Genomic DNA, 55499 nt, shown 5'->3' on the forward strand with positions numbered 1-55499 from the left:
GCCAAGGGTGCCAACCCCTCACCCACGGTCAGGCGCCTTTATCCGGTACTCGATAACGTTTTGAGCAGCGCGTTCGACCTTGCGGCGCTCGATGGTGCCGTTACCGAGCAGCGCCAGCAGCGCGTCGGGGAGGTCACGGCGCATCTTCCCCGTTACCGAACGGGTCACCGCACCCTGCGAGACCCAAGTGGTTTGCTCGCCGAGGTATCGGGTGACGCGGTTCATCACGGTGTGCAGCGCGGCGGCGTGCCGGGCATCGTCGGCAGCGGCCAGCCGGTGCCCATCGATCTGTCCCCGTCGCACCGCGTCACGCTCAGCAGCCGAGCCGGACTCGGCGCCGACGACGCGGGCCACCGCCGACGAAACCTCGATCAGCCGTTCCGCCCGCTGCCAGTCCTCGGGACCGACGTAGGTCCGGTTGTGCAACACCGCAAGCGCGGCGGCGACCTTGAGCTGAGCGAGCAGGCGGTGACCGGCCAGCGGGTCGGCGCTGCGCCCGAACGGGTCGGCGTCCTTGGCCGCGTCGGCGTCGATGATCTGCTGAGCAATGGACGACGCGACCCCGATGGGCACCAGTGGCCGCGCAGCGGATTCGTAGACGTCGGCGTCGTCGTCGCCGACATCGAACGTCATCGGGTCGATGCCGAAGTCGGGCACCACCACGGTCAGCGGATCGACCGGCGTAGCGTCAGCGCGTCGTCGCGGTCGGGCGACACCGGGCCGGACGGGGGTCCAGATGAACCGCTGCGGCACCCCGTCACGCTGCGCCTGGTCGTTGAGCAGCACCATGCCGTTATCGGGCTGCACGCCCGCCGACAGACACAGCCGGTAGGTGTGCATCGGCAGGATGACACGCCGATCTTTCTCGGCGTTAGCGAAACCCAGCTCCTCACCCATGTACGCCTTGAGCAGCTCGGGGACCAACGTCGAGCCCTGGCGTGCCGTCAGAGCGTCGAACGTAGCGATGTCACGGCAGCCGAACAGGGCGCGGTCAGTGTGCCAGCGCAGCGCCACCTGACCGCTGCCGAGTTTGTCGCGCTCGGCGTGCGCGTAGGTCCGGTTGATTCCCTCACCTGTGCCGACCGGCAGCATGGGCAGCGACGGCACCGTGCGGTGACCGCCGACCGACAGGCGCACGGCTGCGGCGGCGGTCTTATCGGCGGTGCCCTTACCGGCACCGCTGCCGCCGACGACCGTGAGCAGCATGTTCAGCGATACCTCGCCGCCGATGATCGGCGGCAGGACCACCTGGGGCGGCACGGCCAGCACCGTGCGCATAAGCACCCCGAACGTGGTCGCGTACCGCTCAGCGCTGCGTGCGTCGGCGAACCGTGCGACGTGGCCCAGGACGCCGCTCGATGTCAGGGTGTCGGCGTTGTCGGCCATCACCCGGCGCAGGTCGGCCATCGCATCCGCTGCCGCTGTCGCGCAGTCCGAGGCGGTCGCCGCGTCACGCGCTCGATATTGGTCAGCGGCTCGCTGGTCGTGGTCGTCGCGAGCCTGATCGGCCCTCGCACGCTTGATTGCGGCTGGTTCCTTCGCAAAGGGACTGCTGTTAATCGCGGTAGTGTGAGCTTTGGCGGTCACTGGTCGGGCTGCCTCTCATCTCGGTAAGTCGCCCCGCTCGGACTGGTGAATCTGGCGGGGCGCACGCATGTTTCGGGTCGATCAGCCGGGCGGTGCGGTCGGTTCGGGCAAGGTCACCTCGCCGCCCCAATGGGTTTCGAGCCGCACGCGAACCTGGGTCAGGGCCGATATTGCGGCGTCGATCTGCGACCGGATCGCATCGGCGTCCTCGCCGAGGCTGGCGGGGTCGAACCTGTCCGACTCGGCGATCTTGCACAGCTTGATCACGGCCTCGCGGCTGGCGTTCAAGCGCCGCCGGAACGTCCCATTGAGCGGTTGCACGGCGTGCGCGGTCCTGCGCTTGGCGTACGTCTTGCCGTCAAGGCCGGTGACGGTCGCCGGGGGCGGCTCGGGCACGCCTTCGTCGGCGCCCGCGTCATCAGGTGATTCAGATGAATCACCTGAGAGATGGCGCGAGACGGTCGATTGCGACGCGCCGGTCACCGCCGCAATGGCCCGCTGCGACATGCCCTCACCTGCCATCAGCGCGACCACCTCGCGGCGGATATCGCCGGTCAGCGCAGCGGACAGGGGCGCAAGGCGGTCGGCCAAATAGGCGGGCCAGCTTGTGAAGCCGAGCGCCCGGTGCACCTGGCCGCGTTTGGCCTCGGCGACCAGATCGGCCAGCTTGGCGGCGTGTTCGCCTGTGGCCGTAGCCATCCGGCGAATACGGTCGTCCAGCCGTTTGGCGTCAGCCTCGGCCAGCGGCGCGGGTAGTACCTCGGCGTCGTGGTCCCCCACGAGGGTAAAGGGTGTCGCCATGTCAGGCGTCCTCGCCGCCGAGCATCTTGAGCAGCGCCAGCGCGGGCACCCGCACGCGGCGCTCGCCGAGCTTGATCGTCGGCAGGCGACCCTCGCGGGCCATCGCGTAGCCGTAGGCGCGGCTCACGCCGAGATACTGCGCGGCCTGCCCGATGCTGAGAGTCGGTGGGCCACTGCGCAATTCATCCAATGTGTGCAGGGCCGGGGCAGTTGTGGTTGACATGGTGTCTATTTTGCACCTTTGTCATGCTTCGTCTAGGGTTAGAAACTATGAGTGGGACCAAGCGGAATTACTCACCGCGCCGGGCAGGTGAGGTGGTCGGGGTCGAGGTGGATGCCCACGCCGAACGTCCGGTGACGATCACGTGCCACGATCACGTGCACACCTACGAGATTGCATGGCGCAACACCGCCGACGGGCCGGTCATCACCGACCTGCGGGTGACCTCGGTTGACGGCGTGCCGATCACGTCGGCCACACTGCGTCGAGTGAACACTGCCCGGCTGGCGCGCACGGCGGCGCTGCACGACACCGGCGAATCCGCCAACGCAGCTACGAAATTGCGACAGACACTCGACACGGCGACAGGCACAACCGAGGGTCACGATTGGATCGAGCGGTTTCGTTTCACCGACGGCGTTATCGATGCCATGGCAAAGCACGCGCCTCCGGGTGCCGCGCCGACCAGATCGAGCGCGAACCGCGTCGGTCGGCCCTCGCTGTCGCCCGAGTTCCTCGCGCAGGTGGCGGTGTGGGCACGCGAAGAAAGCGTGCTCGGGGGTGGTGTGTATCGCCGCGTCGCCGACCGCGCCGCTGACGCGCTCGGGCGTGATGTCTCCGACGACACGGTCAAGGGGTGGATCAAGCGGTGCAAGCACGCCGGTCTGCTCAAACCCGACGAACTTCGCCGCCAGCGTGAACCACTGGTTCCCACCACTACCGACCAGGAGACCGACCGATGAGCACCGATGACACTGAAGACCGGCAGCGCGGCGAGCGCACCGATAGCTCGATCAAGCGCCTACCCGGCGGCAAGGGGTGGCGCGCCCGGCCCACGTTGGGCACCGACCCCGTGACCGGCAAGCAGGTTCGGCCTACCAAGGTGTTTCGCACCAAGGGCGAGGCTCTACATTGGGTGACCGAGCAGCGCCAGCAGTGGAGCGCGGCGACGTGGGCACCCAAGTCGAGCCAGACGTTCGATGAGGTGGCCGAGCATTGGCTCAAGCTGCGCGCCGCTGACTCGTCTATCGGCCCGAACACCGTGCGCGCTGACCGCGAGTCGCTCGCCTACGCCCGCCGAGCTTTCGGCGCTGTGCCGGTCCAGAAGCTCACGCCCGCCGCGCTCGCCGACTGGTCGGCGTCGATGACCGGCAAGGGCGGCAAGGCATTGGCACCGGCCACCAAGCGCCGCGCGATTGTTCGACTCAAGTCGGTGATGGTGCACGCCAAGCGGATGCGCTGGCTGACCTATGACCCCTCGGCTGACCTTGAATCGCCCGAGCAGCGGGCCGTGACCGCCACTGCCGCCGAGGACATCTGGACGCCCGAGCAGATGGGCAAGTTCCTCGATCACGTTGCCGCGCAACGGCTCGCCGGGTGTTTCGCGCTCACGCTGCTCGGGCTCCGCCGCGAGGAGGTCGGCGGCCTGCGCTGGTCGGACCTCGACCTTGAGACCGGCACGCTGCGCATCCGACAGGCCCGCGTGGACGTCAACGGACGCGACATGATCGTGCCGACCAAAACCGACCGCAGCGCACGCGATCTGCCGGTGCCGCCGCGCGAGTTGGCGATGATCAAGGCCATGCGTTCGGTGCACCTGCGCGAACGCCTGGCCGTGGGCCGACCGCTGGCCGACGCCGATCTGTTGCTCTCGCGAGCCGATGGCACGCCGCTGCCGGTCCGCGACTACAGCCGCGAGTTCGCCGCGCAGTGCAAGGCGGCGGGCCTCAAGGCGATCACGCTCGGAAAGCTGCGGCACTCAAACATCTCTCGGATGCGCGCGGCGGGCATCGCCGCCGACGTGGTCGCCGCCTGGCACGGCCATACCGAGCGCATGACTCAGGCCGTCTACGGGCGCGTGACCGACGACCGGCTCACCGCCGCATCCGCGAGTTTTTCGGCGAACGCGTAGGTCCGAGTTCCAACAGCACCTTGTGCCGCGCGGCGACACACAGGGCAGGCGCTAGGCACACGCACCGGCTGAATTTGGTTTGCGGGCAGTTGGCGACCAGGAGGACCATGGCGGACGGTCGATTCGGGTCATTGATGTGAGAAAGAAGGTTGTTCAGCCATGGGCACGACGTACCAGATCCGCTCCGATATCCTCTGGCCCACTGATCTGCACGTACCGAGTAGACCACCCGCGATTGTCTACATGGACATGTTCGCCTACATCAACCTTTCCGACTGTGCAACGGGAAGGAACAACCCGACCGGCTATGACGTGCTGTTGCCGTCGGTGCGGCGAGCCCGCAACGACGGACGGGCAGTGTTCCCGCTGTCCACCAGCCACGTGATCGAGCTTTGCGACATCCGGCAGGCAAAGCTACGTCGTGAACGGGTCGCCATGATGGAGGAGCTGAGCGGGTTCACCTACTTGCTCGGACGCCCGTACATCCAGGAACTCGAGCTCGAGACCGCGCTGAACGACATCGCGGGGGTGAGCATTCAGCCGCACGGGCAGCCCATCCCACTCATTGGGGAAAGCGTGTTGTGGGGATTCGGCAAGCAGGGCGGCCTAGTCACCAACGCGCCGGATCCCGACGCGATGGCAAAGCACGCCTGCGAGCAGATGGGCATCGAGCCCGGCGCCGAGCCGATGGCGACCTTGAACCGGTGGGCGGAGCGCGAGTTGCTCGCCGGACCTGAAGACGAAGCTGACCCTGAGCTCCTCGCCGCTGGTTATAACCCCCGGGTGTGGCGCGACGTTCAGGAAAAGCGCGCCGAGCAGGAGCGCTACTTGGTCGGACAACTCGACATCGAGCCGAAGTACCGGCAGGGACGGCTGCGGGACGTTGTCAACGCCAGGGAGCTCGAGATCGAGCTAGGTGACAAGCTCAACCAGATGACCACGGCGATGAACACGTCCATCGGCAAGCTGCTGGCGTACGAGCGCACCAATCTTCGCGACTTCGCCGACCGCATGCCATCCACACGCGTGGCCGTGACGCTGAAGGCGGCCTACCACAAGAACAACAAGCACGACTGGACGACGAATGACATTCACGACATCGACGCGATGAGCATCGCGGTGCCCTACACAGACGCCGTGTTCGCCGATAAGGCTGCGCGGGACAAGCTGGCGGGTAGCCGGGAGTTGGCGGTGTTCGACACATTTCTGCCGCGCACTCCCCAAGAACTGGCCGGATGGCTCGACAACCTGCCCGCCACTGAATAGATCCGCGATCCACGGAGAAGAAACCATGCGTGTCTCGAGGTGGTGTTTCGGCGCGGTAGGACAGAGTTAGGACATTCGGGCCGCACCAGGCCCTCCCCCGCAAACGGCAAAAGCCGTTCTGGCAGAGGTCGGAACGGATTTCTGCTTGTGGAGCTAAGGGGACTCGAACCCCTGACCCCCACACTGCCAGTGTGGTGCGCTACCAGCTGCGCCATAGCCCCAAGATGTCGTGCCCATCGAAGCTACACCACTGCCAACATGGGTTCAAAGCCGGTGGTAGGAGGCTCGGCGAGAGCGCAATGATGTGACTTGACCAGCCGGCTACCCGATGACCGAATTGACCACTTCCCGCGCCGTTGTCTGCACCTCGGCCAGATGCTCGGACCCCAGGAACGACTCCGCGTAGATCTTGTAGACGTCCTCGGTACCCGAGGGCCGGGCCGCGAACCACGCGTTGGCTGTGGTCACCTTCAGTCCCCCCAGGGGCGCGCCATTGCCCGGCGCGGTAGTCAACTTCGCCACAATCGGCTCCCCCGCCAGCTCAACCGCGCTCACCTGCTCCGCAGATAGCCGTGACAGCCGCGCCTTTTGTTCCCGATCGGCCGGCGCATCCACCCGCGCGTACACCGGCGCACCATATTCCGATGCCAACTCCGAGTAGCGCTGCGAGGGCGTCCGGCCGGTCACTGCCAGAATCTCGGACGCCAGCAGAGCCAAGATGATGCCGTCCTTGTCGGTGGTCCACACCGAACCGTCCCGTCGCAGGAACGACGCCCCCGCCGACTCCTCACCACCGAAACCGATTGTCCCGCTCATTAATCCGTCAACGAACCACTTGAAGCCCACCGGCACCTCGACCAATGAGCGGCCAATCCCGCCTACCACCCGGTCGATGATCGAAGAACTCACGGCGGTCTTGCCGACTGCAATCCCCGCCGGCCACCCGGGACGGTGCGTATACAAGTAGTCGATCGCCACGGCCAGGTAGTGGTTCGGGTTCAGCAAGCCCTGATCGGGGGTGACGATGCCGTGCCGGTCGGAGTCGGCGTCGTTGCCGGTGGCGATCTGGTAGCGGTCGCGGTTGCCGATCAGTGACGCCATCGCATCCGGTGAGCTGCAGTCCATCCGGATCTTGCCGTCATGGTCCAGCGTCATGAATCGCCATGTTGCGTCGACCAACGGATTCACCACCGTCAGATCCAGGCGGTGCCGATCAGCGATAGCCGCCCAGTAGTCCACGCTGGCCCCACCCAGCGGGTCGGCGCCGATGCGGACCTCCCCCGATCGGATGGCCTCGATGTCCACCGCATTCGGCAGGTCGTCGACGTAGGCGCCCATATAGTCGTGCCGCTGCACCGAGGCCATCGCGCGCGCCCACGGCACCCGTCGAACCGCCGATAATCCGTCACGCAGAATCTCGTTGGCGCGGTTGGCGATTGCCCCAGTCGCATCGCTGTCCGCCGGACCGCCATGCGGCGGGTTGTATTTGAAACCACCATCGGGCGGCGGGTTGTGCGACGGTGTCACGACGATCCCGTCGGCCAGCCCGTCGGTGCGGCCGCGGTTGTAGGTCAGGATGGCGTGGCTGATCGCCGGTGTGGGCGTGTAGCGATCGCCGGCGTCGATCATGGCCACCACATCGTTTCCGGCCAGCACCTCCAACGCCGACACCCATGCCGGTTCCGAAAGCCCGTGTGTATCACGGCCGATGAACAACGGGCCGGTGGTGCCCTGTGCAGCGCGGTACTCGACGATGGCCTGTGTGATCGCCAAAATGTGGGGTTCGTTGAACGCGCCGTTCAAAGCCGAGCCGCGATGGCCCGAGGTGCCGAACACCACCTGCTGAGCCACGTCCTCGGGGTCGGGTTCGACGGTGTAGTACGCCGTCACCAGGTGCGACAGGTCGACAAGGTCTTCGGGCTGCGCCGGCTGACCGGCTCGCGGGTTGGCCATGGTTACCAATTCTGCCCACATCCCGCGACCCCGCCCTAGGCTGCTAGGCGCACGGTTCGCATACGGGAGGAAACACACCAGTGGCGCGCCCCGACTATCGAGAGTTAGCCGCGATTTTCGCCGGCGGCGCGCTGGGCTCCCTGGCTAGAGCCGGGCTGGCCACCCTCGCTGTTCCGGACCCAGCTCGGTGGCCGTGGCCGACGTTCATCGTCAACATCGTGGGCGCGTTCCTGGTCGGATACTTCACCACCCGCTTACTGGAGCGGTTGCCGCTCTCGAGTTATCGCCGCCCGCTGCTGGGCACCGGATTGTGCGGGGGCCTGACCACCTTTTCGACCATGCAGGTCGAGACGGTCAGAATGATCGAACACGGCCATTGGGTGCTGGCCATCAGCTACACGATCGTCAGCATCGCCCTCGGCCTGGTCGCCGCATACCTGGCCACGGCCCTGGTACGCCGAGTGCGCATCCGATGACAACGGTCCTGGTGTGGCTTGGCGTCATGGTCATCGGCGGCCTCGGATCGGTGGCCCGGTTCCTGGTGGACCGCTCCGTCGCCCGTCGGATCGCCCGCGGTTTCCCGTTCGGCACGCTCACGGTCAACATCACCGGTGCCGCGCTGCTGGGCTTCCTCAGCAGCCTGGCCCTGCCGAAGGACGTGTCCCTACTGGTCGGCACCGCGTTCGTCGGTGCCTACACCACCTTCTCCACCTGGATGCTGGAAACCCAGCGCCTCAGCGAAGAGCGGCAACTTCTCGCGGCGTTCGCCAACCTCGCGGTCAGCATCGGCCTCGGGTTGGCGGCCGTAGTGCTGGGTCAGCGGGTTGCGGGGTTGATATGAGCGAGCAGAGCCTGAAACTGACCGCGTACTTCGGTGAGCGGCAGCGCTGCGTCGGCGAACCTAGGCGGTTCTTGGCCGACGCGATGCTGGACTTGTTCGGTGCCCGCGGTGTGGCAACCAGCGTGATGATGCGCGGCATCGCCAGCTTCGGGCCCAAAGGCGATCTGCGCACCGACCGGTCGCTGAGCCTGTCCGAGGACCCGCCGGCGACCATTGCCGCCGTCGACGTCGAATCGAAGATCCGATCGCTGGTCGACGACGTCACCGCGATGACCGGCCGCGGCCTGGTGACGCTGGAGCGGGCCCGGCTGATCACTTCAGCCAGCGGCACCGACACCCTCAACGACATCGACAGCAGAACCGGAGACGCCGCCAAGCTGACCATCTACGTCGGCCGCCAGGTGCGCATCGCCGGTAGGCCGGCGCACGTCAGGATCTGCGACCTCCTGCATCGGCACCAATTCGCCGGCGCCACCGTGCTTCTCGGTGTTGACGGGACTGCATACGGGGAGCGCCGCCGGGCCCGCTTCTTCGGCCGCAATGTCGATGTTCCGCAGATGATCATCGCGATCGGGCTGCTTTCGCAGGTTTCGGCCGCGGCAATCGAACTTGCCGGATTGTTGCCGCGTCCGTTGCTGACCATCGAACGGGTGCGGCTGTGCAAGCGCGACGGCCAGCTGTTTGCCCGCCCCCAGGAACTACCTCCAACCGACAGCCAGGGCCGCACGCTGTGGCAGAAATTGATGGTGCACACCGGTAACGGCGGTCATGGTGAGTCGCAACCGATTCACCGTGCGGTCGTGCACCGGCTGATGCAATCCGAAACAGCTCGCGGCGCAACCGTACTGCGTGGCATCTGGGGCTTCCATGGTGACCATGAGCCGCACGGAGACAAGCTGTTTCAGCTGGCGCGCAGGGTCCCGCTGACCACGATCATCGTCGACACACCGGAAGCCATCGCCCGCAGCTTCGACATTGTCGACGAACTGACCTCACGACACGGACTCGTCACCAGCGAAATGGTTCCCGCCGCCATGTCGCTGGACGGATCGCAGCGCACTGTCGAGACACCTCTCGCGGAATACGATTACTGAACGGCGCATCCCGTCAGCAGCGCATCGAGTAATCCGTCGAATCCCGGCTGGCTGCCGTACGTCAACGCTCGCAGCAGTAGCGTGCCGATCACCGCGTCGGCGACGGCGTTCAGGTCGGCATCCGCGCGAATCTTACCCTCCTGCACGGCCTGACGAAGCCGGGCCAGAACACCGTCGTGTTGCGGTGCGCTCAACTGCTGATACAGCGCCACGCCATCGGCCGAATTCGCCGCCGCTGCCGCCACCAGCGCCCGAACCAGCGCAGCATTGGCTGGGTCAGCCAGGAAATCGGCGTGCTCCTCGAGCCAAGATCCCAGGTCCTTGCGAATATCCCCGGTCTCGGCGACCGGAAACGAACCCGCTCCCCCGTAAGCCGCCAAGACCGCGTCCGCGACCAGAGGGGCTTTGGATGGCCAGCGCCGATACAGCGTCTTCTTCCCCACTCGGGCATGTGCGGCAACACTTTCCATCGACAGCGCGGCATAACTGCCCGCCGCCAGCAGCTCTCGGGTGGTTGCCAGGATAGCGTCATCAAGCTGTCTATCGCGCGGGCGGCCAGGTTGAGCTACGGTCACATAGGAAACGATACGTGTCGTATCCCGCCAGTGACGAAAGGACCCGCGGTGACCGCTTCGTTGTCGGTACCTAAAACCTGGGATGACATCACCCCCGAGTGGATGACGTCGGCACTGGCCGCGCAACATCCGGGCTGCACGGTCGCGGCGGTCGCCGTGGCAGAGCGCGACGACGGCACCAACCGCCGGGCCCGGCTGAACCTCACCTATGCCGCCGGCGACGGGCCCGCGACGGTATTCGCCAAGGCCGCCGATCCGGCTCACAAAGAGATGATTCGCATGACCAGCGGCATGTTCCACGAACCGCGGCTGTTCACCTGCGGCGTCGAGTTACCGCTGGAGCATCCCCGCGTCTACACCGCTTTGATCGACGAGGACGAGTACGACTTCGTGCTGCTCATGGAGGATCTCACCGCACGCGGCGCCGACCCGCGTGACGCCACTCGGCCGCTGTCCGCCGAGCAGGTCGCCAACGGCGTGCAGGGGTTGGCCCGGATGCACGGAAAGTACTGGGGCGAGCGTGGGCTGCGTGAGCCCGCCCTGAATTGGCTGGAACCGTTCCTGCCATGGGACGGTATGCAATACGCCCCACTGCACCAAGCGCAGCAGAGTCTCGGGGACGATGCGCCCGCCGCGGTGCACGCCCTGACCATCGAAGAACTCATCGAATCAATTTGGAAGCCATACATCAGGACGCTGACCACCTCCCCGCAGACGCTGCTGCACGGCGACCCACACATCGGCAACACCTATTTGCTGCCCGGCGGTGAGGTCGGCTTTTTGGATTGGCAGGTCGCCCGCCGCGGCAACTGGTCGCTGGATCTTGGTTATTTTCTGCAGGGCGCAATGACCATCGAGGACCGTCGCAGCAGTGAACGCGGACTGCTCGAGTTATACCGTGCCGCACTGGGGCTGCCCGCTGACGAGCTGCCCAGAGCCGAGGAGATTTGGCTGCGATACCGGGCATCGGTCGCGCACGGCCTGGCGATCTGGTTATGTACCGCTAGTGCCGGCGAGCTCTGGCAACGCCCGGACATCGCTATTGCTCTGGCACAACGGTATTCGGCCGCCTACGCCGATCTTGACACTGCCGGGGCGCTCGCCGAGATCACCGGCTGACGTTCAGCGGTTCCGGAGTAGCTTCGCCAACACGGTCGCGTGGCTGATATCCACGTGACGACTCGCAGTGACCAGCGTGACAGCACCGTGCTTCGCCATGGCGCGCAACTCGTCCAGCGTCGGGCCACCGGCCAGTTCCGCCTCGTAGCGGGTCGCGAATTCGTCGAACAGATCGGGCTGGTGGTGGTACCACTCCCGCAATTCCTTCGACGGGGCGATGTCCTTGCGCCAAATACCCACCCGCGGATCATCTTTGCGAATGCCGCGGGGCCAGATGCGATCAACTAGCACCCGTTGGCCGTCGTCGGCATCAGGCTCGTCGTAAATCCGGGCCACCCGGACTGCACGCTTGGGACTCATGGCTACAGCCGAGGTTACGCCTGGTTGTTCAGTAGTGGCCTCATTGTTCAATAGTGGCCTCATTGTTCAATAGTGGCCTCATTGTTCAGTAGTGGCCATCATTGTTCAGTAGTGGTACGTGTCTGACGGGGCTGGCGAATGCACCTGCTCGTCTTCGAACACCGACGCCTCGATGCCGTACGAGCGGGCGAGGTCCAAGATCTTGGTGGCGCGCGCGATCCGCGGCAGGTCCGACCCATTACGGATCTCGCCGCCGTCGCGCTCGAACTCGGCGAAAAACTCTTTGGCCCAACCGATCTCGTCTTGCGATGGCGACAAACCCTCGTTCACCACGGCGCACTGGTCCGGCGACAGGCAGATCTTCCCCGTCATGCCGAACTCGACGGACACCGCCGTCGCCTCGATGAGCTTCAGCGGATTGGAACCAATGGTCGGCCCGTCGATCGCGCTGGCCAGACCGGCTGCCTTCGCCGCGATCGTGAAGCGGGACCGCGCGTAGGCCAGGGTGGTCGGGTCTTCACCGAAACCGGTGTCGCGGCGGAAGTCCCCGATGCCGAACGCGAGCCGGAAGGTGCCTTTCGCCGCGGCGATCTCGGTGATGCGTTCCAATCCGCGGGCAGTTTCCACGAGCGCGACTATCGGCACGTTGGGCAGCCGCTTGGCGGTCTCGGTGACGTGGTCCACCGATTCGACCATCGCCAGCATCACACCTCCGACCGGGGTGTCGGCCAGCTTCGCGAGGTCCTCGGCCCACCAGGGCGTGCCGAAGCCGTTGATCCGGACCCAGTCGTTGTTATCGGCGGACAACCAGTTCACCACGTTGTCGCGGGCGCTGACCTTGTCCTTGGGTGCCACCGCATCCTCGATGTCGAGGACGACGATGTCGGCGCGAGACCGCGTCGCGGCCTCGAACCGGTCGGGGTGAGTGCCGTTGACCAGTAGCCAACTGCGGGCCAGGACCGGATCGAGGCGTGAGCCGATGTCGGCAGGATCCGTCGGGTCGTAGTTGGCGTGGTCATACATTGCGTGGTCGGCCGCCTCTTCTTCATTCCGGTCTCCGCCCCAACGGCGAAGGTGCGCGGAATGCCACGCTATACGGCGTGTCGGCGTACCGACACGCACCCTCGGGCCGCTGCGTGGGCGGGCAGGGGCATTGCGCGACGAATAATCCGGCCCGAGACCGTCCGCATGGTGGTTGGATGGCGGGGTGGCAGACATCACCCGCACTCGTACGGTGACGGCCCCACAACACACGGTCTGGGACATTCTGGCCGACTTCGGAGCCCTGAGTTCCTGGATGGATAGCGTCGACCACTCCTGCGTGCTGCGAGTAGGCCCCGGCGGTCAGCCTCTGGGCACCGTCCGGCGGGTGCAGTTGGGCGCCAACGTGCTGGTGGAGCAGATAACCGAGTTCGACCCGCCCACCACGCTGGCCTACGACGCCGAAGGATTGCCGGCCCGACTCGGCAAACTCGCCAACCGCTGGACGCTACGGCCCGACGGCGAAAACACCCTGGTGACACTGACCAGCACCCTGAAGATCGGCAAGCGCCCGCCAGCCCGCCTGGCCGAACAAGTCTTGCTGCGTTTCATGGCCAGACAGTCAGAGGCGCTGCTGGCCGGCCTCGCTCATCGATTGGAGACCACGCATGTCTGAGCGGCCCGACATCGTCATTCTGATGACCGACGAGGAACGCGCGGTGCCTCCCTACGAATCGGCCGAAATACTCGCGTGGCGGCAGCGGACCCTCACCGGTCGTCGCTGGTTTGAGGACCACGGTGTTAACTTCACGCGGCACTACACCGGTTCGCTGGCCTGCGTGCCGAGCCGCCCCACCATTTTCACCGGGCACTATCCCGACCTGCACGGCGTCACCCAGACCGACGGCATCGGCAAACGCTATGACGATTCACGGCTGCGCTGGCTGCGTGCCGGCGAGGTACCGACCCTGGGCAACTGGTTCCGCGCGGCCGGGTACGACACCCATTACGACGGCAAGTGGCACATTTCGCACGCCGATCTCGAGGACCCCACGACCGGTGGTTCGCTGGCCACCAACGACGACGACGGCGTCATCGACCCTGCCGCGGTGCAGCGCTACCTCGACGCCGACCGACTCGCCCCCTACGGCTTCTCCGGCTGGGTCGGTCCCGAACCGCACGGGGCCGGCAATGCCAACAGCGGTTTCCGGCGCGACCCGCTGATCGCCGATCGAGTGGTGGCGTGGCTGGAGGACCGTTATGCGCGACGGCGTGCCGGTGACTCCGCTGCAATGCGCCCCTTCTTGCTGGTGGCCAGCTTCGTCAACCCGCACGACATCGTGTTGTTTCCGGCCTGGGCGCGGCGCAGTCCAGTCCAGCCCTCTCCGCTGGACCCGCCGCATGTGCCGCCGGCACCGACCGCCGATGAAGACCTGTCCACCAAGCCCGCCGCGCAAATCGCCTTCCGCGAGGCGTACTACTCCGGATACGGTCTGTCGCCCGCCGTCAGCCGCACCTACAAGCGCAACGCGCAGCGCTACCGCGACCTCTACTACCGACTGCACGCCGAGGTCGATGGACCGATCGACCGGGTCCGTCGGGCGGTCACCGAAGGAGGGTCGGACAACGCCGTGCTGGTGCGCACCTCCGACCACGGTGAGCTGCTGGGGGCGCACGGCGGACTGCACCAGAAATGGTTCAACATGTACGACGAGGCGACCCGGGTGCCGTTTGTCATCGCCCGCATCGGCCAGAACGCGACGCAAGCCCGCACGGTGTCCACACCGACCTCGCATGTGGACCTGGTGCCGACGCTGCTCGGTGCGGCCGGCATCGACGTGGAGGCCACTGCCACCGACCTTGCCGACTCGTTCTCCGAGGTGCACGCGCTGCCCGGACGTGACCTGATGCCCGTGGTGGATGGGGAGCCTGCCGACGAAACCCGCGCGGTTTATCTGATGACACGCGACAATGTGCTCGAAGGCGACACCGGCGCCTCGGCGTTGTCCCGCCAACTTGGGCGCGAGGCGAATCCCCCTGCACCCCTTCGTATTAAGCTGCCGGCACACGTGGCCGCGAACTTCGAGGGCTTGGTGGTGCGCGTCGACGAAACCGAAGGCGGCGCCGGGCATCTGTGGAAATTGGTTCGCACTTTCGACGACCCGGGTACCTGGACGGAACCCGGCGTGCGCCACCTGGCCGCGAACGGCATCGGCGGTGAGGCCTACCGAAGCGACCCGATCGACGACCAGTGGGAACTGTACGACCTCACTGCTGACCCCGTCGAGGCGGAAAATCGTTGGAATGACCCCGATTTGCATGGTCTGCGTCAACATCTGCGCATGCAGCTCAAGCAGGCGCGGGCGTCCTCGGTGCCGGAACGGAATCGGCCGTGGCCCTACGCCACCCGGCAGCCGCCGGAAAACGATTCACATGGGGTGCTACGTCGGGTGTTCGGTCGGCTCAAGTAGTCCCGGTTTCTCCGGTCGACATCAATATTCTTCTCGCGCTGCGTTATCCGTCGGGGCTAACCGCGTGCACTGCGCCGAAGGCCAGGACTGCAATCCTGAATCGCGCCAGTCGACCGCTGATCACCGACCAATGGCGTTGGCGCCCTACAGCAATGCTGTCTTACTGGTTTGCCGCAGGAACCGCGTCACGTCGGAACAGTCGGGCACCGGAAAACGCTTCTGGGATAACAGTCCTAGTTGACTGAATACTCCAGCCTGGTCCCAATACAGCCGTTCGCTTTGCATCAGACCGTCGCGGAATCTCACAATCACAACGAACGGGACTTCTATCTCCCGGCCGGTCGGTTCCAGCCGTGGCAGCAGGAAGGGGATCTGTCGGTCATGACGGAGGTACATGATCGACTCGTCTATCAGGAAATCCTCCCCGACCAACCGTTCGACGAGCTCGGTGCTGGTTCCCTCGGGAATACCTGGGATGAAAACGTCTGCGTAATAACGGCGTATCTGCTCGCGCCCGGAGCCGCCGCTCATGGTCGGAAGGTGCATCACACTCGCGTCTGCGACCATAGTCGATACGGCGAGGTCGGCGTCTTTGACGTCGAATTCGTAGCGCGCGTGCTTCTCCCACACATCCACGATCGAGTCCTGATTCATAAATCCTCCTTCGCTGGGTTCTTGGAATGAATTTCGGTCTCAACCCGCAGATCGAGACGGACCGACCATGGTCGCGGTTGCGCACACGCCGGCCTGAGGAATCGCGTCAGCATGTGAGCCGCCCTGTTCGTTGCGACCTCCCGCTCGAATTCGGTAAATCCGGACCTCTTCGGACACCCCTTTTAGGCGGCGAAGGCCGATGTGGTGGAAGACCAGGTCCGATCCCGCTGTCAAATCGCGGACTGTTCGGCTGGCAGTAACTTCGCCCGGCTTCGCAATCTCGACGAGTCGAGAGGCGATATGGATGGCTAACCCGCTCCATTCGTCTCCCCGACGTTCGACCTCGCCGGTGTGAACGCCGGCCCGGATGCTCAAGCCACGAGTGGCTAATGTGGCCGCGAGTTCCAGCGCGCAGCGCAGCGCATTGGTGGGACTGTCAAACAGCGCAAACACACCGTCTCCGGTGTGCTTGGCGCTGTGACCGCCGTATGTCGTCAGTAGGTTGCCGACGATGTCATCGTGGATGGCAAGACGATGACGCCAGTGTGCGTCACCGTAGGCGCTAACTAATTCGGTCGACCCGACGATATCGGTGAATAGCGTTGTGGCAAGCACCCTTGCGCTCGGTCCACTACCGTATGTCCCGCACACGAATCGCAATGTCTCGCGAGCGAGGATGTCCGTGATGTCGAAGCAGCTGTGATTCCCGGCAGGCAACTCGTGCAATCGCGCACCGGGAATGGCCGCCGCCAGAGCGGCAGAAGCCTCGAATGGTACGAACCGATCACCTGGCCGGGCCATAACCAGGGTCGGTACTTGAACATTCGGCAGCTCGTCACGTACATCGGTTTCCATCGTCGCTTTCCAAAGCGAGCGCGCTAGCGTCGGGCTGCTGACGGCGCGCTGCTGGCGGCCGAATTCTTCACGCACACCCGGTATTGCTGCGGCCGCACCAAAGAAGATGTCACTCAGAGCCCCGTAGCCCCAATCGGAATCGATTTCCCTGAGCTGGGCCTCGATATCTTCGTCGGTGAATCCCCATGGATGGTCCGGCAACGCTTGCGAAAACCGCGCAGCGGTAACGGGTAGCACCAAAGCGCTGACCCGCCGTGGGTACCTGACGGCAAAGAGAATGCTTATCGGCCCGGCGCCGCCGCCGCCCCAGAGCACGGCACGGTGAACCCCGGCCGCATCCAATACCGCGCGCAGATCTTCTACACGTTCCTCGATCGAGACGTCAGTGGTCGGATCCGACAACCCGGTGCCCCGCCGGTCGAGGATGAGCACACGCGTGTGCCGTGCAAACATCTCTACTGAGCTGGCGTAGGGACTTCCGGGGTGCTCGAAGGTGTCGATACTGCACACCACCCAACCGAGGAGGAACACCAGCGTGGTGTCACCCTTACCCAATAGCCGGTACGCAAGACGGGCATCGCCGTTCCGCGCGTACTGGAGTCGCCCGTCGTTCATCTCACTCCCACCATGTTTTTGCCAAAGTCCTACCCATGCGATGCCGTAAGACGGTCGACATCGGCACCGAGGGAGTTCTGGTACCGCTGCATGCCTAATACCCAGCGGTCGTGATCGGCCGCTTTGCGCTGGAATAGATTTCGGGCATCCGCCTGTGGCAGCGAAAGGAACCGGTCTTCGCGGACGGCACGAAGGGTGGCGTCGGCGACCAGCTGCGGCTCGACGACCGCCGCCGCGTTGATGATTGCTCTGGCGGAAAGCCGGTGTGCGGTATCAGACGACTCCAACGTTGCGTTCAGCAGTGGGGTGTTGACGCCCATCGGGCAAGCGCAGGTGACATGAACGCCGCTATCGCCGTATGTAACCGCTAACCACTCGGCGAAAGCCACTGCCGCATGCTTGCTGACCGTGTAGGCGGCATCACCGATTTGAGTAAGCAGACCCGCGGCGGAGGCGATGCTGACGAAACATCCGGCACCGCGCTTGACCCAATCCGGTACGAGCATGACAGCTGCTCGGACGTGTGCTTTGAGGTTCACCTCTAGCGTGCGGTCCCAATCATCTTCAACCAGGCCGAGACCGGGCGGCCCCGTCACCCCGGCGTTCGCGACGTAAATATCTACGGGTCCGAAATTATCTGCGGCACAGTCGATTAGTCCTCGAATGCCGTCGGGCTTGCTTGCGTCGGCGTGCCGGACAACCGCTGCGTGTCCCGCGGCGGTAATCCCATCGGTCGTGCGGCGTGCACCGTCAATGTCGATGTCACTGACAACGACCGATGCTCCCGACGCGGCGAACGACTCCGCCAGTGCACGACCGATCCCCGACCCGGCGCCGGTGACGATGGTGACGCTTCCCTCAATGCGCATGACCTAGACCCCGGATCGCAGTTCGGGCCGATGTAGCCGAAGTAGCCGATGTAGCCGATGGAACATCGGGATCACGTCGCGATCGAATGGCCATCACATGACTATCGGTGCTTGGTTGCTGGGCGAAAGGATGCAACGCGCGGACGGGTTCGTCCCTTGCCGGTTGGCCGGCTGAGGCGCCGGTGCTCGCGAGGCGCTGAACTCGACTTATGCGGTTTTTCTGTGGCATGGTTGCGACGCTATGCAGCGGGACAACCGTTGTCGCCAGTATCCGTGACGGGGATTAGCCGGGCGGGCGTATGGGATTACGATTCGATCAATGAGCATGGCCCGACTCGTGGAACGTGAAGCCGAAATTGCGCAGCTTTCGGCCTTGCTGGATTCGGCCCGGAGCGGCCGTGGGCAGGTGTGTGTGATCGAGGGGCCAAGCGGTGTCGGCAAGACTCGCCTGGTCGACGAGTGTTACCGGTCATGTGCTGCACATGGATTGCATGGATTGCGAGCCCGGGGCAACGAACTAACGCGTGACTATCCGTTTGGCGTCGCGCGAACGCTTGTAGAAACCCGCGTGATCCAGGCTTCCGACACCGCGCGGGCCAAGCTCATGCAAGGACCCGCCGCACTCGCCGAACCATTGTTCGGCCTCGGCGAAGCGATGGACCACTTCAGGGTCATCCATGGCCTGTACTGGCTTACTTTGAATCTGGCCGACCAACAACCGTTGGCAATGCTGGTCGACGACGTGCATTGGGCCGACCATCTCACGTTGCGTTTCCTGGCCTACGTCGCCGAGCGCATCGAAGATATTCCCCTGGTGATGGTGGTGACCATTCGGACCGGCGATCAATTTGCTGATTCTCAACTAGTCAGTCACCTTTGGGATGCCGCCACCGGGCCGTCGATCCGTCCGGCGGAGCTCAGCGAGAATGGTGTCGCGATGCTGCTCACGGACGCGTTGCCGGATCGTCAAATCGATGCCAGTCTGGTGCGGGCGGTGGTCAGCGAATCTGGCGGTAACCCTCTTTACGTCTTGGCAATGGCAGACGCCCTGAGCAAAGGCGCGGATCCTAAGATCGCTACCCCCGAGTCAGTAAGACGCCACATCGTTCTCCGAATGGCACGACTGGATCGGGCGGCGCGTGATCTGGCAAGGGCAGCGTCGGTGTTATGCGACGGCGCAGCCCCGAGGGATGTTGTCCGCCTGGCAGGACTCAGCACGGATGAAGGCATTGTTGCAGCGGAAGAGTTGGTAGCGGCAGGCCTTTTCGCTTCAGCAGATCCAATTACGTTCGCGCACGGGATTACTCGGGCGGCGATCTACAACTCGCTGGAACCTGCCGAGCGGCTGCAACTTCATGCGCACGCCGCGAAGCTGCTGGCGGCAGGGGCCCGGGATCCGGAGGCTGTCGCCGAACACTTGCTGAAATCGAACATGCCCGACGAGGCGTGGACTTTGGCGGCCTTGCACGACGCCGGCCGTGCCGCGGCCAGGAAGGGCGCGCATGACTCGGCGATTCGCTATCTACAACGCGCCGTCGACCTCCTCGCGGTCGAGAAGTTACCCGCCCGGTTGCTCATCGATCTGGGACTAGCCGAAGCCGCCGCCGGGAAGCCGACATCGCTGGCGCGGTTCGAACACGCCCTAGGCCTGGTCAACAATCACCAGGAACGCGCCGACGCCCTGTATTCGCTTGGCCAGACGTTGTTTCGCTTCGGTCGGTACGCCGAAGCGAGCAAAGCTTTCCGGCGGGGGGCTGAGCTTTTCCGCGATGGACAGCAACAAATACGGCGTCGGTTCGAGGGTGCGGCCAGCGGTGCGGAGTATCATCTCTCGGCTACTCAGCGGGGTCCTAGCAGCACCGTCGACGAGCACCCCGAGAGGGACGGCCCCGGTGACCGCGCAGTGCTGGCGTTCCAGGCGCTGCGCGATGCAATGACAACACCGCCCGCCGACCGGGCCGGGGACCTGGCCGTTCGCGCGCTCGGGAACGGCGCCCTCCTCGCCGAGCAGACCTCTGAAGGGCCCAGCGTCAACCTTGCAGTCCTAGCTCTGCTGCACGCGGGACGCCTCGTGGAAGCCCACGAGGCCGCCGACGCGACGGTTCGGGACGCGCGGGAACGGGGTGGCGTGCTGGCACACGCCGAGGCGTCACTTGTTCGAGCCTTGGTGCTGTACGAACGCGGCAACATCCCGGACGCAGCGGCCGATGCTCAGGTGGCATGGGAGGCCATCAGTGCTAGGTCCCATGTGCACGCCAATGGGGCGATGGCCACACTCGCTAATTGCATGATCGAACGCGGCGAGCTTGATGAGGCGGCCGGCCTATTCGACGGAGTCTGGAAAGAACGCCGTCCATCCGACGCCCCAATCATCGAGGCCTACGTACACACCGCGCGCGGTCTGCTGCACCTGCGACGCGGCGATATTGCCGCCGGGCGTGCCGACCTCACAGTTGCCGAGCAAGCAATGCGGACCTACGGCGCCCTCAACCTCGGACCCTTCAGATGGCGATCGCTGGCCGGCGTGGCGGCGTACCTAGCCGGCGACGAGCAATCCGGACGAGAGTTGATCGAGGAGGAGATTCGGCTAGCGCAGTTGTTCGGCGTCCCAATCTCATTGGGCATTGCGCTCAGACGGCGAGCCTTCACCGAGAAAGACGATGCTGCCCTCCCGACGTTGCAGCAAGCTCTCGCGATCTTGAGTGAGACGGAAGCGAAACTTGAACTGGCTCGCACCCATTGGCGAATCGGGTGCTCCCTGCGTCGCACTGGACTTCGAGTTCAGGCGCGAACACATTTAGGAGTCGGTCTTGACCTGGCGCACCGGTGCGGCGCGATGGGGCTGGAGGCCGACATTCGGGACGAACTGGCGGCGGCCGGCGGGCGTCCCCGCCGCCCTGCGGTTACCGGAATCGAGTCACTCACGCCCACCGAACTGAGGGTGGCGCGCTTTGCGGCCATGGGCCTTTCGAACAATAAGATTGCCGAGCAGATATTCGTCTCCCGGAACACGATTTCGTGGCACCTGCGAAATGTCTACCGAAAGCTGCAGATTGAATCGCGCGATCAGCTGCCTCTTGCGGTCCGCGCTAATTAGACGCCCCGGGGGTATCCATCAGATCACTACAAACTGGGTGCCCATCCGTCCCGCGCTGTGCTATAGCAAAGCTATGAGGCAACGACGACGGCCCATAGGGAGGACACAGATCATGACCGTTTCACGGGCTATTCTCGCGGTCGCCGGCCTGGCTGGGTGGTTGGCTGTGGGCTCAGCTGCCACCGCGTGGGCGGACCCGACCATGAGTGGCCACTACGTCGCTACTGTGACCTCGGATTCGGGTGAGACCACTGATAGTGACTGGTACTTCACACCGTGCGGTGCGGGATGTGCGGCGGTAGCTAACGCACCCGGCGGACCTGCCTTCGGTAACGCTCGAATGTTCAACGGTCAGTGGACCATGGTTTGGCACTCTGATGCAGTCTGCCCGGGGGGGTCGCGAGTTCCCGGGGCGTACGTCAGTTACGCCTCCTGGGATCCGAATTCCCTTGCTGGCAAAGACGAATCGGGCATCAACACTCCGATATGCGGGTCCGGCGGCAGACCGCCACGCGTAACCCAGCAGCTGCAACTCACGCCAGTCGGATAACCCCTTGGGCTTGTTCGGGTCCCGGTCGCGATGCTGCCTCACCGCTCCTCACCGCTCATCACCGCTTCTCACCGATCCAGCCAGAAGCAGGTTCGTGGGCGACACCCTGGGCGACACCTTGGGCCGTCCGAAGCGGATCCCGTTGCCCTGCTTGACGACCGACACGTGAGCGCTTGGATCGTTGGATTGGTAGCTCAGTCACCGGCACCGACGCCATGCTCCCATCGCCGCCGTTGAGCACGCCGAAAGCGCGCCGGCGTCGTCCCGATCTCGGCACGGAAGGCGCGGGAGAACGCCGATTCCGACTGATAGCCAACATGTCCGGCGACGGCGGCGACCGTCGCGTCACTGGAATTGAGAAGTTCGGCCGCGGCCATCACCCGCACGCGCACCAGGAAAGCGCCGACTGTCATGCCCGTTTCCCGGCCGAAGCGACGTAGGAATGTCGCCCGTGACATGGCGGCGGTGCGGCTGAGTCGGTCGATGGTCCACTCAGCACCCGGCTCCTGGAGAACGCTCTCGACTGTTGCTGCGATACGCGGGTCGGTTACTGCGGTCCACAGAGCGGTCGTGGTGGCGGCACTCGACGCGGATCTCAGCGCCATCGCCAGAAGCGCCGTGGCGAGAGCCGACAGGATCGCGGCGGTGCCTTCCCCGTCACGCTGCGCCTCTCGGCGCATCATTGCGCTCAACATCGCCAGCATCTCGTCGTTGTCGGCACCCTGCCCGACGGACACGTGCAATGGATCGGGCAGGCTGCCCAGCAGCACCGCCCCGGCACCTGCATCGAACGTGTAGTGCCCGCAGAACAGGTCGACGAACGCGGTACCACCGCCCCTGCTGTGGGTCGTGACGAATGCATCGCCGGCGGTATCAGTTGTGCTCCGTAGCCGACCGGCGCCAGACGTGATCACGCGATGGGCAGCCCCGCTCGGAATCAGTACGACATCTCCCCGCCGCATCTCAAGCACCCTGGCGTCGACATGCAGCTGACACTCGCCCTCGAGCAGAACATGAAACGGTGCCTGCAACTTGGGGTAGGCCGGGACGTCCATTCGGGTGGTCCTGCCCAGCAGACAACGCTTATCAACGTCGGCGCTGAGCTGTGCCAAATTCATCAAACGACTGATGGCATCCACTGGTGAGACTTTCAAGCAGAAATTTGGTGTTATTCCATCTACTTGTACCAGATTTAGCTCTGTACGTTCGAACGCGATGCGTCAAGCAAGCCGACCAATCGAGCTGTGCCAAACATCGCGAAGGAGCCATCGTGACCGAACAAATCACACCCAAGGACACTGAAATGAGCACGCCGAGACCGCACGCCTCCTCCAGCGCCATGCGAGTGTTGCCGGCGACGGACATCGTCGCCGCTGCGCTACTCCGATACGGACTCGTCATCGTCATCGGCTGGATCGGTCTGCTGAAGTTCGCCCACTACGAGGCTCACCAGATAGCGCCACTGGTCACGCACAGCCCGTTCATGGGCTGGTTCTACAACATCTGGTCGGAGTACACCTTTTCGGCACTGCTCGGCGTAATGGAGGTGAGTGCCGCGGTACTCCTGGCGATAAAACCGATCGCTCCACGGCTTTCAGTCCTTGGCAGCCTGCTGTCGGTTCTGCTGTTCGTCTCGACGATCAGTTTCCTGATCACCACCCCCGGTATCAGCGAACCAGCAGGCGGTGGCTTCCCGGCGATCACGTTGCTCGCCGAGTTTCTGCTGAAAGACATCGTCTTGCTGGGTGCTTCGTTCTGGACACTCGCCGATGCCATTCGGTCAGGCTGGCTCCGTGGTCAGCCTGGGTGACTGGCTCCGTGGTCAGCCTGGGTGAACGGCACCCGGGCAGTCACACCGTCGCTGTTGCAGCATCCGAAGGAGGCATCAAGCGCTTGATTGATGGCGGCCCTGGCCCGACTCGCCGGAGGTCCGTGCTGCTGCGGCAGGGGCCGACGGCATGATTGGACGATCACCCGATTCGAGGAGTCGAAAGCATGCTGAAGGTCGCCGTCAAGATCTTCATCATGTTGGCGCTCACCTCACTGTCGTTGTGCGCTGCGGCGTATTCGCCCGTCACCACTCCTGCGGGGCAGTCCGCGCCGCCGCAGCGCCTGGAACTGGCGAACAGCTGGACGTTGTCCCCTGCCGAGACGATCTCGGCAGACGGTGACGCACTGTCTCTGCCGGACTATGACGCCGCTGCGTGGTACAAGGTGCGTCGACTGCCGGCCACCGTGTTGGAGATACTCCGAGAAAACGGTGTCTACAGTGATCTCTACGTCGGCCAGAACCTTCGCGACCGGGTGCCGCAGGATCTCTACAAGCACGATTGGTGGTACCGCACTCAGTTCACCGCCCCGGAAGGCAGAAAGACCTACGTGCTGGGCTTTCCCGGCATCAATTACCGCGCTGACATCTGGTTGAACGGACGCCTCGTTGCCGATCACGAGCAGGTCGTCGGTATGTACGTCGACCATCAATTCGACGTGACGCCGCTGATCCGGCCTGGGCAGGTCAATGTTCTGGCAGTGAAGGTGACGCCGGAGCGTGCGCTGCAGGATGTGGACGGTGTCGAGTTGGCTGACAGCTGGAACGACTGGATCAACTGGGACTACCTCGGCTTTCCGCCGCCCAATGGCGACGTGGACCGTCGTGGAACGTCATTCGTTCCGGACCGCAACGCCGGCATCTGGAAGCCGGTTTACCTGACAGCACTGGGAGCCGCGGGAATCGGTTCGGCGACGGTCAATTCAGAGCTTCCGCTACCCCTCACCGACAGTGCGCGGTTGACGGTCCGCGCGGACGTTCACAACTACAGCTCACAACGCACACGCGGTGTGCTCCGCGCCATCATCACCCGCCCAGACAACACCACCGTCGCCGCCGAGCAGCCAGTCGTTCTCGCACCCGGTGCAGATGAGCAAATCACCTTCACCCCAGATGAATTCCCCCAATTGACCTTTCAGCACCCGGACTTGTGGTGGCCCTATACGATGGGCCGGCCCAATCTGCACGACCTCCGGTTGGAGTTTCGGGTCGGCAATGAACTCAGCGACAGCCACGAACTTCATTTCGGCATTCGAAGCGTCACCCAGCATCGCGACGAGCAGTTCTCCGGCGACGGCGGAGACTTCTATCTGGAAGTCAACGGCAAGAAGTTTCCGGTGCGCGGCGCGGCGTACACCCCTGATCTGCTCTTCAAGTACGACCCTGACCGCGAAGACGCAATCTTGCAGTACGCCAAGGATCTCGGTCTCAACATGCTCCGACTCGAAGGCAAGCTCGCCAGCGAACACCTCATCGAGAAAGCCGACGAACTCGGGCTTCCGCTGATGGCCGGGTGGATGTGCTGCAACCAGTGGGAGAAATGGGAGCAGTGGGACGCCGAAGATCACCGGGTGGCGATGGACAGTCTGCGTTCACAGGTTCGCATGCTGCGAAGCCATGCGTCGTCGTTCATCTGGGCAAATGGCAGTGACGGGCTGCCCCCACCCGACATCCGCGCCCGATACCGGTCCATCCTGGACGAGTTGCATTGGCAGAACGCCACAGTGGATACCGCCTCCCTGCAAAGCCGCGACAGCGACGGAATGGCGCAATGGGACGGCATCGATATGCCCGGACCGTACACGTGGCGCCCGCCCACTTACTGGTTCAGCAGGCGATACGGAGCTACCTGGGGTGCATCGGCCGAACAGGGCAGCAATGAACAGATCCCCCCGTTCGCGAGCCTGAGAAAATTCATCCCGCCCGACAAGTTGTGGCCGATCAACGACACCTGGTCCTTCCATGCCGGTGCCCAGTACAAGAACGCCGCTCTGCTGAGTGCCCAACGTTCAATCGGCATGCGCTACGGAACCTCCGACAGCGCCGAGATATTCGCTGCCAAAGCACAATTGGCTCAGTACGAGTCCGCCCGCGCCCAGTTCGAGGCATTCGCCGCCACGGGTTGGGACAGCCACAAGATGACGATCTACTGGATGCTGAACAGTCATTGGCCATCCTTTTTCGGACAGCTCTTCGACTACTACCTGCGCCCCGGTGGGGCATATTTCGGGGCCAAGAAGGGTCTGCACCCGCTTTCGGTCGTGTTCGATTCGTATGCCGGCGGCGACGGAAACTCGGCGCGCATCAGTGTCGTGAATCAGACGCCATCCGACGAGCAAGATCTGTTCGCCCGAGTTCGCGTCTACGACCTGCAGGGGACGCTGCAGGCCGATCGCACCTCAGATCGCATCCACGTATCCGCCGGAGACGCGGTCGAAGCCATGCAACTACCCCGCGGCCTCGCAACCTCGCCGGTCTTCTTTGTCCGTTGTGAACTGACTCGCCGCTCCGGCGAAGTCGTTGCCGAAAACGTCTATTGGCAGTCCCAGCAGCCCGACGACGTCGGGGATCCGGACAACGACCGGGCGTTCGACTCGACGCAGGTGAGCTGGGCCGACATGACCGCCTTGAACTACCTGCCGCGCGCGCCGCTGAACGTCACGGCGCAACGTCAATCGGCCCCGGGGAGCGTGCTCATCCGCCTGCACAACCCGACCCAGCACGTTGCGTTCTTCGAACGCACCGAAATCATGTCGTCCCGCGACGGTGACGAAATCCTGCCCGCCCAGTACGACGACAACTACGTCACCGTGTTTCCCGGCGAGACGGTGCAGATCCGGGGCACCATTCCGGGAAACGGTCCGTCGGCGACGTGGGTAAGAGTGAGCGGGCATAACACGTCGCCGATCACGGTTGCGGTCAGATAGCCGCAAAACACCGGCAGCCGCCCCGATCCGTCGTACCGCCAGTCAGGCCAGCACCGCTAGCTCGGCTGCCAGCGCATCGAGGGTCCGCAGCGTCTCGTCGCGTGGCTGACTCGGCAATTCCACCAGCACACGCTCAACGCCCAGCGGCTGATAGCCGGCGAGCACTTCTGCGCTGGCTTCACCCCACTGACATACCGTCACCGGGACGTCCGTACCGGCCATGTTGCGCAGCTCGTCCAGTGGCCACGACAGCAGCTCCGGGGACGGGCATATCGCTATCCAACCGGCGCCCAGGCGCGCAATACGCTTGAAACTGGCCGGCCCGCCGCCGACATACAGTGGCGGATGCGGCTTGGTGGCGGGCTTGGGCCAGCAGTAGATCGGGTCGAAATCTACGTATGTGCCGTGAAATTCGGCCTGCTCCTGCGTCCAGATCTCGATCATGGCACGCAACCGCTCCTCGGCCACCCGGCCGCGCACCGCGGGATCGACGCCATGGTTGGCAACTTCCTCACGCAGCCAACCCACACCCACACCGAAGCGAAAACGCCCCTCCGACACCAGATCCAGTGACGCGACCTCTTTGGCCGTCACGATGGGATCACGCTCGGGAACCAGCGCGATCCCGGTGCCCAGGACCAGCTTTCGAGTCGCGACCGCCACCGCCGTCAGCGCCACAAAGGGATCCAGCGGCCGGTAATACTTTCGAGGCAGCTCACCACCCCCCGGATATGGGCTGTCGCGTTTTACCGGGATGTGCGTGTGCTCGGCAACGAACAACGACTCGAACCCGCGCTCCTCGAGAGCCCGTCCCAGTTCCACCGGGCCAATGCTTTCGTCGGTAACGAAGGTCAGAACACCGAAGTCCATCGCTCGCTTCTCAGCGTGGAGATGAGTCCGCGCGGTCGGCTGCGAACTGCTGCCGGGCGGCGTACAGGATCGAGCCGGCCGTGTGAAACGAGGCCGTCTCGCAGTACGCGGGATCGATGGGGAGGTTGGCTGCGCGCCGCAGCATCATCATCGCCAGCGTGCTGTTCGTGGCATACGGGATGATCAATACATTCGCGCAGGTGTCACAGCTGTTGACGCTGATCACGTGCTGATGCTTGAGTTGCCACCCCCGCCAGTTCAGATCAGGGGGGCGCTCCAGCGACGGCCAATTGACGTTGATGCCGGTGATCTCGCCGAGTCGGGTACTGAGCGCCAGCACCAGGTCGGGCAGCTCACCGCCGATCCGATCGGTGCGCGGCCACCACGCGCCGTCGATGTCCTGGCCCAGGTCAGAGGTCAATGTGAGGCGTATGGGTGTGGCGCGCCGTCGCGCCACGAGTGGCGCTGTCACTGCATTTGGGTGATCGGACGGATGGGGTTCATCAGGATTGTTCCTTCCCACCGCTGACAACCGAACGGCTTAGTTCGCAAAGCTACGCCACCGGATTCCCCGCCAAACAGCGAGGTGGTTTGTATTCGATGCCGTCGAACCATGCGTAGTCTGGGATTAATGCCGGTTCGGCACGAGAATCCGCAAAACAAGCGAGGATAGGTTGCATGGCCATACAGGACTGGCGGGAAGCTCCCGAGATCCATCCATCGGAGATCCGGGTAGGTGACGCCATCGGTACGGTGGACGCCGAGCACTCCCGCTACACCGTCAAGATGATCAGCGGCCCGCAATCGGGCGGCAAGCGCTGGACGTTCTTCGGTCGCGACGATCGCGGCCAGGACTACGCAAGCACCTTCGGGGAGCACGATCTGGTCCGCAGGTTCGCCAAAGCTTCCTGACCTGCAGCGTCGACGAACACCTGCCCACCATGTCGACGAATCTTTAAGCCGCGCAGGGTGATTCGGTTACACCGCGTTCGGCCGCGGTGCCGTCGCTATGCTGGGCGGCCAACGACAGTTGCTTCACAAAGGAGTGGACGATGCCCAAGTTCTCGCTGCCCGAGGACGCCCCGTCGGGGTTGACGTCGCCGGTGACGGCCAAGGTCCTCAAGTACGCGTCCAAAGGGCACGTCGCGGTCTTCAAACTGACCAACGGGCGCATCGGCAACAAGTGGCGCATCGGCGCGGGTCTGCGCAAGCCCGTCCCGACACTGCTCCTCGAGCATCGGGGCCGCAAATCAGGACGGGAATTCACCACCCCCCTGCTCTACCTCAAGGACGGCGACCGCTTCGTCATCGTGGCTTCGCAGGGTGGTATGCCCAAAAATCCGCAGTGGTATCACAACCTGATCGCCAACCCGGACACCCGCATTCACGTCAAAGGCCAACGCGGCCTTCAGGTTTGCGCGCGCGTTGCTACACCGGAGGAGCGGGCCGCGCTGTGGCCGCGCCTGGTCGACCTGTACGCGGACTTTGCCAAATATCAGGCCTGGACCGATCGCGAGATCCCGGTAATCATCCTGACGCCGCGCTGACCGTCAACCGGAACAGCGCGCGCTGCAATGTGGGCAAGATGTCGGTAATGGAGATCTCGCCGGCGGCGAACCGGGCAACCAGGCCGTACGCGAGGTTCGACACGATCGGCGGCAGGTCCTCGACCAGGCCGGCTTCGGCGTCGCGGAGCACCGCCATGGTTGCCGGTATGACGGCGTCCAGGCCACGGTTGACCAGACGCTGACCCCCGGGGGCCGATCGAGCGCGGAAATACGCCCGGAGCATGTCCGGGTGACGCTCCCACGGTTCGAAGATGGTGCGGAAGACGCGCATCAGTCCGTCGTACACAGATTCCTGCGGGTCGTGGGTCTGCGTCGCCAGGCCGGCGTAGCGGTTTTCGTCCATCCAGCTTTCGAGCGCGGCCAATATCAATGCATCACGGGTCGGAAAGCGTTTGTAGATGGTGGCCAGCGACGTCCGGGAGCGCCTGGCGACCTCGCGTAACTGAACTGCCTCGTAGCCGTCGGATTCCAGGATCCCCACCACAACGTCGAGGATGACGTCGAGGATTGGATCATCGACGCGGCGATCCTGATCGCCGATCACCGCTTCAGTGCCGACCAATTTCGTGCACCCCTTGCCCTCGCCGAGTAACCCGGTTACCGTACCACTCTGTAACGAGGTTACTCAGCGCGGAGGGCCCATGACCAGCTCACTCATCCCTGTCCTCCGACGACGCGCGCTAAAGCACCGGAACCACGCTTCTCCTCGATGTGAGCAGCTGCCTGACGTTAGGACCGCCCGCGCATGACCATCGCTCCCGATACCGACGTGTACTACGACCCGTATGACGTCAACATCACCGCGGACCCCTACCCGACCTACGCCCGCCTGCGCGACGAAGCCCCGCTCTACTACAACGAGCGCTACAACTTTTGGGCGATTTCGCGCCACGCCGACGTGGAGAAAGCGCTTTCGGATTGGGAAACGTTCTCCAACAGCCGAAGTGACATCCTCGAGCTCATCCAGTCCAAGTTTCCGATGCCCCCCGGCGTGATGATGTTCGAGGACCCGCCGACTCACACGATGCTGCGTGGCGTGATGTCCCGCGTCTTCACCCCACGGCGGATGGCCGCGATCGAGGATCAGATCCGGGCCTACTGCGTGCGGTGCCTGGATCCGCTTGTCGGTTCAGATGGATTCGACATCATCGCCGAACTCGCTTCGATGATGCCGATGCGCGTGATCGGGATGCTGCTGGGCATCCCCGAAGACGAGCAGATCGGTGTGCGCGACGCCAACGACGCCAACCTGCGCACCAGGCCGGGCACACCGATGAAGGTGGCCGACCCCGATGCGATCGCCGATGGACGCATCTACGCCGACTACGTCGACTGGCGCGCCCAAAACCCCTCCGACGACCTGATGACCGCACTGCTCAACGTGGAGTTCGAAGACGCGGACGGCACGATGCGCAAGCTCACCCGCAAGGAGGTGCTGCACTACACGCAGGTAGTCGCGGGGGCAGGAAACGAGACGACGGGCAGGCTGATCGGGTGGCTGGCCAAGGTGCTCGCGGAGCACCCCGACCAGCGTCGGGAAATCGCGCAGGACCGGTCGCTGCTGACGCGTGCGGTGGACGAGACCTTGCGATTCGAGCCGACGGGCCCGCACGTCGGCCGCTACACCATCCGCGACTTCGAGGCTTACAACACCACAGTTCCGGCTGGTAGCGCCGTGTTGTTGCTCTTCGGTGCGGCGAACCGAGATCCGTTGCGCTACAACGATCCCGACACATTCAATCTTCACCGCGACAATATCTCCCACCTCACGTTCGGCAAAGGCGTGCACTACTGCCTGGGCGCGAACCTGGCTCGTTTGGAAGGTCGGGTCGCCCTCGACGAGTTACTCAATCGGTGGCCGGAATGGGAGATCGACTACGACAGTCTCAAGTTGGCGCCCACCTCGACGGTGCGAGGCTGGGAGCGGCTACGCATTGTCGTGTGACCGTCCGGGAATTAAACGCCCGCCGCCACGGTAGAACAACGCATGAAACTCAACGACGCCGCACGTCAACTCATCGGCAAGGGCGCGGACGCGACTTTGGTCACCCTCAATCCCGACGGGTCCCCACAGGTAAGCCTCGTTTGGATCGCACTGCAGTCCACGCCTGACGGCGACGAATTGGTGAGCGCACATTTGGCCGAGCACAAAAAAGTGCGCAATGTCCGACAGGATCCCCGAGTGGCGGTGACCGTGCTCTCCCCCGACAACCCGGGGCGGGCCATGCGGCCTTACCTTGCCATCAATGGGACAGCACGGGTGGTCGAGGGCGGCGCCCCCGAGTTACTGAAGGAACTTGCGCAGACGTTGTCCGACCCAGACGTTTTTCCGCCGGAAGGCGCACCCCCGGGATACCTCACCCGCATCCGCATCGAGAAGGTCGGCGGCATCGGACCCTGGGCGTCCTGAGTCAGCTTTCGGGCGGCGCGACCACCTGCGTCCGGCGTCGCGCCGCCCCCCACAAACCGACCCCGATACCCACCGCAGCGCCCCCGAGTCCGATGGCACGTTGAGCCGGCTTCATCTGGTCGTGCACGCTGAGCCCGCCGAGTAAGTCAGCCGCGTCGGCACCACCGGAAGCCAGGAACCAGCCGCGGGTGTTCTTGCCCCGCAGAGCCGAGACGGCGAGCAATCCACCGATCAGCGCGTCGCGGTAACCCATTGAGCGCAACAACAATTGCGCAGTTGCCGTCTGATCCTCCGGATCACCCCACAGCTTGTTCGCCTTGATCGGGTCGACGAGAAATGAGATCCCCGAGGCGAACCGGATGCTGCCGGCGACCAGCGCCGCTCGATCAATCGACATGTCGGCAGCTTAGTCCGCGGCTGTCCTATCTCACCGAGCCTGGCGCGCCGGCAATTTGTGGTTGTCCCACGTGATCAGACGGTCGGGCTGGAAGACCACCCAGCGGGCCGATCGTCCGCTGGCGGTCTGCGGGTACCGCACCGGCTCCGCGCTCTGCGGTTCCCCATGTCCCCCTGCGTATTTCGTGCCCATCTGCCAGCGCACCTCTTCGAGATGCGGATCGGCGTTTTCCTGTTCGGCGTTTTCCAGCACTGTCGCGCGCCCCTGAAACATCGCGCCCACGAGTTCGGGGAAGCGCTCGTTGCGGTCAACCAGCACGGTGCACTCCGGATTGCGGCGCAGGTTCGCGATCTTCTGGCCGCGGCAGTAGAAGTAGACCCGTCCGCCCGCCCAAGCGAACCACAGCGGCGTGACGTTGAGCCGCTGACCCGGTCCCACCGTGGCGATCCGCATGTTCCATGACGAGGTCATCAGCTCGTCCAACTCTTCGGTGGTCAAGCTGAGCGCGGCGGGTATTCGGGCCATCGCGTCTCCCCTCCTTCGGTTCGGGTACTGGCAGCACATCCATGATGTAGAGGCCAGAATATGGATGCCCATGACACATAAGCAGAAGGAGAGCAGGGATGACGTGGCAGATCGTGCTTTTGGTCTTGGGTTTGGCCGTTGCCGGAGTCGCGGCCGTTATGTGGAGATTCGCCGGCAATGACAAAGGGCGCGGCCGCAGCAAGAGGGTGACGCTGATCGCGTTGGCGGTAGCGGTGCTGTCCTTCCTCTTCGGCTGCTTCACGATCGTGGGGACCCGCCAAATCGCGATCCTCACCACTTTCGGCCGGCCTACTGGGGTAAGCCTGAACAACGGCTTTCATGGCAAGTGGCCGTGGCAGATGGCACACCAGATGGACGGCGCCGTCCAGATCGACAAGTACGTCAAGAACGGCAGCCACGACGAACGCATCATGGTGCGACTGGGCAACCAGTCCACTGCGTGGGCCGACGTCAGCATCCGCTGGCAGCTCAAACAGCACGCCGCTCCCGAGCTCTTCCAGAGCTACAAGACTTTTGACAATGTGCGGGTGAACCTGATCGAGCGCAACTTGTCGGTAGCGCTCAATGAGGTCTTCGCCGCGTTCAACCCGCTCGACCCACGCAACCTGGAGGTATCGCCGCTGCCAGCGCTGGCCAAACGAGCGGCCGACATCCTGCGTCAGGATGTGGGCGGGCAGGTCGACATTTTCGACGTCAACGTGCCGACCATCCAGTACGACCAGGGCACCGAGGACAAGATCAACCAGCTCAACCAGCAGCGCGCCCAAACCTCGATCGCGGTGGAATCCCAGCGCACCGCGGAGGCCCAGGCCAAAGCCAACGAAATCCTGTCCCGCTCGATCAGCAACGACCCCAACGTGGTGGTACAGAACTGCATCACCGCCGCGATCAACAAGGGGATCAGCCCGCTGGGCTGCTGGCCGGGCACCGCGGCGGTGCCCACCGTGCCGGTCCCTGGGCGATAGTCGTGGAGTTGCCATTCGCCGCCGCGCTGCGCGCCCGCCGACGAGGGCCCAATGCCGCGTTCGATCTCTTCGATGAGCCCGAGGACCTCGAGATGGAAGGGACCGAAGCGGCGCCGGACACCGGCACCTTATCCTCCGCAGAACCGGCGTTGCTGCTGCAGAAAATGGAGAACCGGCTCGTCCGCAACCACCTGGCTAATCCTGAAGTGCTCAGCGACGACGAACTTCGCAGACTGCGTTACATCCTCAACTTCGCCAGACTCGCCGACTTCGAACCCGGGGCGGCGGGCCCGGGCGGGCGCCGCGGACGCGGGGACATCTCGGTGGGCGCGGAAATCGGGCCGTGGCGGTCCAGGGTGATCGATGCGTTGCACGGGCCGTTGCGAGAAGAGACGGATCCGATCAAGTCGTCGACGACGGCGCGCGACGCGCTGCACAACCTGAGCAACGATCAGGACGATCAGCGCAACGTGCTCATCGAGCGGCATCGCAATGACTTCAGCGCCGCCGAACTCGACGCCGAGGTCGGCTACAAGAAACTGGTCACGGTCCTGGGCGGTGGCGGCGGAGCCGGTTTCGTCTATATCGGCGGCATGCAACGGCTGTTGGAGGCCGGTCAGCTGCCCGACTACATGGTCGGCTCGTCGTTCGGCTCGATCTTGGGCAGCCTGGTAGCCCGGGAACTACCCGTCCCGATTGAGGAATACGTCGATTGGGCCAAGACGGTGTCGTACCGGGCCATCCTGGCGCCGGAGCGGCTGCGGCGCCGCCACGGCATGGCCGGTCTGTTCGCATTGCGCTTCGACGAGTTCGCCCACGCTCTGCTCAGCCGCGAGGACGGCGAACGGATGCGCATGTCGGACTTGGCGATCCCGTTGGACATCGTCATCGCCGGTGTACGCCGGCAACCGTACGCGGCGTTGCCTTCGCGGTTCCGTCGTCCCGAACTGGCAGCCTTGCAAGGGCGCTCAGTTCCGTTCCGCCGCATCGGAATCGGGCCGCTGGTAGCGGCCCGCTTGTGGCAGGTGTCGGCGTTCATCGACCTGCGGGTGGTCAAGCCGATCGTCGTCACCGGTGACGACCCGGCATTGGACCTCGACGTCCTGGACGCGGCGTCGTTCTCATCGGCCATCCCAGGTGTGCTGCACCACGAAACCCGGGACCCGCGAATGCTGCCACTCCTCGACGACTTGTGCTCGGACCGGGACGTCGCGGCGCTCGTCGACGGCGGCGCGGCCAGCAACGTTCCGGTCGAGCTGGCGTGGAAGCGGGTCCGCGACGGCAAGCTCGGCACCCGCAACGCGTGTTACCTGGCGTTCGATTGCTTCCACCCGCAATGGGATTCGCGGCACCTCTGGCTGGCCCCGATCCTGCAGGCGATCCAACTGCAGATGCTGCGGAGCCTGCCCTACGCCGACCATCTGGTCCGATTCAAGCCGACGCTATCCCCGATCAACCTGGCGCCTTCGGCCGCCGCGATCGACCGAGCGTGCGGATGGGGACGAGACAGCGTAGACAAGGCAATCCCGGTGACCACCGCGCTGCTGCAGCCGACGTGGTGGGAAGGTGATGCCCCGCCGGCATCTGCTAACGAACCCGAGCAACGCGCGAAGTCGGTGGCCTCGTCGATGAGTTCGGTGATGGCTGCCATCCAATCACCGACCGGTCACCTCGCTCGGTGGCGCAACCGTCACCTGACCTGACGCGGCGTCCGCAGACTACGATGACCTCATGTCCGACCCGGAGGAATCGGGGAACCTGGCGTGGTCGCGCGGTAACGAGGTCCCTCCCGTACGCAGCATGCCGGCCGACGACGGCGCCGGTGATCGTCAACACGCGGCAAGCGCACCGGCCGATATCGACCAGACCTGGATCACGGCCTGGACCCGCGCCGCGGCATTGCTGTTGACGTGTCTGGCGCTGGCAATCGTGATCGTGTTGGTGGGCTGGGTGATGGCCAAAGACAAATCGTCCGAGAACGCGTCGGAACCGGCCGGCACCACGGCCCCCTCGATTGCCAGTTCGGCACCGGCCACCACCACGTCCATCTCGTCGACACCGGACCAGGACAGTCGCTACATCGCCGCGCTCAACGAGAAGGGCATCGAGTTCTCCAATCCGGAGGTCGCGGTGCACAACGGGAAAACGGTGTGCCAAAACCTCGATGCCGGAATGACGGTCCAACAGATCGCCGCCCAGTTCCGCCAGGACAGTCCCGACTTCAGCGCCCACGCAGACGATTTCGTCGCCGTCTCGGTTCGGGCCTACTGCACGCAATACAGCAAGCAGGTCGCCGGTATCTGAGCACCCGCAGTCAGTCGGTAGCCTGCCGGAACGCACTGACCAGTTCCGCAAGCACCTCGGTGGCGCGCCCGGGATCTCGCGGCACCGTCCCGCTGAAGCGGATGTCGGTAGCGCCGTCCGCCACAAGTTGCGCCACCGTGGCGATTGAGGAACGAACGTCGAGGGTGCAGTCAGGTCCTTTCACCAACGCGGCGGACCCCTGCACCTGCAGACCGCTCGGGTCGCCGCCGGTATCAGCGATCGCTCGTTTCATAGCTGGGATGGCACCTTTCAGGTCGCTGATCGCGGGACCCCAAGGGATCCAACGTTTCCCGAACCGGCTCAGCCGTCTCGCCACCGCCGGATTGACCGTGCCACTGACCCAGATCGGGATTCCGCCGGGCTGCACCGGTTTTGGCATCTGGTGGATGCCGTCGAAGGACAACTCCGGCGCGTCGTAGGAGGCTCGCTGCTGGGTCCATAACGCGTCGCACACCTCGAGGGTGTGGTCGAGCAGACGGCCCCGGCGTTCGAAAGGCAAACCCGCCGCTTCGTATTCCTCGCGTTGCCAGCCGATGCCGACGCCGAGGTCCACGCGACCACTCGACAACACATCCAAGGTAGCCAACTGTTTCGCCAATACCATCGGACGCCGCAGCGCCGCCAGCAACACCCCGGTGCCGAGGCGGATACGTTCGGTGGTGGCGGCCACCGCAGTCAACAGGACAACGGGTTCCAGCCATTGGCCGTCCGGTCCGGTCGGCTGCCGACCTCCCGTGGTGCCGCCCAACGTCGGATCACCGTAAGCATCCAGGTTCTCACCGAACACAACGTGGTCGGACACCACGACCCGGTCGACACCGGCGGCGTCCATCGCGCGTGCCGTAGCCAAGGTGGCCTGCCAGTCGGTGTCCGGATCGTCACTGAAAGTGCGCAGATACAGCGAGAGTTTCGGACCATCGGTCATGCGTCGAGCCTATCGGTGCCCGCGAATTCAGCTCAGTTCAACTCCGACTCGCCGCCCGGTTCTCTTTCCGATACGCGGAGCTGCGCACCACAAACCAGGTTGCCAGCGGACGCACCAGGCGGATCAACGGAACCAGCATGCCGAATTCCCGCTGCATGTCTTTGAGTTGATCGGACAGGCCGCGGGTCTGGTACTGCAGGAGGCGCTGGCTTTCCTCGGTGTCCACCCAGTCTCCGAAGAAGCGAGGTGGTGTTCGTTGCACGTAGGCATCGGCCGGGACGGGACCGATTCCGATCGCACCCATCAAGGTGTTGGTGAACTCGTAATACGTGGTGCGGCAGCTCTCGCCCCCCGCAATGTTGAGGATCTTTCCAATCGCCTCCGAACAACCCACCGCTCGGGCGAATGCCGTGCCCGCGTCGGCGGGATGGAGGAATTCGAATCGCGCTTCGGGGCTGAACTCGAACATGATGCTCGGATCCTGGCTTTGCAGGTGAATCGGTGAGGCCGCCGCAAGCCGCAGGATGCTCCACTGCAACCGCGACTGACGAATCAATTGCTCGCACGCAACCTTGTGCCGCCCGTACTCGTCGGTAGGGGACACTGGCGTGTCGGCACGAAGCGGCGGCTCACGGTCTTGAATGTCACCGCATACCCCTATCGACGAGGCGAACACCAGTCGCTTGGCGGTCGGCGACTTCTCCATGCATGCGACCACGTTCTGCGTGCCTTCCAGATTCACCTTCCGAGCCAGGGCCGGTGAACGTTCTGAGACAGGCGGAATGATGGCCGCCAGGTGAATGACCGCGTCCACGCCTTCCAGCGCCTGTTGCACCGATTCGCCCGAAGTGACGTCACCCCAGACGAAGTCCACGCCCCGTTCCTCGAAGGTGGCCGCCAGCTTGCGGGCCCGGCGTGACGCGAGGTCGAAGGCGACCACGTCGTGGCCTTCGGCGAGCAAAGCCTCCAGCGTCGACATCCCGATATTGCCGAACGCACCTGTCAACAACACTCTCATGCATCACCCTCGTATCGGTTGCGGCGCTGCGAGTTCCCGCAAGGAAGACAGGAACAACTCGTCCATTCGCGGGCTCAGGTCGCTCAGGGTCGGCGCACTGGCGTATCCGGTGGAGCCGAACACCCGTTGCAACGCTCCGGTATCTGCAGCGGCGCCGATGGAAAGACAAAGGGAGGCCACGCCCTCCGCGCGCAACTCGTCGAGTGCCTTCGCGGCGTCGGCTTCGGCGTACCGGCCTTCATAGCCGTCGTCGTACGGAAAACCGTCCGACAGCACCACGAGCAGCCTGTTCGGCGTCCCGGCCTGAACCTTCAGGATCTCCCCCGCACCACGAATGCCTGCCCCCAGCCGCGTATAGCCCGATGGCTGAAGCTGATTGAGCCGGGCTCGTCCCAGGGCACCGAAACGCTGCCCGAAGGTCTTGATCGCGGGCAGGGTAACGGCATGCCTGCCTTGGGAGCGGAAGGCATACACGGCGACCCGGTCGCCGAGTTCGTCGAGGGTCGCTGCCAGTGTGGCGGCCGCCCTGCGTTGATGGTCGTGTACGGCGAGGCCGTCGGTATCGGTATCGGTGGCGGACCCGGATGCGTCGAGCAGGATCAGCACGCCCAGATTGCGCTCGAGTTTGCGGCGGTCCACGTAAACGTGCTCTGGCGGTGAGTAACCGGAGCGCAGGTCGACGAAAAGATTGGTGAGGGCCTCGACATCGAGTTCATCTCCATCCGGACGGGCGCGCAACACTTTTGGGCCGAGACCAATGCGGCACAGACGTCGCCGAAGCACGTCGTCGTGAGCCACTTCGCCCTCCGAGACGTCGGCTGCGACCGTGAGCGGAAAGGTGATGACCCGGCACCATTGATCCCGGTACCGGCGGTGATGCACGTCCCACTCCGGATGTAGAGCTCCTCCCACTCCGACGGCAGCACCGGGTTTGCCGCCGTCGGTGAAGTGGATACGGGTGGGCAGCGGCCGGGCATTCGGGCCGGCTGCGGCGGACCGTCGGACCGATCGGACCCGCAATTCGGCGCCGGCTGCACCCTCCCCGGCGGAGCGCGTACTGCCGAACAGCTTGCGGAAGTAGTCCGAAAGGGCTTGTGAACCGGTGAGCGGGTTCTCGAACAATCTCAGGATTCTGCTCTGCGCCGGCCGCTCCCCGTCGTCGGAGTCATCATCGGCCTCTGGGGTGTCGGTCGGTTGGAATTGCAACTGCAATTCCTTATCGGTTGCCCTACCGCCTGAACCAGGCGCAGCCGCGAGCAACCGGGATGGCTTGATCACGCCGAACCACGACGGTGGATCCTCGACTTCGACTCGACCGCGGGCAACGTCGAGTGATTCGTCGGACGTCGTCGTGCGCGGATAACCGTCGAGGCCCAGCTGCGCTGCCAATGGAAGATGTTGGGCGAGTTCGACGATCACCCGGTGGCCCTCCAAGGCCAGGTAACGCCGGGCGATCGACGGACGTGTTCGTAACCCCTTGACCAGCCGGCGGTCCAGGCTCCCGGCACCGAGCAGGGCGCACTGAACGAGCATCTCGCGGCGCTGCTGCGCCGCGCTTTCACCCGCGGAAACGAAGACGACCTGACCGTTGGTGTGCGGGGCCTCACCGGCGGCCGCCTCGGCGACATCAATCGTCCTGCCGGCGATGTAGGTGGCGAGGAGCCGAAAGCTGTTGGGATCATTGGCCGTCACGTCTGAGGCAACACCGCGTCCACCAATTCGCCGAGCGCGCGCACCACATCCCGGTCGTCGGAGAGGACTTGGACGATGGCCGAGTGGACCGCACTGCGTAGGTTCAACCCCTCGGCGACGAGGCCGCCGGCCAGGATCAACATGCGGGTCGACGACACTTCGCGCAGGGGTGAACCGTCCAGGTTTCTGATCGCGTTGCCGAGGTTGACCAGGAGATGTGCTGTGTGGTGGTCGATTCCGGCTTCGTGGGCGACTACTTCGGTCTCGATCTCGGCCGGTGGAAAGTCAAGTTCGATTGCGATGAATCGTTGCCGGGTCGACTCTTTCAGGTTCTTCAGGACGCTCTGGTAACCGGGGTTGTAGGAAATCACCAACTGGAACCCGGGTGCGGCGGGAAGCGTGGTGCCCAGCCGATCGACCGGAAGCTCGCGACGGTGATCGGCCAGCGGATGGATGACGACAGTGGTGTCCTGGCGCGCTTCCACCACTTCGTCCAGATAGAAGATCGCGCCTTCCCGTACCGCGCGAGTCAACGGCCCGTCCACCCAAACCGTCTCGCCACCCTTGAGCAGGAACCGGCCCACCAGATCCGCCGACGTCATGTCTTCATGACCGGCGACGGTGATCAGATCACGCCCGAGATCGTGCGCCATGGCCTCCACGAAACGGGTCTTTCCACATCCGGTGGGGCCCTTCAGCAGCACCGGCAAACCGCGGCGGGCGGCCGCCCGAAAGACCTCTACCTCGTCGCTGACTGACCGGTAGAACGGGGACTGCGAATTGGGATGCAGTGCGGCCGGTTGAGCGTTGGTCAGCACTTCAGTTCCCACGCTTGAACGGTACGATCGTCGGCAGCGTCACGCCAGGGGGAAGTACGAAGCGGCCCTGCGGATCGACGTGACCGGATTCCTTGCCCGGGATGGGTAGCGCCGGGTCAGGGCAGAGCCGGTCGGTCCCGTCACCACAGATGCCCATCGTGAAGTACGAGCGTTCCAGCAGATCCTTCGGCCAGGACTCGGCATGCAGCGCGAACCACTGCGCGGGGACGTTGTAGAAGACGAAGAAGAACGCGCTGCATGCCGCGAAAATGGCGAGAAATCGGGTGATTTGCTGCTTCGCGAACCCGCCTTGGACACGTTCTGATCCTCGTTCGACGAAGGTGCGGCCGCGATCGTCGGTGAAGAAGCGCAGTGCGCACAGGCCTGCCTGTACCCCACCCCACATGATCCCCTCGTACACGGGCCACTGGTAATAGGTGCCGGCATTGATCGACAAGGACTTGATGGCACCGGGGTAGGTGAAGAGCCCCATCGGCATGAGAAACAAACCCTCGATAACGAAGTCGAAGAAGAATGTCCACACGATCAGTACGCCAATAAGCTTGACGTTACTGATGTTTGGCCAACGCGCCTTCGCCCGTCGCATGACCCAGCAGCCGAGCATGGTGCACAGCAGAACTCCGAAGGAGTAACCCGGCGCGTTCATCAGGATCGGCTCCGCCATCATCCGGCCCGGTTCGCCGAAAGAGATCCAGCCCGGGATGTCCTGCACCCAGGATCCGCGGTTCCACATCCAGGTGTTGTAGGTGCTCCATGTGTTGATGTAATTGAGCAGCGGATCCTGGAAAAACAGCAAGCCGCACGCCACCAGCAGCATGCCGTCCAGCGTGATCCGACGCTCGCGTCGCCATGGACGAATGATGAAGTGCCACAGGCTCAGTGGTAACCCGACGACGATTACTCCGGTCCACGTGATCAGGATCGCCTTCATATATATAGGCGGATCGCTGGGTCCAGTGGGCACTCGCTCGAAGTTCGGACCGGTGACCCACCGGATCCATACGTAGAGCTGGAAGGCCAGGATCGCACCACCGATGACGGCCCAGATCCGGATCGGCTTGACCGCAGGTTTTACTTGCGTCCCGAGCGACGTCACCGCGTCCAACGATTCGGTGACCGCGGCCCCCTCTTTTCTGCTCGACAGGCTGCTCATGACGCCGTCTCCCTCCTGATGGCCGCGGACCTCATTCAGTGGCCACACCGGGCGCAAATATACCAGTCAGTATCTGAGTAACCAACGGTTCGCTCGGATTCTGTGGCACAATTCCGGCATGGTCGAGCGGTGGACGCGAGAACGACGCCTCGAGCACACCCGGTCGCTGCTGTTGGACGCCGCGGAGGAGGTGTTCGCCGAAAAAGGTTTCATGGCAGCGTCTCTCGACGACATAGCGCATGCAGCCGGCTATACCAAAGGCGCCATCTACAAGCACTTCGCCACCAAAGAAGACCTTTTCCTGGCCGTCAGTGACCGGTACTGGCGTCGCTACTTCGACAACTTTGCCGACGTGATGTCCACCGCGACACAAATCGGAGCGCAGGAACTGGACGAGATCGCCGAGCGGTGGCGCCAACTGGGCCGTGACCGCGGCGCTCTGCACGCCGCTCTTGGACACGAATTCACGCTCTACCTGCTGAGGAATCCTGACGCGCGGGAACGCGTGGCCGGGAAGCGAGCGGAAGTTGTCGACGCGCTGGGCAATTTCATCATCAAAGGCATCGACCGACTGGGCGGAGCTTTACTCATCCCGCCGTTGACGTTCGCTCATATACTCGTCGCGACCACCAACTCGATCGAACTGGTCAGCCAGCTCGACGATGCCGACCTCTACCGACCGATCCTGGAGCTGTATATGTCGGTCATCAAACTGCCTTCGGCGTCGGATCGCTGACGGCATCGCTCACTTCCCGCGATCGAAGGGAACAGTCGTGGGCACCGCCGCGCCTGGCGGGAGTACGAGCTTGCCATCCGTATCGATATAGCCGGACCGTTTTGTCGGCACTGGCACAACAGGATTCGGGCAAGGCCGATCCGTCCCGTCACCACATGTGCCACCGATGAAGTAGGAACGTCGCTGGACATCTTCAGGCCAAGGGTCGGCATGCATGCCGACCCATTGAGCGGGCACGTTGTAGAAAAGGAAGAAACAGGCGCTGACCCCGCCGAAGATGGCCAGGAAGCGGACGAACTGCTGCCGCAGGACACCTCCGGGAACGCTGTCCAATCCGCGTTCCACGACGGTGCGGCCGCGATCGTCGGTGAAATAGCGTAGGCAGCACAGGGCTGCCTGGACCCCTCCCCACATCAAGCCTTCATAGACGGGCCACTGGTAATAGTGGCCGGCGTTGAGCGAGACGGCCCGGATCGAACCGGGATAGGTGTAGAACCCGATCGGCAGCAGAATGCAGCCCTCCATCACCAGATCCAGCAAGAATGTCAACGCGTAGGTCACGACGATCAGCCTCAGATTGCTGATGTTCGGCCATCTGGCTTTGATTTTGCGCATGACCCAGCACCCGGCGATCGTGATCAGCAGGACGCCGTACGCGTAACCCGGGGCGTTGGTCAGCAGAGGCTCGGCCACCTGGCGGCCCGGCTCCTCCGGCGACACCCAACCTGGAATATGCGACGACCACGAGCCCCGGTTGAACAGCCACGTGTTGTACGTGCACCAGGTGTTCAGATAATTCAGTAGTGGGTCCTGGAAAAACATCAAACCCATTGACAAGACCAACATTCCGTCGAGGGTGATGCGCCGTTCACGCCGCCACGGCCGGATGAAGAACCACCACACGGCAAATGGCAGGCCCACCCAGAGAATGATCGCGTTCGCCATCAGCGGGATCTTCATGTACATCGGCGGATCGCTGGGTCCGGCAGGTACCCGCTCGAAATACGGCCCGGTGATCCAGCGCAGCCACACGTACAGCTGCAAGGCGAGCAGCGCGCCGCCAATCACGGCCCAGATGCGGATGGCTTTCACCGGAGACGCAGCGGTGTGACCGAGCTCAGGAACGCCCCTGAGTGATTCGGTAATGACGGGCGCGCTCTGTTTGGCCGGGCCGCTCATGATGCGTCTCCCTCTGGCTCGCGTGACAATCCCGCCAATATACCAGCGGGTATCTGAACGACGAACAAGAATCTGACCGCTCGTCAGTGACCGTAGCCACCGCCGGGGTGAGGATTTAGGCCCCGCGGATGCGCTGGTGGCGGCCCGTGCAGCGTTTTAGCCCTAGTCGACACGGGTATGCGGCCCGTCAGCGGCGCACAGCCCCCCGCCCGCGTCAATCGAACTCCAACTAATGGAGGTTATTCGGCATGTCCGAAATGATCGTTGAAACACCCGACGAAGTTGTCGCGTTCCTCAAAGCGCAGCACGACCTGATCGAGGACATGTTCGATGAGGTGCTGCACGCATCCGACCCGCGCGCCCGCGAGAAGCCATTCATCGAGTTGCGACAGTTGCTCGCGGTGCACGAGACGGCCGAGGAGATGGTGGTCCACCCGCGCCTGCGCCGGGAAACAGACGACGGCGACGCCATTGTCGACGCGCTGCTGCAAGAAGAACACGACGCCAAGACGCTGTTGTCGAGCATCGAAGATCTGGACGTCACCTCGCAGGAATTCATCGACGAGCTGAGCAAATTGCGCGACGCCGTGCTCGCCCATGCTGAACATGAAGAGCTCGAAGAGTTTCCGAGACTACAGCAGGAAGTCGACACCGACGATCTCAAGCGCATGGCGGCAGCGGTCAAGGCCGCCGAGGCCATCGCGCCGACCCGTCCGCACGCCGGCGTGGAATCGGCGAAGCTGAACTTCGCCGTGGGGCCCTTCGCATCGATGCTGGACCGGGCCCGCGATCTGATCAAGCAAGCAATCGGTTAGGAGCAGTGATGAGCACCCCCGAACCTCCTGAAGACCAGGAGCAGACCGACCAGATGGCTGCGGCTGAAGGTGGGGCGCAGGGCGGAGACGACAGCATCGTCGCGCCGCCCGCCTACCCCGCGTACTCCACCCCTCCGCCGGAGGGGCTGGCGGGCAACGAGGATGGCTGAGCCGGTCTGGATAGTCTGGATCAGGTGAGCGTTACGCCAGATACCACAGTCACTCTGCAGGACCGTTTTTCTCGCGAGTTGCCCGAGCTCGCGGTCTCGTGGACGGCCGAGGTGCCGCCGGATCCGCGGCTGCTGGTGCTCAACGAGCCGCTCGCCGCCGAACTGGCGATGGATCCCGACTGGTTGCGCAGCGGCGACGGAATTCGTTTCCTGGTCGGCAATCTGGTGCCCGAAGGCGCTGCGCCGGTGGCCCAGGCCTACGCCGGGCACCAATTCGGTGGTTATGTACCCCGACTCGGGGACGGGCGCGCCCTGCTGCTCGGTGAACTGACCGACACCGAGGGCCGCCTGCGTGATATCCACCTCAAGGGTTCCGGGCGCACGCCTTTCGCCCGCGCCGGTGACGGCCTGGCCGCAGTGGGCCCGATGCTGCGCGAGTACATCATCAGTGAAGCGATGCACGCATTGGGCGTGCCGACGACGCGCTCGCTTGCGGTAGTGGCCACCGGGCGACCGGTGGAGCGAGACACCGTGCTGCCGGGGGCATTGCTGGTCCGGGTCGCCAGCAGTCACCTGCGGGTCGGCAGTTTCCAATACGCCTCTGCCACACAGGATGTGGAGCTGCTGCGCCGGCTGGCCGACCACGCAATTGCGCGTCATTACCCGGACGCCGCCAATGCCGAACGTCCCTATGTCGCGTTGTTCGAAAGCGTCGTCGCGGCGCAGGCGGCGCTGGTGGCCAACTGGATGCTGATCGGCTTCGTCCACGGCGTGATGAACACCGACAACGTGACGATCGCCGGGGAAACCATCGACTACGGACCGTGCGCGTTCATGGAGGCCTACGACCCAGAAACGGTCTTCAGTTCGATCGACTACTGGGGACGGTATGCCTATGCCAACCAGCCCACCATCACCCAATGGAATCTGGCCCGATTCGCCGAGGCGCTGTTACCGCTGTTCTCCGACGATCCCAACGAGGGAGTTGCCCTCGCAGAGAACGCATTTGGCGGATTTGCGCATTACCACAACGCTTGGCGCTCGGGTATGCACGCCAAGCTCGGTCTTACCACCGATGCGGCGACACAGTTGATCGACGAACTGTTGCCCCTGATGCAGGAGAGCCACGTCGACTACACGTCGTTCTTCCGTCACCTCAGCAACGCCGCGCGTGGTGATGCCGCCGCGGCCCGCGGGGTGTTCGTCGACCCCGCCCGGTTCGACGACTGGGCGGCGCGCTGGCGCGCGCTGGGGCCCGACGCCGAATTGATGGATCGGGTCAATCCGATCTACATCCCGCGTAACCACCTGGTCGAGGAAGTCCTGACCGCGGCGACCGAAGGGGACCTCGACCCGCTCAACGGGCTGCTCGGCGCCATCGGCGCCCCCTTTACTCCGCGGCCCGGGCTGGAGCGTTACGCCGCCCCCGCCCCAGTGGATTTCGGCGTCTACCGGACCTTCTGCGGCACCTAGTCACCGTGGCGAACATGGTCGGCGTGTACCGCGCACCGATGCGATCCCGCAGCGACGACGTCGATCCGCGGGACACCATCGAACGTGCTCTCCGCGAGGGTCTGTGCGGATTCGGCCAATTGGTTGAGCCGGACGCACAGGACCGTCTCGACCGTCGGGTCGCCCGTTTCGTCGAGGTGGCCGACGGTTCATTTGTGTGGACCCGCGACCCGGATGGTCTGTATTGGCTCGGCCGGATCACCGGTGCGTACTTCTACGACGACCGCGACCGCGCGGTCACAGTCGACCTGGTGCACGTGCGGCCGTGCGACTGGCTGGCGGAACCGCTGACGGAACCGGATGTGCCCGCCGCTGTCGTCGCAACGTTCGGGCGCGGCGGCCGAAACTTCCAACAGACCCATCACCCGTCGGTTAGCCAAGAGACTCAACGGATCTGGGACGCTAGTCGTCGGCCGCGCTAGCGCTTCGCGACCAGGACCTCGCCTTCCAGCCCGTCGGGGTCGCGGAAGAAGACGCTGCGCATCGACCCGAAATCGTTCACCTTGCCATCACTGGCGCCATGCGCGATCAAGCGTTGTCGGATCGTTTCGAAACTCTCCTGCGACGCTGCCTGCAGGCCGAAATGGTCCAGACGTCCACGTCCCCACATCGGTGTCTGCCGATCCGGCTCCACATTGCCTTCGATGGTCACCACATTGAGTTCGGTGTGCGGGCCGATGCGGATCATCGTCATGGTCTCGCCGGCCTGCTCCCCGTGCGGTCTGGTGGGCCCGACCTCAGCCTCGAACACCTCCGTGTAGAACTCGCGCAGTCTGCCGATGTCCTTGGAGATGAGCGCAATGTGGTTGATCCCGTTCAGTAGCACCGCTGTGCTCCTCGCGCCTCAGGTAGTAGTCGTCGAGCGGCGGTGCCGGAGATGGCGCACCAGATGAACCAACGCGACGACGAAGGCCCCGACCACCGAGCCCAGCACCGCCGAAAGACCGGTGTTGACCAGCCAGGCCACCACACCCCCGACAGCCCCGGCCGCGTGGCGCACTCCTTCCTCGAGGTGGTGCACCCACTCGTAGGGGGTGTGCCAGCCCACGTGATCAGTCCCCATCAACAGGATGTGACCACCTACCCAGAGCATCGCGACCGTCCCGACCACGGACAGCACGGAGAGCAATCTGGGCATCCCCGCAACCAGACCGCGTCCCACCGCCTGACCCGGCCGGGATGAGGTCTTGGTCAGGCGCAGCCCGACGTCGTCCATCTTGACGATGCCGCCGACCACACCGTAGACCGCGACGGTGATCACCAGTGCCACGATGACGAGGATGACCAGCCGCGGCACGAAGCCCAACGTGGCGACCTCGTTGAGAGCGATCACCATGATCTCCGCCGACAAGATGAAGTCGGTGCGAATGGCGCTGCTGACCACATGGCTTTCGTTCTCCAGCGCGCCGGTGTCCTCGTCGTGGCCGCGCAAACTGCCCCAGACCTTCTCGGCGCCTTCGTAACACAAATAGGTCGCCCCAAGCATCAGGACCGGACTGAGCAGCCACGGCGCGAACTGACTGAGCAGCATCGCACCCGGCAGGATGAACAGCAGCTTGTTGCGCAGCGAACCCAGCGCGATGCGCTTGATGATCGGCAACTCGCGCTCGGCGGAAATCCCCTCGACGAATTGCGGTGTCACCGCGGTGTCGTCGACAACAACGCCGGCTGCCTTGGCCGTGGCACGTCCGGCGGCGCCGCCGATGTCGTCCAGGGATGCCGCGGTCAACTTCGCAAGGAGCGCGACATCGTCGAGGAGGCCGAACAGACCCGCACTCATTGCGTCTGCTCCATGGCGTTCGAGATTACCCGGGTGTACACCGATGGTCCCATCACGCGGGTCGACTGCCGACTTCCAAACCGGCCAACGCCGACGTGCCCTCGAAGATGGTGCGACCCCATTCCCGAACCCTGCAGCGCAGAGTCCCGGCGAGGTATTCGTAATCGGTGTCGATGTTGCGGCGTTCAGCCGGCAACGGCACCGGCAGCACATGCGGCCCCTCTGCCGTGCCGCGTCCGTCGAGTTCGACGCGGTAGCGCGCCGTGCGCGCATCAATGTGCCATTCCTGCACGTCGCAGGCTGAGGACACCAGAGCCGGCGGGGTGATGCGCAGCACTCGATCTCCCAGGCGCACAACGACTCCCGTGACATCACGTTTCAGCGGTCCAAGCTCGAGCAACCCGCCGGAAAACGCCACCGACACATCGGCATCACCGAAATCGTGGGCTTGACCCCACCACCAGCGCAACGGAAAACCGGCGCCCCAATTGCGTTCGCAGTACAACGTGGCATCAGAGAAGTTCCACTTCCGACCTGCGTGCGTCACAGTTCCGGACGCTTTGCCGCCCAGCCGATAGGGGTGCCAGTACTGGTTCAGGAATGGCACGGACGAAAACACCCCGCCGCCGCCGAAAGGCTTGGGCCACTCATACGGCTCGCGAAAGGTCAGGTCGACCCGGGTGTCACCGAGGACCATCTGCAGCCGCTCCCGGCTCGCGTCGATGAAGTCTCCGTCCGAGTCGGCGCGCACCGAGAAGCGCTGTTGGTCGGCCTGCACGCCATCCACTGCAGCCGAACGGACCACTCCGCCGGGATGCAAAGCGATGGCAGCCGTTGACCAATCCCCGGCGGAGTGGCGATTCGCGCTGCACAGCGCAACCACCACCCGTCCAGAATCAGGGTCGGACAGCCGCCAGAACCAGCCCTCCATTTCGGTGCCGTGCGATGGGACCGGGTCCCCGAACGGCACGTCGGCCCCACTGCGCCGATACAACGAGACCAGCTTGGGGACCATCGCCATGTTTGCGACCGAGCCAAGAACCTTCACACCTCAGTTGGTACCCGCCGCTCCCGGAGATGAACCCGTGCCCCCACTGACGTCGGACACCGATTGGGCCAGATAGGCGACAATGGCGTTGGTCAGCCCGCGGCGCGCTTCGTCGAGATCGGCGTAACTGCCGAGCTGCCGCTCCGACACGAGGCCGCGCATTGCACCAGGGATGAGTGTGGCGATCTCGTGCACCCGTTGCGGGTCGACTTGTAGGTCGGCGAACGCCTTCTGGCAGGTGGCGTGCCAGCCCTGCCCCCATGAGCGCAGTTCGGCGGCGGTGCGCGGATACAGCCGATCTAATTCGCTGGGTTCGCGGGGCAGCGCCGCCCGCAGATTCTCGATCGCCCGGGAATCGGGTGCAGTCAACCCGTTGTAGAGGGTGTCGATGATCTCTGACACCCTGGCCCGCAACGACGCTGCGGTGTCGGGTTCGGCGAACAGGTTGGCCCGGCGTTGCGCGGTGTGGTGCAGCACCGCGGCCCAGAATCCGTCCGCGTCACCGAACTGATACTGCACCGTCCCCCACGTCACGCCGATCTGCTTGGCGATGCGGTTGGCCGAGACCGCCCCTGGATCTCCGGACGCCAGTGCGGTAACCGCCGCCCGCAGCATGGCTTCACGGGTGGCCAATCCACGCCGGTTGGCCTTGCGACCCGTGCTGTCGGCGACCGCCATTCGTGCATCCTAGCGGGATATCACAGGTTTCGTTGACACCTTTATGAATCTTCCATAGAGTGCTTGCTGATCAGACCGAGAGGACTGCCGGATGGCCAAGCCCCCTTTGTCGATGAAGCCAACCGGGTGGTTCCAGGTTGCGTGGTCCGACGAGATCGGCATCGGCGCGGTTCACACCATGAAGTACTTCGACCAGGAGATGGTTGCCTGGCGTGCCGACTCCGGTCAGCTCACCGTGATGAACGCCTACTGCGAACACCTGGGAGCGCACCTGGGATACGGCGGCAAGGTGGTCGGCGAGGTATTGCAATGCCCGTTTCACGGCTGGCAGTGGAGCCACGAGGGGCGCAACGTCTGCATCCCCTATCAGGACCGACCCAATCGCGGCCGGCGGGTACGCACCTATCCGGTGGTGGAACGCAACGAGTCGGTCTATATATGGCACGACATAGAAGGTCGCGCACCGTTTTTCGAGGCGCCCGATGTGTTCGCCGGGTTCGGCGACGGCAGCAGCCCCGCCGACTACTACCCGCAGCAACGACTGTTCCGGCAGGACCTCGAGCTGCACCCGCAGTACGTGCTGGAGAACGGGGTCGACTTCGCCCACTTCAAGTACGTGCACAGCACGCCGATCGTGCCGATCTTCACCCGGCACGACTTCGGCGAGCCGACTTCCTACGTGGACTTCACCATCACCTTCGAAGGCGACGACCAGCAGAGCATCGAGGACGTCAAGAGCGGTGTCGAGGCCATCAACGGCGGCCTCGGCGTCGCCGTCACCAAGAGTTGGGGCATGGTGGACAACCGCACCATCTCGGCGGTGACGCCGGTCGATGAACGCACCTCCGATGTTCGCTTCATGGTCTACATCGGCCGCGTTCCCGGCCGGGACGACGCGCGCGCCGAAGCCAAGGCCCGCATGTTCGGCGACGAAGTGATCCGGCAGTTCACTCAGGATGTGCACATCTGGGCGCACCAGCGCTACTCCGATCCGCCTGCGCTGGCGACGGCGGAATACGAGGGATTCACAGCTATTCGCAACTGGGCCAAGCAGTTCTACCCCGACGCAACGGACTCGGCTCGATCCCAGGAAGGGGCCACGCGATGACGGTCAAGGTTTTCCAGGTTGCCACCGGCAATGTCGGTTCGGAGATGATCAAGCGCATCGCCGCTCATCCCGATCTGGAATTGATTGGCGTGCACTGTTATTCGCCGGAGAAGGTCGGCAGAGACGTCGGCGAACTCGTCGGTCTACCGCCCAACGGGGTCACAGCGACGGGCAGCGTCGATGAGATCATCGCAGCCCGGCCTGACGTGCTGACGTTCCACGGAGTGTTCCCCGACGAGGACCTCTACGTCAAAGTCCTTGAGGCCGGGATCAATATCGTCACCACGGCAGACTGGATCACCGGCTGGCACCGTGACCGCAACCATCCGCACCACTCCGGCAAACCCGTAAGCCAACTGTTGGCCGAAGCGTGCCAGAAGGGCGGGTCGACGTTCTACGGCACGGGCATGAACCCCGGAGTCAATCAGATTCTGGGCGTGGTGTGTTCGGCCGACGTCGCCGAGATCGAGAACGTCACCACCATAGAGTCCGTCGATGTGTCCTGCCACCACTCCAAGGACACCTGGATCGAGGTCGGCTACGGACTTCCCGTCGATCACCCGGACATCCCAGGCAAGTTGGAAAAGTACACCCGCGTCTTTGCCGACAGTGTGTTGATGATGGCCGACTGCTTCGACATCGAACTCGACGAAGTGAAGTTCGACTACGAATTAGGCGCCTGCACCAAGGATGTCGACCTGGGTTGGTACACGCTGCCCAAAGGGTCGCTGGGCGGGAATTACATCAAGTATCAAGGCATGGTGGCAGGGGTTCCGCGGGTGGAGACACATCTAGAGTGGCAGATGACCCCGCACACCGATCCGCACTGGGATATCAAGGGCTGCTACATCACTCAGATCAAGGGCGACCCGTGCATTTACAACAAGCACATGATCTTCCCTAAGCCCGGCGTCGACCTTTCCAATCCGGACAACTTCGCCTCGATCGGCATGACGGTCACCGGCCTGCCCGCGCTCAACTCGATCAAGTCGGTCATCGCCGCTCCCCCGGGCCTGATCACCAGTGCCGATCTGCCGCTGCGCGGGTTTGCCGGCCGATTCAAGGTTTAGTCCTCGGTTTCGACGACCAGCACCTCGGTGTTGGCGCGCCGGGAGACAGTTCGCGGTACAGCACCCACGACCCGCCCCACCAGTGATTTGTTCCCGACATCGCCGACGACGAGCAAGTCGGCGTCGACGTCTTCTGCCAGCTGCACCAGGGCGTCCACCGCGGCGCCTTCGATGGCGCGTTCTTCGACTTCCGTGGCACCAGCCTCCCGGGCACGCGCGGCGGCCTTGCGCAACATCTCATACACGGGGGCATTGCCTTCGTTCCGGTATTTCTCGTTGCGATATTGGTCGGGATCAGGGCCCGCCCGACCGTGATCGGAATCGGTGAACGCCGAGGCGACGATCAGCTTCGCGCCCGACTCCGCGGCGATCTTCGCCGCGCGATCGACAGCGCGGAACGAGGTGTCCGATCCATCGGTGCCCACTACCACGACCTGGTATTTGCCCATCTCAACCTCCCGAGGGTGTGGGACATTGACTAACCGCTGGCGGCGCGGTTGAAACTACGAACCGTCGAGGGCGAGAATCAGTTTGCCGGTGTTGTCGCCGCGGAACAATGCGAGCAGCGCTTCGGGGAAGTCGCCGACACCGCCACTGATCACCTGCTCGTGCGAGCGTAATTCCCCGCTGCGTAGCCAATCCGCCAGCCGGACAACGGCTTCACCGTAACGATCGGCATAGTCGAAGATGACGAAGCCGGTCATGGATGCCCGCGCGACCAGCAACTGCATGTAGTTGGCGGGGCCGTGTAACTCCTCGGTGGCGTTGTACTGTGAGATGGCCCCGCAGATGACGACTCGTGCACCGCGCGCCAGCCGTGCCAGGGCCGCTTCCAGGGTCACCCCTCCGACGTTGTCGAAGAACACGTCAATACCGTTGGGCGCGTGCACTTTCAGTTGTCGACGCAGATCGCCCGCCCGGTAATCGATCGCGGCGTCGAAGCCCAGTTCTTCGACCAGCCATCGACACTTGCCCGGACCGCCCGCAATGCCCACGACACGGCAACCGTTGATCCGCGCAATCTGGCCCGCGATGCTGCCCACCGAACCGGCCGCGCCCGAGACGACGACGGTTTGTCCCGGCTGCGGCCGCCCCACCTCGAGCAGCCCGAAATAGGCTGTGAGGCCGCTGATCCCCAGTGCGCCGAGATGCACCGGAGCCGGCGCCAGCGCGGTATCGATACGCGTCACATCCCGGCCGTCGGAAATTGCGTACCGCTGAACTCCGAACGTGCCGTAGACGTCGTCCCCGACGGCGAATTGCGGGTTCCGCGAATCGATTACGCGTCCTACACCGCCGGCACGCATCACGTCCCCGATCTCGACCGGCGGCACGTAAGACCGTCCCGCGTTCATCCAGGTGCGCATTGCCGGGTCCACCGACAGGTAGTCCACCCGTACCAGGAACTCGCCCTCGGACACCGGCCCGACGGGTTCTTCGTCGATATGCCAGTCGGATTCCTTCGGCAGGCCCAGGGGGCGGCTGGCCAGGCGGCACACGGTGTTGGTGAGTGTCATTGACGTCCTTCGGCTATAGCGGCAAGGATTTTCCGGGCTTCGGGGTCTTCGGCGGTCGAGGGCACGACAGCTACGCAGTCGGCACCAGAAGCCCGGTACGCGTGCAGCCTTGCCGCGACGCGGTCCGCGGAGCCCAACGCACTCACGCCCTCTAGTAACTCGACAGGGATTTCTGCCGCCAGCTCGCGGCGAGGTGTGCCAGCCCGCGCCCTTGCCACGAGGTCGGGGAAACCGAGCGCGGCGAACATCTCCCCGTATCCGGGGGGAGCGAGATATACCGCCAGTTGACCGGCCAATTGGGCATGCGCGGCGGCACCTGGATCGATGGCAACCGGCACCCATACCGTGAGTCGCGGCGGCGGACCGTCCGTCGCAGCCTGGTCGATCAAACTGCGGACCTCAGCCACCCGGGCCGGTGACGCCAGGTTGAGCACTATCTCGTCAGCATGCCGCGCCGCGAGTCGAATCATTCCGGATCCAAACGCGCCCACCGATATCCGCGTATCCGGGCTGGGGCTGCGTAACCGGAAGCCGTGACTCGAGACATGTTGACCGGAGAAGTCGACACGCGCACCGGCCAGCATTGGCCGCAGGCATTCGATGGTCTCGCGCATAACCGTCAGATGGTGGGTCCATTGGCGGTTGTGCCAGCCGGCGACGATCGCCGGACTCGAGGCTCCCAGCGCGATGTCGACCCGGCTGCCGGTGAGCGAAGCGACGGTACTGACACCTAGCGCGAGGGTCACCGGTCCGCGCACCCCGACAGGCAACGGCCCGATCTTGAGAGTCAGTTCCGGTGCGCGCAGCCCGATCGCCGTCGCCAACGCGAAGGCGTCATAGGTGGCCATTTCGCCGATCCAGACGGCGTCGAACCCGGTCTGTGCCGCCGTGCGCGCGATCTCTACCGCCTCCTGGTCGGGACGGTCGAGCCAGAACGGGAGAACCACTTCGACAGCGGTCACAGCATTGAGACGTCGGCCGGCTGGTCAAGGAGGATGCGTCCGGGCAGCTCGCGGGACGCCTCGTTGACCTGGAAATGCGCGGTGGCGGTGAATGCATCGCGGAATCGCCGCTGCAGCGGCGCACCGTCGTAGATGGCACTGCTGCCCGCGAGGTCGTACAGCGTGCGCACCACGTCGGCGGAGGTGCGCGCCGCGTGAGTGGCCGCCAAGCGAAGCCGATTGCGCGCGGCTACCGGCACCGGCTCGGGATGCTGGCTGGCCTGCCATGCGGTGTCGATGGCCTCGTAGTACAACGCACGCGCCGCGCTCAGCGACGACTCGGCCGTCGCCACCGCGGCCTGGGTGGCGGAGCGTCCAGCCAGGGTGCGGGTGGATCCGAGCCCCTTTTTCCCGCCCGCCAAGTCGGTGAAATCGTCGATGGCGGCACGGGCATTGCCCAAGGTGGCCGCACCGATGGACAGTGCGAAGAATCCGAACACCGGGAAGCGGTACAGCGGCCGGTCCACGACGGGCCCGTCGAACAACGAGAACACCCGGTCGCGGGGTACGAAGACGTCGTCGGCGACGGTGTCGTGGCTACCCGTACCGCGCAGGCCTAACGTGTGCCAATTGTCGAGGACCTGCAGATCGCGCTTCGGCAGCGCAACGACGGACGGCACTGGCCCGTCGTCGACGAAGCAGCCCGCGAACAACATGTCGGCATGGGTGATTCCACTGCAGAACGGCCAGCGTCCTGACACCATGACGCCGCCGTCCACCGATCGCCCCCTGCCCCGCGGTGCCCATACCCCTGCGGCGACACCCGTTCCGCCGCCGAACATTTCATCGCGGGTGTCACTGGAAAGATAGGCGACCAACAGGGCGCTGGTGATCGCGATCGACACGCACCAGCCCGTCGCGGCGTCACCGCGCGCAATCGTTTCGGCACACCGTAAGGCCGCTGATGGCTCGAGCTCCGGGGCGTCGACCTCGCGCGGCATGGTGGCCCGCAGCAGGCCTGCTTCGTTGAGCCGGTCCACGAGTTCGGGCGGCAGCCTGCGCTCACGTTCGATCTGCGCTGACAATTCGTGGGCCGACAGCGCGATGTCCTGGGCCAGTACATCAGTGGTCACGGTTCAGTTACGTTACCAGGTGTGGTTCAATAGTTAAACCGGTACAGTGAGTGAACTATGATCAGCGACTTAACTCATCGCTTCGAGGGCGAGTCCGTAGGTCGAGCGCTGGAATTGGTCGGCGAGCGGTGGACGCTCCTGATCCTGCGCGAGGCGTTCTTCGGCGTGCAACGCTTCGGCCAGTTGGCGCGCAATTTGAACATCCCCCGGCCGACCTTGTCGTCGCGGCTGCGGACGCTGGTGGAGGCGGGACTTCTCGACCGAGTGCCGTATTCGCAGGACCCCGCGCGCCACGAGTACCGACTCACCGAGGCGGGCCACGATCTTTTCGGGGCCATCGTTGTCCTGATGCAGTGGGGGGACCGGCACCTGCCCCTACCGGATGGTCCGCCAATCGTGTTGCGCCATAACGGGTGTGGTGAGATCGCTGACCCGCGTCTAGTCTGCGCCCACTGCGAGCAGGAGATCACCGCGCGCAATGTGACGCCCGAGGCAGGCCCGGGGTTTTGCGCTGCGCCGGAGTAGTCCG

General features: G+C 64.4%; 57 protein-coding genes and 1 tRNA gene. 27 read left to right on the forward strand and 31 right to left on the reverse strand.

Features of this window, described 5'->3' with window-relative positions; all coding sequences use genetic code 11:
- Positions 1 to 18: 18 nt before the first annotated feature.
- The 3 genes from A5636_RS17790 to A5636_RS17800 all read right to left on the reverse strand — a co-directional run bounded on the left by A5636_RS17790 (position 19) and on the right by A5636_RS17800 (position 2611).
- The gene (locus A5636_RS17790; RefSeq protein WP_065159964.1) at positions 19 to 1587 is read right to left on the reverse strand and encodes a hypothetical protein; all 1569 of its coding nucleotides are present in this window, start codon (positions 1585 to 1587) and stop codon (positions 19 to 21) included.
- Positions 1588 to 1668: 81 nt separating this feature from the next.
- On the reverse strand, positions 1669 to 2388 hold the full coding sequence (locus A5636_RS17795; protein ID WP_065159965.1) for an ArsR family transcriptional regulator: 720 nt from the start codon (positions 2386 to 2388) through the stop codon (positions 1669 to 1671).
- 1 nt (position 2389) lies between these two features.
- A complete protein-coding gene (locus A5636_RS17800) occupies positions 2390 to 2611 on the reverse strand; it encodes a helix-turn-helix transcriptional regulator (protein ID WP_065159966.1) in 222 nt (73 codons plus the stop codon).
- 47 nt (positions 2612 to 2658) lie between these two features.
- On the opposite strand from A5636_RS17800, the gene A5636_RS17805 reads away from it, so the two are divergent.
- The 3 genes from A5636_RS17805 to A5636_RS17815 all read left to right on the forward strand — a co-directional run bounded on the left by A5636_RS17805 (position 2659) and on the right by A5636_RS17815 (position 5786).
- Positions 2659 to 3351 (forward strand): hypothetical protein, encoded by a 693-nt coding sequence (locus tag A5636_RS17805; RefSeq protein WP_065159967.1) that lies wholly within the window; start codon positions 2659 to 2661, stop codon positions 3349 to 3351.
- Positions 3348 to 4520, forward strand: coding sequence for a tyrosine-type recombinase/integrase (locus tag A5636_RS17810; RefSeq protein WP_065159968.1), 1173 nt, complete (start codon positions 3348 to 3350; stop codon positions 4518 to 4520). The genes A5636_RS17805 and A5636_RS17810 overlap by 4 nt, the downstream gene beginning before the upstream one ends.
- A gap of 159 nt (positions 4521 to 4679) precedes the next feature.
- Complete coding sequence (locus A5636_RS17815; protein WP_065159969.1) at positions 4680 to 5786, forward strand: hypothetical protein; 1107 nt, start codon at positions 4680 to 4682, stop codon at positions 5784 to 5786.
- Between the two features lie 148 nt (positions 5787 to 5934).
- Here A5636_RS17815 and A5636_RS17820 read toward each other — a convergent pair.
- Together A5636_RS17820 and pgm are read right to left on the reverse strand one after the other, a co-directional pair.
- Positions 5935 to 6007, reverse strand: a tRNA-Ala gene (locus tag A5636_RS17820).
- 100 nt (positions 6008 to 6107) lie between these two features.
- On the reverse strand, positions 6108 to 7739 hold the full coding sequence (gene pgm, locus A5636_RS17825; protein ID WP_065159970.1) for a phosphoglucomutase (alpha-D-glucose-1,6-bisphosphate-dependent): 1632 nt from the start codon (positions 7737 to 7739) through the stop codon (positions 6108 to 6110).
- Positions 7740 to 7819: 80 nt separating this feature from the next.
- Between pgm and crcB (A5636_RS17830) the strand changes: the two genes are divergently transcribed.
- The 3 genes from crcB (A5636_RS17830) to A5636_RS17840 are packed head-to-tail and all read left to right on the forward strand — an operon-like array spanning position 7820 to position 9674.
- Positions 7820 to 8215, forward strand: coding sequence for a fluoride efflux transporter CrcB (crcB, locus tag A5636_RS17830; RefSeq protein ID WP_065159971.1), 396 nt, complete (start codon positions 7820 to 7822; stop codon positions 8213 to 8215).
- Positions 8212 to 8580, forward strand: a complete 369-nt coding sequence (gene crcB / locus A5636_RS17835; protein ID WP_065159972.1) for a fluoride efflux transporter CrcB — start codon at positions 8212 to 8214, stop codon at positions 8578 to 8580. The genes crcB (A5636_RS17830) and crcB (A5636_RS17835) overlap by 4 nt, the downstream gene beginning before the upstream one ends.
- Entirely contained in the window at positions 8577 to 9674 is a 1098-nt protein-coding gene (locus tag A5636_RS17840) for a DUF190 domain-containing protein (RefSeq protein ID WP_065159973.1), read from the forward strand. Before crcB (A5636_RS17835) ends, A5636_RS17840 begins: the two co-directional genes overlap by 4 nt.
- On the opposite strand, the gene A5636_RS17845 is transcribed toward A5636_RS17840, so the two are convergent.
- Positions 9668 to 10249: a TetR/AcrR family transcriptional regulator gene (locus tag A5636_RS17845; protein WP_065159974.1), complete on the reverse strand. Its 582-nt coding sequence runs from the start codon at positions 10247 to 10249 to the stop codon at positions 9668 to 9670. The two genes, A5636_RS17840 and A5636_RS17845, sit on opposite strands and share 7 nt — an antisense overlap.
- Before the next feature lie 102 nt (positions 10250 to 10351).
- Here A5636_RS17845 and A5636_RS17850 point away from each other — a divergent pair, with 102 nt between their 5' ends.
- Positions 10352 to 11368, forward strand: a complete 1017-nt coding sequence (locus A5636_RS17850) for a phosphotransferase (RefSeq protein ID WP_065160026.1) — start codon at positions 10352 to 10354, stop codon at positions 11366 to 11368.
- 3 nt (positions 11369 to 11371) lie between these two features.
- Here the strand turns inward: A5636_RS17850 and A5636_RS17855 are convergent, their stop codons facing one another.
- Positions 11372 to 11728 carry a DUF488 domain-containing protein gene (locus tag A5636_RS17855; protein WP_065159975.1) on the reverse strand — a complete coding sequence of 119 codons (357 nt, stop codon included), beginning with the start codon at positions 11726 to 11728 and terminating at the stop codon, positions 11372 to 11374.
- Positions 11729 to 11833: 105 nt separating this feature from the next.
- Entirely contained in the window at positions 11834 to 12751 is a 918-nt protein-coding gene (locus A5636_RS17860) for an HpcH/HpaI aldolase/citrate lyase family protein (protein ID WP_065159976.1), read from the reverse strand.
- A 184-nt stretch (positions 12752 to 12935) separates the two neighbouring features.
- Between A5636_RS17860 and A5636_RS17865 the strand changes: the two genes are divergently transcribed.
- Entirely contained in the window at positions 12936 to 13385 is a 450-nt protein-coding gene (locus tag A5636_RS17865; RefSeq protein WP_065159977.1) for an SRPBCC family protein, read from the forward strand.
- A complete protein-coding gene (locus A5636_RS17870; RefSeq protein ID WP_065159978.1) occupies positions 13378 to 15180 on the forward strand; it encodes a sulfatase-like hydrolase/transferase in 1803 nt (600 codons plus the stop codon). Before A5636_RS17865 ends, A5636_RS17870 begins: the two co-directional genes overlap by 8 nt.
- A gap of 144 nt (positions 15181 to 15324) precedes the next feature.
- Here A5636_RS17870 and A5636_RS17875 read toward each other — a convergent pair whose 3' ends face one another.
- The 3 genes from A5636_RS17875 to A5636_RS17885 are packed head-to-tail and all read right to left on the reverse strand — an operon-like array spanning position 15325 to position 18173.
- Complete coding sequence (locus A5636_RS17875; protein WP_065159979.1) at positions 15325 to 15834, reverse strand: nuclear transport factor 2 family protein; 510 nt, start codon at positions 15832 to 15834, stop codon at positions 15325 to 15327.
- Between the two features lie 39 nt (positions 15835 to 15873).
- Entirely contained in the window at positions 15874 to 17304 is a 1431-nt protein-coding gene (locus tag A5636_RS17880) for an adenylate/guanylate cyclase domain-containing protein (protein ID WP_065159980.1), read from the reverse strand.
- A gap of 29 nt (positions 17305 to 17333) precedes the next feature.
- The gene (locus tag A5636_RS17885; protein WP_065159981.1) at positions 17334 to 18173 is read right to left on the reverse strand and encodes an SDR family NAD(P)-dependent oxidoreductase; all 840 of its coding nucleotides are present in this window, start codon (positions 18171 to 18173) and stop codon (positions 17334 to 17336) included.
- Between the two features lie 325 nt (positions 18174 to 18498).
- Between A5636_RS17885 and A5636_RS17890 the strand changes: the two genes are divergently transcribed.
- A complete protein-coding gene (locus tag A5636_RS17890; RefSeq protein WP_253900635.1) occupies positions 18499 to 21270 on the forward strand; it encodes a helix-turn-helix transcriptional regulator in 2772 nt (923 codons plus the stop codon).
- 744 nt (positions 21271 to 22014) lie between these two features.
- On the opposite strand, the gene A5636_RS17895 is transcribed toward A5636_RS17890, so the two are convergent.
- Positions 22015 to 22959, reverse strand: coding sequence for a cupin domain-containing protein (locus tag A5636_RS17895; protein ID WP_065159983.1), 945 nt, complete (start codon positions 22957 to 22959; stop codon positions 22015 to 22017).
- Positions 22960 to 23123: 164 nt separating this feature from the next.
- Here A5636_RS17895 and A5636_RS17900 point away from each other — a divergent pair, with 164 nt between their 5' ends.
- On the forward strand, positions 23124 to 23630 hold the full coding sequence (locus A5636_RS17900; protein WP_081287864.1) for a DUF417 family protein: 507 nt from the start codon (positions 23124 to 23126) through the stop codon (positions 23628 to 23630).
- 185 nt (positions 23631 to 23815) lie between these two features.
- Positions 23816 to 26575, forward strand: coding sequence for a glycoside hydrolase family 2 protein (locus tag A5636_RS17905; protein ID WP_081287860.1), 2760 nt, complete (start codon positions 23816 to 23818; stop codon positions 26573 to 26575).
- Positions 26576 to 26617: 42 nt separating this feature from the next.
- Here the strand turns inward: A5636_RS17905 and A5636_RS17910 are convergent, their stop codons facing one another.
- Both A5636_RS17910 and A5636_RS17915 read right to left on the reverse strand, forming a co-directional pair.
- Complete coding sequence (locus A5636_RS17910) at positions 26618 to 27445, reverse strand: LLM class F420-dependent oxidoreductase (protein ID WP_065159984.1); 828 nt, start codon at positions 27443 to 27445, stop codon at positions 26618 to 26620.
- Between the two features lie 10 nt (positions 27446 to 27455).
- Entirely contained in the window at positions 27456 to 27917 is a 462-nt protein-coding gene (locus A5636_RS17915) for a DUF5994 family protein (RefSeq protein WP_253900633.1), read from the reverse strand.
- Positions 27918 to 28123: 206 nt separating this feature from the next.
- On the opposite strand from A5636_RS17915, the gene A5636_RS17920 reads away from it, so the two are divergent.
- Together A5636_RS17920 and A5636_RS17925 are read left to right on the forward strand one after the other, a co-directional pair.
- Positions 28124 to 28357 (forward strand): hypothetical protein, encoded by a 234-nt coding sequence (locus tag A5636_RS17920; protein WP_065159986.1) that lies wholly within the window; start codon positions 28124 to 28126, stop codon positions 28355 to 28357.
- A gap of 140 nt (positions 28358 to 28497) precedes the next feature.
- The gene (locus tag A5636_RS17925; RefSeq protein WP_065160029.1) at positions 28498 to 28992 is read left to right on the forward strand and encodes a nitroreductase family deazaflavin-dependent oxidoreductase; all 495 of its coding nucleotides are present in this window, start codon (positions 28498 to 28500) and stop codon (positions 28990 to 28992) included.
- Here A5636_RS17925 and A5636_RS17930 read toward each other — a convergent pair.
- Positions 28973 to 29575: a TetR family transcriptional regulator gene (locus A5636_RS17930; RefSeq protein WP_081287861.1), complete on the reverse strand. Its 603-nt coding sequence runs from the start codon at positions 29573 to 29575 to the stop codon at positions 28973 to 28975. The two genes, A5636_RS17925 and A5636_RS17930, sit on opposite strands and share 20 nt — an antisense overlap.
- 183 nt (positions 29576 to 29758) lie before the next feature.
- Between A5636_RS17930 and A5636_RS17935 the strand changes: the two genes are divergently transcribed.
- Together A5636_RS17935 and A5636_RS17940 are read left to right on the forward strand one after the other, a co-directional pair.
- Positions 29759 to 30958, forward strand: coding sequence for a cytochrome P450 (locus A5636_RS17935; protein ID WP_065159987.1), 1200 nt, complete (start codon positions 29759 to 29761; stop codon positions 30956 to 30958).
- 42 nt (positions 30959 to 31000) lie between these two features.
- Positions 31001 to 31423, forward strand: a complete 423-nt coding sequence (locus A5636_RS17940; protein WP_065159988.1) for a PPOX class F420-dependent oxidoreductase — start codon at positions 31001 to 31003, stop codon at positions 31421 to 31423.
- A 1-nt stretch (position 31424) separates the two neighbouring features.
- Here A5636_RS17940 and A5636_RS17945 read toward each other — a convergent pair whose 3' ends face one another.
- Both A5636_RS17945 and A5636_RS17950 read right to left on the reverse strand, forming a co-directional pair.
- Positions 31425 to 31820, reverse strand: a complete 396-nt coding sequence (locus A5636_RS17945; protein ID WP_065159989.1) for a DUF4267 domain-containing protein — start codon at positions 31818 to 31820, stop codon at positions 31425 to 31427.
- 30 nt (positions 31821 to 31850) lie between these two features.
- Positions 31851 to 32345 carry a pyridoxamine 5'-phosphate oxidase family protein gene (locus A5636_RS17950; protein ID WP_065159990.1) on the reverse strand — a complete coding sequence of 165 codons (495 nt, stop codon included), beginning with the start codon at positions 32343 to 32345 and terminating at the stop codon, positions 31851 to 31853.
- Positions 32346 to 32443: 98 nt separating this feature from the next.
- Here A5636_RS17950 and A5636_RS17955 point away from each other — a divergent pair, with 98 nt between their 5' ends.
- From A5636_RS17955 to A5636_RS17965, 3 genes are read left to right on the forward strand one after another with little or no spacing between them, the layout of a single operon-like run.
- Positions 32444 to 33331: an SPFH domain-containing protein gene (locus A5636_RS17955; RefSeq protein WP_065159991.1), complete on the forward strand. Its 888-nt coding sequence runs from the start codon at positions 32444 to 32446 to the stop codon at positions 33329 to 33331.
- Positions 33332 to 33333: 2 nt separating this feature from the next.
- Positions 33334 to 35034, forward strand: a complete 1701-nt coding sequence (locus A5636_RS17960; RefSeq protein WP_065159992.1) for a patatin-like phospholipase family protein — start codon at positions 33334 to 33336, stop codon at positions 35032 to 35034.
- Between the two features lie 28 nt (positions 35035 to 35062).
- On the forward strand, positions 35063 to 35635 hold the full coding sequence (locus A5636_RS17965; protein WP_065159993.1) for a DUF732 domain-containing protein: 573 nt from the start codon (positions 35063 to 35065) through the stop codon (positions 35633 to 35635).
- Positions 35636 to 35645: 10 nt separating this feature from the next.
- On the opposite strand, the gene A5636_RS17970 is transcribed toward A5636_RS17965, so the two are convergent.
- Genes A5636_RS17970 through A5636_RS17990 form a run of 5 tightly spaced genes read right to left on the reverse strand, consistent with a single transcriptional unit; the run spans position 35646 to position 41283 of the window.
- The gene (locus tag A5636_RS17970; RefSeq protein ID WP_065159994.1) at positions 35646 to 36581 is read right to left on the reverse strand and encodes a TIGR03619 family F420-dependent LLM class oxidoreductase; all 936 of its coding nucleotides are present in this window, start codon (positions 36579 to 36581) and stop codon (positions 35646 to 35648) included.
- A gap of 37 nt (positions 36582 to 36618) precedes the next feature.
- Positions 36619 to 37599: an NAD-dependent epimerase/dehydratase family protein gene (locus A5636_RS17975; RefSeq protein WP_065159995.1), complete on the reverse strand. Its 981-nt coding sequence runs from the start codon at positions 37597 to 37599 to the stop codon at positions 36619 to 36621.
- Between the two features lie 3 nt (positions 37600 to 37602).
- Positions 37603 to 39291: a nitric oxide reductase activation protein NorD gene (locus A5636_RS17980; protein ID WP_065159996.1), complete on the reverse strand. Its 1689-nt coding sequence runs from the start codon at positions 39289 to 39291 to the stop codon at positions 37603 to 37605.
- Complete coding sequence (locus tag A5636_RS17985) at positions 39288 to 40109, reverse strand: CbbQ/NirQ/NorQ/GpvN family protein (protein ID WP_065159997.1); 822 nt, start codon at positions 40107 to 40109, stop codon at positions 39288 to 39290. The genes A5636_RS17980 and A5636_RS17985 overlap by 4 nt, the downstream gene beginning before the upstream one ends.
- A gap of 1 nt (position 40110) precedes the next feature.
- Positions 40111 to 41283: a spirocyclase AveC family protein gene (locus A5636_RS17990; protein WP_065160031.1), complete on the reverse strand. Its 1173-nt coding sequence runs from the start codon at positions 41281 to 41283 to the stop codon at positions 40111 to 40113.
- Between the two features lie 118 nt (positions 41284 to 41401).
- Here A5636_RS17990 and A5636_RS17995 point away from each other — a divergent pair, with 118 nt between their 5' ends.
- Entirely contained in the window at positions 41402 to 42019 is a 618-nt protein-coding gene (locus A5636_RS17995; protein ID WP_065159998.1) for a TetR/AcrR family transcriptional regulator, read from the forward strand.
- Positions 42020 to 42028: 9 nt separating this feature from the next.
- Here the strand turns inward: A5636_RS17995 and A5636_RS18000 are convergent, their stop codons facing one another.
- The gene (locus tag A5636_RS18000) at positions 42029 to 43198 is read right to left on the reverse strand and encodes a spirocyclase AveC family protein (RefSeq protein WP_065159999.1); all 1170 of its coding nucleotides are present in this window, start codon (positions 43196 to 43198) and stop codon (positions 42029 to 42031) included.
- 248 nt (positions 43199 to 43446) lie between these two features.
- Between A5636_RS18000 and A5636_RS18005 the strand changes: the two genes are divergently transcribed.
- From A5636_RS18005 to A5636_RS18015, 4 genes are read left to right on the forward strand one after another with little or no spacing between them, the layout of a single operon-like run.
- The gene (locus tag A5636_RS18005; protein WP_065160000.1) at positions 43447 to 44013 is read left to right on the forward strand and encodes a hemerythrin domain-containing protein; all 567 of its coding nucleotides are present in this window, start codon (positions 43447 to 43449) and stop codon (positions 44011 to 44013) included.
- A gap of 8 nt (positions 44014 to 44021) precedes the next feature.
- Positions 44022 to 44183, forward strand: a complete 162-nt coding sequence (locus tag A5636_RS26240) for a hypothetical protein (RefSeq protein WP_155763874.1) — start codon at positions 44022 to 44024, stop codon at positions 44181 to 44183.
- 24 nt (positions 44184 to 44207) lie between these two features.
- Positions 44208 to 45656, forward strand: coding sequence for a protein adenylyltransferase SelO (locus tag A5636_RS18010; RefSeq protein WP_065160001.1), 1449 nt, complete (start codon positions 44208 to 44210; stop codon positions 45654 to 45656).
- A gap of 14 nt (positions 45657 to 45670) precedes the next feature.
- Positions 45671 to 46117: a hypothetical protein gene (locus tag A5636_RS18015; RefSeq protein ID WP_065160032.1), complete on the forward strand. Its 447-nt coding sequence runs from the start codon at positions 45671 to 45673 to the stop codon at positions 46115 to 46117.
- Here A5636_RS18015 and A5636_RS18020 read toward each other — a convergent pair.
- Genes A5636_RS18020 through A5636_RS18035 form a run of 4 tightly spaced genes read right to left on the reverse strand, consistent with a single transcriptional unit; the run spans position 46114 to position 49201 of the window.
- Positions 46114 to 46521, reverse strand: a complete 408-nt coding sequence (locus A5636_RS18020; protein ID WP_065160002.1) for a VOC family protein — start codon at positions 46519 to 46521, stop codon at positions 46114 to 46116. The genes A5636_RS18015 and A5636_RS18020 overlap by 4 nt on opposite strands.
- An 18-nt stretch (positions 46522 to 46539) precedes the next feature.
- Positions 46540 to 47475 (reverse strand): DUF808 domain-containing protein, encoded by a 936-nt coding sequence (locus A5636_RS18025; RefSeq protein ID WP_065160003.1) that lies wholly within the window; start codon positions 47473 to 47475, stop codon positions 46540 to 46542.
- Positions 47476 to 47527: 52 nt separating this feature from the next.
- The gene (locus tag A5636_RS18030; RefSeq protein WP_065160004.1) at positions 47528 to 48496 is read right to left on the reverse strand and encodes a tocopherol cyclase family protein; all 969 of its coding nucleotides are present in this window, start codon (positions 48494 to 48496) and stop codon (positions 47528 to 47530) included.
- A gap of 30 nt (positions 48497 to 48526) precedes the next feature.
- A complete protein-coding gene (locus A5636_RS18035; protein WP_065160005.1) occupies positions 48527 to 49201 on the reverse strand; it encodes a TetR/AcrR family transcriptional regulator in 675 nt (224 codons plus the stop codon).
- Between the two features lie 91 nt (positions 49202 to 49292).
- Between A5636_RS18035 and A5636_RS18040 the strand changes: the two genes are divergently transcribed.
- Together A5636_RS18040 and A5636_RS18045 are read left to right on the forward strand one after the other, a co-directional pair.
- The gene (locus A5636_RS18040) at positions 49293 to 50309 is read left to right on the forward strand and encodes a Rieske 2Fe-2S domain-containing protein (RefSeq protein ID WP_065160006.1); all 1017 of its coding nucleotides are present in this window, start codon (positions 49293 to 49295) and stop codon (positions 50307 to 50309) included.
- Entirely contained in the window at positions 50306 to 51379 is a 1074-nt protein-coding gene (locus tag A5636_RS18045; protein ID WP_065160007.1) for an NAD(P)H-dependent amine dehydrogenase family protein, read from the forward strand. Before A5636_RS18040 ends, A5636_RS18045 begins: the two co-directional genes overlap by 4 nt.
- On the opposite strand, the gene A5636_RS18050 is transcribed toward A5636_RS18045, so the two are convergent.
- Genes A5636_RS18050 through A5636_RS18065 form a run of 4 tightly spaced genes read right to left on the reverse strand, consistent with a single transcriptional unit; the run spans position 51376 to position 54970 of the window.
- Positions 51376 to 51828 (reverse strand): universal stress protein, encoded by a 453-nt coding sequence (locus A5636_RS18050; RefSeq protein ID WP_065160008.1) that lies wholly within the window; start codon positions 51826 to 51828, stop codon positions 51376 to 51378. The genes A5636_RS18045 and A5636_RS18050 overlap by 4 nt on opposite strands.
- Before the next feature lie 54 nt (positions 51829 to 51882).
- Positions 51883 to 52896 carry an NADP-dependent oxidoreductase gene (locus A5636_RS18055; RefSeq protein ID WP_065160009.1) on the reverse strand — a complete coding sequence of 338 codons (1014 nt, stop codon included), beginning with the start codon at positions 52894 to 52896 and terminating at the stop codon, positions 51883 to 51885.
- Complete coding sequence (locus tag A5636_RS18060) at positions 52893 to 53858, reverse strand: LLM class F420-dependent oxidoreductase (protein WP_065160010.1); 966 nt, start codon at positions 53856 to 53858, stop codon at positions 52893 to 52895. Before A5636_RS18060 ends, A5636_RS18055 begins: the two co-directional genes overlap by 4 nt.
- Positions 53855 to 54970, reverse strand: a complete 1116-nt coding sequence (locus A5636_RS18065) for an acyl-CoA dehydrogenase family protein (protein WP_065160011.1) — start codon at positions 54968 to 54970, stop codon at positions 53855 to 53857. The genes A5636_RS18060 and A5636_RS18065 overlap by 4 nt, the downstream gene beginning before the upstream one ends.
- A 57-nt stretch (positions 54971 to 55027) precedes the next feature.
- Here A5636_RS18065 and A5636_RS18070 point away from each other — a divergent pair, with 57 nt between their 5' ends.
- Positions 55028 to 55495 (forward strand): winged helix-turn-helix transcriptional regulator, encoded by a 468-nt coding sequence (locus A5636_RS18070; protein ID WP_065160012.1) that lies wholly within the window; start codon positions 55028 to 55030, stop codon positions 55493 to 55495.
- The last annotated feature ends 4 nt before the right edge of the window (positions 55496 to 55499 follow it).

This window comes from Mycobacterium asiaticum, assembly GCF_001673315.1.
Classification (GTDB): domain Bacteria; phylum Actinomycetota; class Actinomycetes; order Mycobacteriales; family Mycobacteriaceae; genus Mycobacterium; species Mycobacterium asiaticum_B.

Excerpts from the sequence above, each read along its gene's own strand:
- A5636_RS17945 (WP_065159989.1), bottom strand. The coding sequence starts at position 31,820 with ATGTCGATTGATCGAGCGGCGCTGGTCGCCGGCAGCATCCGGTTCGCC.
- A5636_RS17975 (WP_065159995.1), bottom strand. The coding sequence starts at position 37,599 with ATGAGAGTGTTGTTGACAGGTGCGTTCGGCAATATCGGGATGTCGACG.
- A5636_RS17905 (WP_081287860.1), top strand. The coding sequence starts at position 23,816 with ATGCTGAAGGTCGCCGTCAAGATCTTCATCATGTTGGCGCTCACCTCA.
- A5636_RS26240 (WP_155763874.1), top strand. The coding sequence starts at position 44,022 with ATGAGCACCCCCGAACCTCCTGAAGACCAGGAGCAGACCGACCAGATG.
- A5636_RS17805 (WP_065159967.1), top strand. The coding sequence starts at position 2,659 with ATGAGTGGGACCAAGCGGAATTACTCACCGCGCCGGGCAGGTGAGGTG.
- A5636_RS17950 (WP_065159990.1), bottom strand. The coding sequence starts at position 32,345 with ATGGCCCGAATACCCGCCGCGCTCAGCTTGACCACCGAAGAGTTGGAC.
- A5636_RS18050 (WP_065160008.1), bottom strand. The coding sequence starts at position 51,828 with ATGGGCAAATACCAGGTCGTGGTAGTGGGCACCGATGGATCGGACACC.
- A5636_RS17890 (WP_253900635.1), top strand. The coding sequence starts at position 18,499 with ATGGCCCGACTCGTGGAACGTGAAGCCGAAATTGCGCAGCTTTCGGCC.
- A5636_RS17955 (WP_065159991.1), top strand. The coding sequence starts at position 32,444 with ATGACGTGGCAGATCGTGCTTTTGGTCTTGGGTTTGGCCGTTGCCGGA.
- A5636_RS17965 (WP_065159993.1), top strand. The coding sequence starts at position 35,063 with ATGTCCGACCCGGAGGAATCGGGGAACCTGGCGTGGTCGCGCGGTAAC.
- A5636_RS17860 (WP_065159976.1), bottom strand. The coding sequence starts at position 12,751 with ATGTATGACCACGCCAACTACGACCCGACGGATCCTGCCGACATCGGC.
- A5636_RS17900 (WP_081287864.1), top strand. The coding sequence starts at position 23,124 with ATGAGCACGCCGAGACCGCACGCCTCCTCCAGCGCCATGCGAGTGTTG.
- A5636_RS18040 (WP_065160006.1), top strand. The coding sequence starts at position 49,293 with ATGGCCAAGCCCCCTTTGTCGATGAAGCCAACCGGGTGGTTCCAGGTT.
- A5636_RS18025 (WP_065160003.1), bottom strand. The coding sequence starts at position 47,475 with ATGAGTGCGGGTCTGTTCGGCCTCCTCGACGATGTCGCGCTCCTTGCG.
- A5636_RS17910 (WP_065159984.1), bottom strand. The coding sequence starts at position 27,445 with ATGGACTTCGGTGTTCTGACCTTCGTTACCGACGAAAGCATTGGCCCG.
- A5636_RS17995 (WP_065159998.1), top strand. The coding sequence starts at position 41,402 with ATGGTCGAGCGGTGGACGCGAGAACGACGCCTCGAGCACACCCGGTCG.
- A5636_RS18030 (WP_065160004.1), bottom strand. The coding sequence starts at position 48,496 with ATGGCGATGGTCCCCAAGCTGGTCTCGTTGTATCGGCGCAGTGGGGCC.
- A5636_RS17925 (WP_065160029.1), top strand. The coding sequence starts at position 28,498 with ATGCCCAAGTTCTCGCTGCCCGAGGACGCCCCGTCGGGGTTGACGTCG.
- A5636_RS18045 (WP_065160007.1), top strand. The coding sequence starts at position 50,306 with ATGACGGTCAAGGTTTTCCAGGTTGCCACCGGCAATGTCGGTTCGGAG.
- A5636_RS18015 (WP_065160032.1), top strand. The coding sequence starts at position 45,671 with ATGGTCGGCGTGTACCGCGCACCGATGCGATCCCGCAGCGACGACGTC.
- A5636_RS17935 (WP_065159987.1), top strand. The coding sequence starts at position 29,759 with ATGACCATCGCTCCCGATACCGACGTGTACTACGACCCGTATGACGTC.
- A5636_RS17795 (WP_065159965.1), bottom strand. The coding sequence starts at position 2,388 with ATGGCGACACCCTTTACCCTCGTGGGGGACCACGACGCCGAGGTACTA.
- A5636_RS17800 (WP_065159966.1), bottom strand. The coding sequence starts at position 2,611 with ATGTCAACCACAACTGCCCCGGCCCTGCACACATTGGATGAATTGCGC.
- A5636_RS18035 (WP_065160005.1), bottom strand. The coding sequence starts at position 49,201 with ATGGCGGTCGCCGACAGCACGGGTCGCAAGGCCAACCGGCGTGGATTG.
- A5636_RS17885 (WP_065159981.1), bottom strand. The coding sequence starts at position 18,173 with ATGCGCATTGAGGGAAGCGTCACCATCGTCACCGGCGCCGGGTCGGGG.
- A5636_RS18055 (WP_065160009.1), bottom strand. The coding sequence starts at position 52,896 with ATGACACTCACCAACACCGTGTGCCGCCTGGCCAGCCGCCCCCTGGGC.
- A5636_RS17970 (WP_065159994.1), bottom strand. The coding sequence starts at position 36,581 with ATGACCGATGGTCCGAAACTCTCGCTGTATCTGCGCACTTTCAGTGAC.
- pgm (WP_065159970.1), bottom strand. The coding sequence starts at position 7,739 with ATGGCCAACCCGCGAGCCGGTCAGCCGGCGCAGCCCGAAGACCTTGTC.
- A5636_RS17920 (WP_065159986.1), top strand. The coding sequence starts at position 28,124 with ATGGCCATACAGGACTGGCGGGAAGCTCCCGAGATCCATCCATCGGAG.
- A5636_RS17990 (WP_065160031.1), bottom strand. The coding sequence starts at position 41,283 with ATGAGCAGCCTGTCGAGCAGAAAAGAGGGGGCCGCGGTCACCGAATCG.
- A5636_RS17850 (WP_065160026.1), top strand. The coding sequence starts at position 10,352 with ATGACGTCGGCACTGGCCGCGCAACATCCGGGCTGCACGGTCGCGGCG.
- A5636_RS17840 (WP_065159973.1), top strand. The coding sequence starts at position 8,577 with ATGAGCGAGCAGAGCCTGAAACTGACCGCGTACTTCGGTGAGCGGCAG.
- A5636_RS17855 (WP_065159975.1), bottom strand. The coding sequence starts at position 11,728 with ATGAGTCCCAAGCGTGCAGTCCGGGTGGCCCGGATTTACGACGAGCCT.
- A5636_RS17940 (WP_065159988.1), top strand. The coding sequence starts at position 31,001 with ATGAAACTCAACGACGCCGCACGTCAACTCATCGGCAAGGGCGCGGAC.
- A5636_RS17875 (WP_065159979.1), bottom strand. The coding sequence starts at position 15,834 with ATGAATCAGGACTCGATCGTGGATGTGTGGGAGAAGCACGCGCGCTAC.
- A5636_RS17810 (WP_065159968.1), top strand. The coding sequence starts at position 3,348 with ATGAGCACCGATGACACTGAAGACCGGCAGCGCGGCGAGCGCACCGAT.
- crcB (WP_065159972.1), top strand. The coding sequence starts at position 8,212 with ATGACAACGGTCCTGGTGTGGCTTGGCGTCATGGTCATCGGCGGCCTC.
- A5636_RS18005 (WP_065160000.1), top strand. The coding sequence starts at position 43,447 with ATGTCCGAAATGATCGTTGAAACACCCGACGAAGTTGTCGCGTTCCTC.
- A5636_RS17815 (WP_065159969.1), top strand. The coding sequence starts at position 4,680 with ATGGGCACGACGTACCAGATCCGCTCCGATATCCTCTGGCCCACTGAT.
- A5636_RS18000 (WP_065159999.1), bottom strand. The coding sequence starts at position 43,198 with ATGAGCGGCCCGGCCAAACAGAGCGCGCCCGTCATTACCGAATCACTC.
- A5636_RS17880 (WP_065159980.1), bottom strand. The coding sequence starts at position 17,304 with ATGAACGACGGGCGACTCCAGTACGCGCGGAACGGCGATGCCCGTCTT.
- A5636_RS18070 (WP_065160012.1), top strand. The coding sequence starts at position 55,028 with ATGATCAGCGACTTAACTCATCGCTTCGAGGGCGAGTCCGTAGGTCGA.
- A5636_RS17870 (WP_065159978.1), top strand. The coding sequence starts at position 13,378 with ATGTCTGAGCGGCCCGACATCGTCATTCTGATGACCGACGAGGAACGC.